Source organism: Acidovorax sp. WCS2018Noco2-16, assembly GCF_031843945.1.
Taxonomy (GTDB): domain Bacteria; phylum Pseudomonadota; class Gammaproteobacteria; order Burkholderiales; family Burkholderiaceae_C; genus Paracidovorax.
On the sequence record NZ_JAVTJJ010000008.1, the window covers coordinates 113,441 to 168,417 of the forward strand.

At 66.4% G+C, this 54,977-nt stretch carries 53 protein-coding genes and 1 tRNA gene (1 of these 54 cut by a window edge); 29 read left to right on the forward strand and 25 right to left on the reverse strand.

The window, feature by feature from the left end:
* The 4 genes from RQI28_RS15490 to RQI28_RS15505 form a co-directional block, all read left to right on the forward strand.
* Positions 1 to 743: the 3' portion of an OpgC domain-containing protein gene (locus RQI28_RS15490; RefSeq protein ID WP_311223557.1), read on the forward strand. The gene continues 487 nt to the left of window position 1, outside the view; the window shows 743 of its 1,230 coding nt (coding positions 488-1,230); its start codon lies beyond the left edge, outside the window; its stop codon occupies positions 741 to 743.
* An 81-nt stretch (positions 744 to 824) separates the two neighbouring features.
* The gene (modA, locus tag RQI28_RS15495; RefSeq protein ID WP_311223558.1) at positions 825 to 1,589 is read left to right on the forward strand and encodes a molybdate ABC transporter substrate-binding protein; all 765 of its coding nucleotides are present in this window, start codon (positions 825 to 827) and stop codon (positions 1,587 to 1,589) included.
* 33 nt (positions 1,590 to 1,622) lie between these two features.
* Positions 1,623 to 2,276 (forward strand): molybdate ABC transporter permease subunit, encoded by a 654-nt coding sequence (modB, locus tag RQI28_RS15500; RefSeq protein ID WP_311223559.1) that lies wholly within the window; start codon positions 1,623 to 1,625, stop codon positions 2,274 to 2,276.
* 1 nt (position 2,277) lies between these two features.
* Entirely contained in the window at positions 2,278 to 2,970 is a 693-nt protein-coding gene (locus RQI28_RS15505; protein WP_311223560.1) for an ATP-binding cassette domain-containing protein, read from the forward strand.
* On the opposite strand, the gene RQI28_RS15510 is transcribed toward RQI28_RS15505, so the two are convergent.
* Both RQI28_RS15510 and argH read right to left on the reverse strand, forming a co-directional pair.
* Positions 2,954 to 3,769 (reverse strand): SGNH/GDSL hydrolase family protein, encoded by an 816-nt coding sequence (locus RQI28_RS15510; protein ID WP_311223561.1) that lies wholly within the window; start codon positions 3,767 to 3,769, stop codon positions 2,954 to 2,956. The genes RQI28_RS15505 and RQI28_RS15510 overlap by 17 nt on opposite strands.
* A 145-nt stretch (positions 3,770 to 3,914) precedes the next feature.
* Complete coding sequence (argH, locus tag RQI28_RS15515) at positions 3,915 to 5,402, reverse strand: argininosuccinate lyase (protein WP_311223562.1); 1,488 nt, start codon at positions 5,400 to 5,402, stop codon at positions 3,915 to 3,917.
* A 50-nt stretch (positions 5,403 to 5,452) separates the two neighbouring features.
* Here argH and RQI28_RS15520 point away from each other — a divergent pair, with 50 nt between their 5' ends.
* Positions 5,453 to 6,526, forward strand: coding sequence for a histidine kinase (locus RQI28_RS15520; RefSeq protein WP_311223563.1), 1,074 nt, complete (start codon positions 5,453 to 5,455; stop codon positions 6,524 to 6,526).
* A 60-nt stretch (positions 6,527 to 6,586) separates the two neighbouring features.
* On the forward strand, positions 6,587 to 7,336 hold the full coding sequence (locus RQI28_RS15525) for a LytTR family DNA-binding domain-containing protein (protein WP_311223564.1): 750 nt from the start codon (positions 6,587 to 6,589) through the stop codon (positions 7,334 to 7,336).
* Positions 7,337 to 7,455: 119 nt separating this feature from the next.
* On the opposite strand, the gene RQI28_RS15530 is transcribed toward RQI28_RS15525, so the two are convergent.
* Positions 7,456 to 8,301 (reverse strand): ZIP family metal transporter, encoded by an 846-nt coding sequence (locus RQI28_RS15530; RefSeq protein WP_311223565.1) that lies wholly within the window; start codon positions 8,299 to 8,301, stop codon positions 7,456 to 7,458.
* A 114-nt stretch (positions 8,302 to 8,415) separates the two neighbouring features.
* Positions 8,416 to 9,324 carry a dienelactone hydrolase family protein gene (locus tag RQI28_RS15535; RefSeq protein WP_311223566.1) on the reverse strand — a complete coding sequence of 303 codons (909 nt, stop codon included), beginning with the start codon at positions 9,322 to 9,324 and terminating at the stop codon, positions 8,416 to 8,418.
* Between the two features lie 181 nt (positions 9,325 to 9,505).
* Between RQI28_RS15535 and RQI28_RS15540 the strand changes: the two genes are divergently transcribed.
* From RQI28_RS15540 to RQI28_RS15560, 5 genes are all read left to right on the forward strand, one after another.
* On the forward strand, positions 9,506 to 10,072 hold the full coding sequence (locus tag RQI28_RS15540; RefSeq protein ID WP_311223567.1) for a MarR family transcriptional regulator: 567 nt from the start codon (positions 9,506 to 9,508) through the stop codon (positions 10,070 to 10,072).
* Positions 10,073 to 10,181: 109 nt separating this feature from the next.
* Positions 10,182 to 10,628 (forward strand): DUF393 domain-containing protein, encoded by a 447-nt coding sequence (locus tag RQI28_RS15545; RefSeq protein WP_311223568.1) that lies wholly within the window; start codon positions 10,182 to 10,184, stop codon positions 10,626 to 10,628.
* 44 nt (positions 10,629 to 10,672) lie between these two features.
* A complete protein-coding gene (locus tag RQI28_RS15550) occupies positions 10,673 to 11,590 on the forward strand; it encodes an NAD-dependent epimerase/dehydratase family protein (RefSeq protein ID WP_311223616.1) in 918 nt (305 codons plus the stop codon).
* Positions 11,591 to 11,625: 35 nt separating this feature from the next.
* Positions 11,626 to 12,003, forward strand: coding sequence for a DoxX-like family protein (locus RQI28_RS15555; protein WP_311223569.1), 378 nt, complete (start codon positions 11,626 to 11,628; stop codon positions 12,001 to 12,003).
* On the forward strand, positions 12,000 to 12,476 hold the full coding sequence (locus RQI28_RS15560; RefSeq protein ID WP_311223570.1) for a DUF2269 domain-containing protein: 477 nt from the start codon (positions 12,000 to 12,002) through the stop codon (positions 12,474 to 12,476). The genes RQI28_RS15555 and RQI28_RS15560 overlap by 4 nt, the downstream gene beginning before the upstream one ends.
* Positions 12,477 to 12,496: 20 nt before the next feature.
* Here the strand turns inward: RQI28_RS15560 and RQI28_RS15565 are convergent, their stop codons facing one another.
* Together RQI28_RS15565 and RQI28_RS15570 are read right to left on the reverse strand one after the other, a co-directional pair.
* Positions 12,497 to 13,279 carry an amino acid racemase gene (locus tag RQI28_RS15565; protein WP_311223571.1) on the reverse strand — a complete coding sequence of 261 codons (783 nt, stop codon included), beginning with the start codon at positions 13,277 to 13,279 and terminating at the stop codon, positions 12,497 to 12,499.
* Positions 13,276 to 14,160, reverse strand: a complete 885-nt coding sequence (locus RQI28_RS15570) for an amino acid ABC transporter substrate-binding protein (protein ID WP_311223572.1) — start codon at positions 14,158 to 14,160, stop codon at positions 13,276 to 13,278. Before RQI28_RS15570 ends, RQI28_RS15565 begins: the two co-directional genes overlap by 4 nt.
* Positions 14,161 to 14,445: 285 nt before the next feature.
* Between RQI28_RS15570 and RQI28_RS15575 the strand changes: the two genes are divergently transcribed.
* Positions 14,446 to 15,666 (forward strand): D-amino acid dehydrogenase, encoded by a 1,221-nt coding sequence (locus RQI28_RS15575; RefSeq protein WP_311223617.1) that lies wholly within the window; start codon positions 14,446 to 14,448, stop codon positions 15,664 to 15,666.
* Positions 15,667 to 15,687: 21 nt separating this feature from the next.
* Here RQI28_RS15575 and RQI28_RS15580 read toward each other — a convergent pair whose 3' ends face one another.
* From RQI28_RS15580 to polA, 4 genes are all read right to left on the reverse strand, one after another.
* Positions 15,688 to 16,614, reverse strand: a complete 927-nt coding sequence (locus RQI28_RS15580; RefSeq protein WP_311223573.1) for a LysR substrate-binding domain-containing protein — start codon at positions 16,612 to 16,614, stop codon at positions 15,688 to 15,690.
* Between the two features lie 223 nt (positions 16,615 to 16,837).
* Entirely contained in the window at positions 16,838 to 17,470 is a 633-nt protein-coding gene (locus RQI28_RS15585) for a glutathione S-transferase (protein ID WP_311223618.1), read from the reverse strand.
* A gap of 20 nt (positions 17,471 to 17,490) precedes the next feature.
* A complete protein-coding gene (gene yghU, locus RQI28_RS15590; protein ID WP_311223574.1) occupies positions 17,491 to 18,390 on the reverse strand; it encodes a glutathione-dependent disulfide-bond oxidoreductase in 900 nt (299 codons plus the stop codon).
* Between the two features lie 281 nt (positions 18,391 to 18,671).
* Positions 18,672 to 21,464: a DNA polymerase I gene (polA, locus tag RQI28_RS15595; protein WP_311223575.1), complete on the reverse strand. Its 2,793-nt coding sequence runs from the start codon at positions 21,462 to 21,464 to the stop codon at positions 18,672 to 18,674.
* A 95-nt stretch (positions 21,465 to 21,559) separates the two neighbouring features.
* Between polA and RQI28_RS15600 the strand changes: the two genes are divergently transcribed.
* From RQI28_RS15600 to RQI28_RS15610, 3 genes are all read left to right on the forward strand, one after another.
* On the forward strand, positions 21,560 to 21,925 hold the full coding sequence (locus tag RQI28_RS15600; RefSeq protein ID WP_311223576.1) for a hypothetical protein: 366 nt from the start codon (positions 21,560 to 21,562) through the stop codon (positions 21,923 to 21,925).
* A gap of 109 nt (positions 21,926 to 22,034) precedes the next feature.
* Complete coding sequence (locus RQI28_RS15605; protein WP_311223577.1) at positions 22,035 to 22,985, forward strand: homoserine kinase; 951 nt, start codon at positions 22,035 to 22,037, stop codon at positions 22,983 to 22,985.
* Between the two features lie 132 nt (positions 22,986 to 23,117).
* Positions 23,118 to 23,942, forward strand: coding sequence for a BPSS1780 family membrane protein (locus tag RQI28_RS15610; RefSeq protein ID WP_311223578.1), 825 nt, complete (start codon positions 23,118 to 23,120; stop codon positions 23,940 to 23,942).
* Positions 23,943 to 24,024: 82 nt separating this feature from the next.
* Here RQI28_RS15610 and RQI28_RS15615 read toward each other — a convergent pair whose 3' ends face one another.
* Positions 24,025 to 26,217 carry a PhoX family phosphatase gene (locus tag RQI28_RS15615; protein ID WP_311223579.1) on the reverse strand — a complete coding sequence of 731 codons (2,193 nt, stop codon included), beginning with the start codon at positions 26,215 to 26,217 and terminating at the stop codon, positions 24,025 to 24,027.
* Positions 26,218 to 26,589: 372 nt separating this feature from the next.
* On the opposite strand from RQI28_RS15615, the gene RQI28_RS15620 reads away from it, so the two are divergent.
* Genes RQI28_RS15620 through RQI28_RS15635 form a run of 4 tightly spaced genes read left to right on the forward strand, consistent with a single transcriptional unit; the run spans position 26,590 to position 31,555 of the window.
* Positions 26,590 to 27,795: an imelysin family protein gene (locus tag RQI28_RS15620; protein ID WP_311223580.1), complete on the forward strand. Its 1,206-nt coding sequence runs from the start codon at positions 26,590 to 26,592 to the stop codon at positions 27,793 to 27,795.
* A 13-nt stretch (positions 27,796 to 27,808) separates the two neighbouring features.
* A complete protein-coding gene (locus tag RQI28_RS15625; RefSeq protein ID WP_404976914.1) occupies positions 27,809 to 29,275 on the forward strand; it encodes a di-heme oxidoredictase family protein in 1,467 nt (488 codons plus the stop codon).
* Positions 29,272 to 30,387: an imelysin family protein gene (locus RQI28_RS15630; protein ID WP_311223582.1), complete on the forward strand. Its 1,116-nt coding sequence runs from the start codon at positions 29,272 to 29,274 to the stop codon at positions 30,385 to 30,387. The genes RQI28_RS15625 and RQI28_RS15630 overlap by 4 nt, the downstream gene beginning before the upstream one ends.
* A 1-nt stretch (position 30,388) precedes the next feature.
* Positions 30,389 to 31,555, forward strand: a complete 1,167-nt coding sequence (locus RQI28_RS15635) for a DUF1513 domain-containing protein (protein ID WP_311223583.1) — start codon at positions 30,389 to 30,391, stop codon at positions 31,553 to 31,555.
* A gap of 27 nt (positions 31,556 to 31,582) precedes the next feature.
* On the opposite strand, the gene RQI28_RS15640 is transcribed toward RQI28_RS15635, so the two are convergent.
* The 9 genes from RQI28_RS15640 to RQI28_RS15680 form a co-directional block, all read right to left on the reverse strand.
* A complete protein-coding gene (locus RQI28_RS15640) occupies positions 31,583 to 31,828 on the reverse strand; it encodes a zinc ribbon domain-containing protein (RefSeq protein WP_311223584.1) in 246 nt (81 codons plus the stop codon).
* Position 31,829: 1 nt separating this feature from the next.
* Positions 31,830 to 32,540: an OmpA family protein gene (locus RQI28_RS15645; RefSeq protein ID WP_311223585.1), complete on the reverse strand. Its 711-nt coding sequence runs from the start codon at positions 32,538 to 32,540 to the stop codon at positions 31,830 to 31,832.
* A gap of 11 nt (positions 32,541 to 32,551) precedes the next feature.
* On the reverse strand, positions 32,552 to 33,208 hold the full coding sequence (locus tag RQI28_RS15650; RefSeq protein WP_311223586.1) for a hypothetical protein: 657 nt from the start codon (positions 33,206 to 33,208) through the stop codon (positions 32,552 to 32,554).
* Between the two features lie 39 nt (positions 33,209 to 33,247).
* Positions 33,248 to 33,709: a hypothetical protein gene (locus RQI28_RS15655; RefSeq protein WP_311230438.1), complete on the reverse strand. Its 462-nt coding sequence runs from the start codon at positions 33,707 to 33,709 to the stop codon at positions 33,248 to 33,250.
* Complete coding sequence (locus RQI28_RS15660) at positions 33,706 to 34,560, reverse strand: sel1 repeat family protein (protein ID WP_311223588.1); 855 nt, start codon at positions 34,558 to 34,560, stop codon at positions 33,706 to 33,708. Before RQI28_RS15660 ends, RQI28_RS15655 begins: the two co-directional genes overlap by 4 nt.
* Positions 34,557 to 35,750, reverse strand: coding sequence for a hypothetical protein (locus tag RQI28_RS15665; protein ID WP_311223589.1), 1,194 nt, complete (start codon positions 35,748 to 35,750; stop codon positions 34,557 to 34,559). Before RQI28_RS15665 ends, RQI28_RS15660 begins: the two co-directional genes overlap by 4 nt.
* Before the next feature lie 101 nt (positions 35,751 to 35,851).
* A complete protein-coding gene (locus tag RQI28_RS15670) occupies positions 35,852 to 36,307 on the reverse strand; it encodes a hypothetical protein (protein WP_311223590.1) in 456 nt (151 codons plus the stop codon).
* A 43-nt stretch (positions 36,308 to 36,350) separates the two neighbouring features.
* Positions 36,351 to 39,923, reverse strand: coding sequence for a hypothetical protein (locus RQI28_RS15675; RefSeq protein WP_311223591.1), 3,573 nt, complete (start codon positions 39,921 to 39,923; stop codon positions 36,351 to 36,353).
* 127 nt (positions 39,924 to 40,050) lie between these two features.
* On the reverse strand, positions 40,051 to 40,410 hold the full coding sequence (locus tag RQI28_RS15680) for a hypothetical protein (RefSeq protein ID WP_311223592.1): 360 nt from the start codon (positions 40,408 to 40,410) through the stop codon (positions 40,051 to 40,053).
* Between the two features lie 386 nt (positions 40,411 to 40,796).
* Here RQI28_RS15680 and RQI28_RS15685 point away from each other — a divergent pair, with 386 nt between their 5' ends.
* Positions 40,797 to 41,426 carry a hypothetical protein gene (locus RQI28_RS15685; RefSeq protein ID WP_311223593.1) on the forward strand — a complete coding sequence of 210 codons (630 nt, stop codon included), beginning with the start codon at positions 40,797 to 40,799 and terminating at the stop codon, positions 41,424 to 41,426.
* Between the two features lie 58 nt (positions 41,427 to 41,484).
* On the opposite strand, the gene RQI28_RS15690 is transcribed toward RQI28_RS15685, so the two are convergent.
* Together RQI28_RS15690 and RQI28_RS15695 are read right to left on the reverse strand one after the other, a co-directional pair.
* A complete protein-coding gene (locus tag RQI28_RS15690; RefSeq protein WP_311223594.1) occupies positions 41,485 to 43,950 on the reverse strand; it encodes a UvrD-helicase domain-containing protein in 2,466 nt (821 codons plus the stop codon).
* Between the two features lie 80 nt (positions 43,951 to 44,030).
* Positions 44,031 to 44,924 carry a MurR/RpiR family transcriptional regulator gene (locus tag RQI28_RS15695; protein WP_311223595.1) on the reverse strand — a complete coding sequence of 298 codons (894 nt, stop codon included), beginning with the start codon at positions 44,922 to 44,924 and terminating at the stop codon, positions 44,031 to 44,033.
* Positions 44,925 to 45,074: 150 nt separating this feature from the next.
* Between RQI28_RS15695 and RQI28_RS15700 the strand changes: the two genes are divergently transcribed.
* The 5 genes from RQI28_RS15700 to RQI28_RS15720 all read left to right on the forward strand — a co-directional run bounded on the left by RQI28_RS15700 (position 45,075) and on the right by RQI28_RS15720 (position 49,549).
* Positions 45,075 to 46,265: a M20 family metallopeptidase gene (locus RQI28_RS15700; protein WP_311223596.1), complete on the forward strand. Its 1,191-nt coding sequence runs from the start codon at positions 45,075 to 45,077 to the stop codon at positions 46,263 to 46,265.
* A gap of 55 nt (positions 46,266 to 46,320) precedes the next feature.
* Positions 46,321 to 47,358 carry a tripartite tricarboxylate transporter substrate binding protein BugE gene (locus RQI28_RS15705; protein ID WP_311223597.1) on the forward strand — a complete coding sequence of 346 codons (1,038 nt, stop codon included), beginning with the start codon at positions 46,321 to 46,323 and terminating at the stop codon, positions 47,356 to 47,358.
* Positions 47,359 to 47,459: 101 nt separating this feature from the next.
* Positions 47,460 to 48,164 carry a hypothetical protein gene (locus RQI28_RS15710; RefSeq protein ID WP_311223598.1) on the forward strand — a complete coding sequence of 235 codons (705 nt, stop codon included), beginning with the start codon at positions 47,460 to 47,462 and terminating at the stop codon, positions 48,162 to 48,164.
* A gap of 222 nt (positions 48,165 to 48,386) precedes the next feature.
* Positions 48,387 to 49,364 (forward strand): GMP reductase, encoded by a 978-nt coding sequence (locus tag RQI28_RS15715; RefSeq protein WP_311223599.1) that lies wholly within the window; start codon positions 48,387 to 48,389, stop codon positions 49,362 to 49,364.
* Positions 49,365 to 49,473: 109 nt separating this feature from the next.
* Positions 49,474 to 49,549: transfer RNA gene (locus tag RQI28_RS15720), tRNA-Lys, on the forward strand.
* Positions 49,550 to 49,771: 222 nt separating this feature from the next.
* On the opposite strand, the gene RQI28_RS15725 is transcribed toward RQI28_RS15720, so the two are convergent.
* Together RQI28_RS15725 and RQI28_RS15730 are read right to left on the reverse strand one after the other, a co-directional pair.
* Positions 49,772 to 50,188 (reverse strand): response regulator, encoded by a 417-nt coding sequence (locus tag RQI28_RS15725; RefSeq protein WP_311223600.1) that lies wholly within the window; start codon positions 50,186 to 50,188, stop codon positions 49,772 to 49,774.
* A gap of 119 nt (positions 50,189 to 50,307) precedes the next feature.
* The gene (locus tag RQI28_RS15730; RefSeq protein ID WP_311223601.1) at positions 50,308 to 51,615 is read right to left on the reverse strand and encodes a HAMP domain-containing sensor histidine kinase; all 1,308 of its coding nucleotides are present in this window, start codon (positions 51,613 to 51,615) and stop codon (positions 50,308 to 50,310) included.
* 288 nt (positions 51,616 to 51,903) lie between these two features.
* Between RQI28_RS15730 and RQI28_RS15735 the strand changes: the two genes are divergently transcribed.
* The 4 genes from RQI28_RS15735 to RQI28_RS15750 all read left to right on the forward strand — a co-directional run bounded on the left by RQI28_RS15735 (position 51,904) and on the right by RQI28_RS15750 (position 54,199).
* Positions 51,904 to 52,122, forward strand: coding sequence for a DUF3606 domain-containing protein (locus tag RQI28_RS15735; RefSeq protein WP_311223602.1), 219 nt, complete (start codon positions 51,904 to 51,906; stop codon positions 52,120 to 52,122).
* Between the two features lie 81 nt (positions 52,123 to 52,203).
* Complete coding sequence (locus tag RQI28_RS15740) at positions 52,204 to 52,572, forward strand: DUF2946 family protein (RefSeq protein WP_311223603.1); 369 nt, start codon at positions 52,204 to 52,206, stop codon at positions 52,570 to 52,572.
* A gap of 112 nt (positions 52,573 to 52,684) precedes the next feature.
* A complete protein-coding gene (locus RQI28_RS15745) occupies positions 52,685 to 53,173 on the forward strand; it encodes a copper chaperone PCu(A)C (protein ID WP_311223604.1) in 489 nt (162 codons plus the stop codon).
* Positions 53,174 to 53,230: 57 nt separating this feature from the next.
* Entirely contained in the window at positions 53,231 to 54,199 is a 969-nt protein-coding gene (locus RQI28_RS15750) for a helical backbone metal receptor (RefSeq protein WP_311223605.1), read from the forward strand.
* Positions 54,200 to 54,355: 156 nt separating this feature from the next.
* Here RQI28_RS15750 and RQI28_RS15755 read toward each other — a convergent pair.
* Positions 54,356 to 54,977, reverse strand: a 622-nt coding sequence (locus RQI28_RS15755; RefSeq protein ID WP_404976966.1) for a vWA domain-containing protein, incomplete at its 5' end; no start/stop codon positions are given.

Below are 54,977 nucleotides of genomic sequence, written 5' to 3' on the forward strand. Positions count from 1 at the left end.
GCAGCTGGGTGCCCGTCATGGCCGTCAGCGTGCTGCTGTGGTTCCTGTCGCAGTTCGGCTTTGCCGAATGGTCCTGGGTGCAGTTCAGCCGCATCCTGCCCGTGTCAGTGCCGTTTTCCGAAACCGGCTCGTTCATCATGGGCGCTTGGCAGTTCCTGTGGGTGATGGGACTGTGGATGGGCGCCAGCCGCAACGACCCGCAGGCGGCGCCGTTCGAGTTTCCGCGCTGGACGCTATGGCTGGCGGGCGCCATCGCGCTGACCGGGCTGGTGTGGCGCCACGCCATCGGCCAGGTGCCCTTCCCTCACACGCCCTGGCTGAACCCGCTGCAAGACAAGTGGTTGCTGGCGCCCATGCGGCTGATCGACCTGTTCGCGCTGACCGTGCTCGCCATCCGCTTCGGCCCCGCGTTGCTGGCCCGCCTGCCGCGTATGCGCTGGCTGGAAACGCTGGGTTCAGCGTCCTTGGCGGTGTTCTGCGCCCACTTGGTGGTGGTGCTGCTGGTGCTGAGCCTGTTCGGCGCCAACTACGAGCGCCCCTGGCCTCTGGACATCGCCCTGCTAGCCGCCTGCTTTGCCACCTTGTATGCGGTGGCGCGGGTCACGCTGTGGTTCGATAAAGGGCACGACGAAGACATCTTGCCGCCCCCGGTGCCTTACGCAGAAAAGCCGCCGCCCATCACCGAAGACGCCGACCTGCTGCCGCATCGGCCCGACCCGCTGGCGGCATCGCCCAGGGGTTGATTCTCATCAAAGACGCCCGCCCTCAAGCCTGGCCGAAGTGTCGCTATTCCATTTTAGAATAGCGCTTTGAAAGGACTTGAGATGAATCCAACTCCCCGCTGGTTTGCAAAAGTCGCATTGATGGCGACCCTGTCGGCAGGCGCCGTGGCTGCACAGGCCCAGGAGCTGATCGTCTCTGCCGCTGCCAGCCTGACGAACGCCTTCCAGGCCGTCGGCCAGGCGTTCGAGAAGACGCGTCCGGGCACCAAGATCACTTTCAATTTTGCGGCCTCAGGCCCGCTGCTGGCGCAGATCCAGCAAGGTGCGCCGGTCGATGTGTTTGCCTCTGCCGACCAGGAAACCATGGATCGCGCGGCCAAGGCTGGCCTGCTGGCCGAGGGCACCCGGGCCGATTTCGCTCGCAACACGCTCGTGTTGATCGTACCCGCCACCGCCACCGCGACCCCGCAAAAGCTGGCAGACCTGGGCGACGCCAGCTACAAGCGCATCTCCACCGGTACGCCCACCTCAGTGCCTGTCGGCCGCTACACCATGGCTTCGGTGCAGCACGCAGGCCTGGCCGCTGCGCTGGAGCCGAAGTGGATCTACGGCGAAAGCGTGCGCCAGGTGCTGAACTACGTGGCGCGCGGTGAAGTGGATGCCGGCTTCGTCTACCGCACCGACGCATTGATCGAGAAAGAGAAGACGCGCATCGCGTTGACCGTGCCGACGAGCACGCCGGTGAGCTACCCCGTTGCCCAGGTCGCCAGCAGCAAGCAGGCGGCTGCCGGCAAAGACTTCATTGCCTACGTGCGCAGCGACGCCGGCCAGAAGATCCTCGAAGGTTTCGGCTTCTCCAAGCCCTGATCTCCGAGCCCTGATTCGGCAGGCACGTTTCCCTTGCTGGCGCCTCTCTGGCTAACGCTCCAAATCGCCCTGCTTGCCACCTTGGCAGCAGGCGCGGTGGGCATCGCCCTGGGCTGGTGGATGTCGCAGCGCCGCTTTGTCGGCAAGAACTTGGTCGATGCCCTGCTGATGCTGCCCATGGTGCTTCCGCCCACGGTGCTGGGCTACTACCTCATCGTGGTGATCGGGCGCAACGGCGTGCTCGGCCAGTACCTGGACCGCTGGTTCGGCATCAACCTGATGTTCACCTGGCAGGGTGCGGTCGTCGCCGCATCGCTCGTCTCCCTGCCCCTCATCTACAAGGCAGCCCGCGCCGCTTTTGAAGAGGTGGACACGCGCTTCATGCATGCAGCGCGCACGCTGGGCGCGGGCGAGTGGGAGATCTTCTTGCGCGTCGCCTTGCCGCTGGCGGTGCGCGGCATCGCCGCCGGCCTGATGCTGGCCTTCGCGCGGGCCATGGGTGAATTCGGCGCCACCTTGATGATCGCCGGCAACCTGCCCGGCAAGACGCAGACGCTCTCCATCGCCATCTACGACGCCGTACAGGCCGGCAACGACGCGCAGGCGCTGTGGCTCACGCTGGTCATTTCGGTGGTTTGCGTGGTGATCCTGGTCGTGTCCAGCCGTATGTTGCAGGCAAAGCATTGATATGGAACCGGTACTCGACATTCACGTGCAGACAACGCTGGAGTCGCCCGGGCGCCGCTTCGAGCTGGACGCCCGTTTCCTCTCCAACACGTCGCGCACGGCGTTGATGGGCCCGTCAGGCTCAGGCAAGTCCACCGTACTGATGGCCATCGCCGGGCTCGGCCCCCGTGTGCAGGGCCACGTGCGCGTGCGGGGCAAGGCGCTGCTTGACTATGCAAAGACCATCGATCTGCCTGCGCGCGAGCGGGGCGTGGGCCTGGTGTTCCAGGACTACGCCCTGTTTCCCCACATGACGGTCGAGCAGAACCTGGCTTTCGGAATCTGCCGCCTGGGCCAGCGGCCCCATGGTGCAGAACGGGAGCGGATGGACATGCTGATCCGGCAGTTCGATCTGGAGACGCTCCGCAGCGCCTGGCCCCGGCACCTGTCAGGCGGCCAACGGCAGCGCGTGGCGCTGGCGCGTGCGCTGGCACCGCAACCGCGGGTGCTGCTGCTTGATGAGCCCTTGTCGGCGCTGGACACGCAACTGCGTATTCGCCTGCGCGCCGAACTGGCAGAAATGCTGGAGCGCGTTCAGGTGCCCACCTTGCTGGTGACACACGACCCGACGGACGTCGAAGTGCTGGCGCAGTCCGTCATCCACCTGGACGCGGGGCGCGTCACCGCTCCGGCGTCGTCTACCGCCCGGCGCTGACCTGCATCAGCCCGCCGGCTGGCACGGGGACCGGGGCGAGCGCTGATGCCTCCAGCACGCCGCCTGCACCCGGAGCGCCGAGGTGGCGGCCAATGACGGCCTGCCACAGGTCATAGCCGGCAGCATTCATGTGCAGGCGGTCGGGGCCGTACAGATCAGCGCGCGGCTCGCCAGCCGCGGTCATCATGGGCGTGAAAACGTCGATGTAGTCGCTCTGCGGCACGCTGCGCACATAGTTGGCCAGCAAGGCATTGGCTTCACGCACTTGCGGCAGCAGCGCGCTGCGCAGCGGGCTGGGCTTGATGGAGATGTAGCTGATGCGCGTGTCGGGCAGCGCGGTGCGCACGGCCGTCACGAAGGAGCGAAAGCTTTCCAGCACGTGCGCCGGGCTGCGGCCTTCGGCCAGGTCGTTGTCACCCGCATAGACGATCACATGGCGCGGGCGGTACTGCACCACCAGGCTTTTGACGAAATAATTGCAGTCCGCCATCGTGGAGCCGCCAAACCCCCGGTTGATCACCACCGGCAACTGGCGAAAGTCGTCGCGCAGGTCGGACCACAGGCGAATGGTGGAACTGCCCACGAACAGCACGCCGCCCGCCTCCGGGGCCCGGTCGCGATCCGCGGCAGCAAAAGCGTCCATGCTGGACTGCCAGCGCGCGTAGGCCGGCGGCAGCACGTCGGCCGCCACTGCCGCTGGGCCGACGCCACCCACAGGGGCAGCTGCAGCCGACAACGCGAGGGCGCAAAGGCCCCAGGCGGCAAACAAACGAACGACGGACGACCGAACGATGGGCATGGGCGGCTCCTGGGGGCGACAGCGGCGTGTGATGTGAGCCGCGTAGGAAAATTCCTTCAAGACGCACGTTTTTACAACTGACCGCGCGTCAATGCAACTCGCTACCCGCCCGCCAGCCGGAAACCAGCGACAAGAACCGGGCAGATCAGCCCAGCCGCGCCCGGTGCCGCGCCAACTGCGCGCGTACCTGCGCGGGCGCCGTGCCACCCAAGGTGTTGCGGGCATTGAGCGAGCCACGCAGGCTCAGCGCGTCGAACACGTCCTTTTCGATCTGCGGGTGGAAGCCCTGGAGCACGGCCAGGGGCAGCTCCGACAGGTCCACGCTGTGCGACACGGCCGCCTTCACGGCATGGGCCACGGTTTCGTGCGCATCACGGAACGGCAGGCCCTTCTTGACCAGGTAGTCGGCCAGGTCGGTGGCGGTGGCGTAGCCCTTGAGCGCGGCCTGCTCCATGGCCTGCGGGTTCACGGTGATACCGCCTTCCTTCTGGCCCGTGGCGGGGTTCAGCTGGCCGCCCACCATCTCGGCAAAGATGCGCAGCGTGTCTTTCAGCGTGTCCACCGTGTCGAACAGCGGCTCCTTGTCTTCCTGGTTGTCCTTGTTGTAGGCCAGGGGCTGGCCCTTCATCAGGGTGATCAAGCCCATTAGGTGGCCGACCACGCGGCCGGTCTTGCCGCGCGCCAGTTCGGGCACATCGGGGTTCTTCTTCTGCGGCATGATCGACGAGCCGGTCGTGAACCGGTCGGCAATCTTGATGAAGCCGAAGTTCTGGCTCATCCAGATGATGAGCTCTTCCGACAGGCGGCTCACGTGCACCATGCACAGGCTGGCGGCTGCCGTGAATTCGATGGCGAAGTCGCGGTCGCTCACTGCGTCCAGGCTGTTCTGGCACACCACGGGGGCGCCGTTCGCGTCCACCATGCCCAGCGTCTTGGCGACACGCTCGCGGTCCAGCGGGTAAGTGGTGCCGGCCAGGGCCGCGCTGCCCAGCGGCAGCACGTTGGTGCGGCGGCGCACGTCGGCCATGCGGTCGGCATCGCGCGCAAACATTTCCACATAGGCCAGCATGTGGTGGCCAAAGCTCACCGGCTGGGCCACCTGCAGGTGGGTGAAGCCAGGCAGGATCACTTCCACGTTCTGTTCTGCCACATCGACCAAAGAAACCTGCAGTTCTTTCAGCAGATCCGCGATCAGGTCGATCTCTCCGCGCAGCCACAGGCGCACGTCGGTAGCCACCTGGTCGTTGCGGCTGCGGCCGGTGTGCAGGCGCTTGCCGGCGTCGCCCACCAGCTGGGTCAGGCGCGCTTCGATGTTCAGGTGCACGTCTTCGAGGTCGAGCTTCCACTCGAAGCCGCCCGATTCGATCTCCGACGTGATCTGTGCCATGCCGCGCTGGATGGAGGCGTGGTCATCACCGCTGATGATGCCCTGCGCGGCCAGCATCTCGGCATGCGCCAGGCTGCCCGCGATGTCGGCCTGCCACAGGCGCTTGTCGAAGAACACGCTCGACGTGTAGCGCTTGACCAGGTCGCTCATGGGCTCGGAAAACAGCGCCGACCAGGCCTGCGCCTTGGTATCGAGCTGGTTGTGGGACGGGGCGGACGCTGGGCTGGTGGCTGGGCTGTTGGACATGGAGGGCAATAATCCGGTGGTTCAGACACCCGGAAAGCCCGGATGCCGCAATGCAAGAGACGCAAATTTTATCGACCCAACCCGCGCCCCTGACCGCAACCGCTTCAACGGGTGCGCCGTCAGGCCGCGCGCTGGTGTTCGACGCCTGTCATGCGGGCGTGATTTTGCGCGCCGTGCTGTTCGTGGAAGCGGTGCTGGGCGTGGGCGCCCTGTTCGTCGCCGCGACCCCGCTGGAGTGGCTGGCGCGCCTGTCGCTGCTGACCGGCGGCGCCCTGCCAGCCACGCTGGCCTGGCTGGTCGTGGCCTGCAGCCTCAAGCAGATCCTGCAGCGGCTGCCCGTGGCGCTGCAGTACGCGGCGGGCGTGCTGCTGGGAGCCGTGTCAGGCGTGTGGGCCTGCGGCACGCTGGCGCTGGTGGGCGCTGCGCCCGAGCCGCCCTGGCTGGCCAGCGCCGCCACCGGCGCACTGCTGTCGGCCGCGCTGGTGGCCGCGCTGGTGCTGCGCGCGCGGGGCCGCACGCCGGCTGCCACCACCGCGCGGCTGACGGAGCTGCAGTCGCGCATCCGGCCGCACTTTCTGTTCAACACGCTCAACAGCGCCATCGCCCTGGTGCGGGCCGAACCGGCCAAGGCCGAGGCCATTCTGGAAGACCTGAGCGACCTGTTTCGCCACGCGCTGGTAGAACAGGGCGAATCGGCCACGCTGGCTGAAGAGATCACGCTGGCGCGCCGCTACATGGACATCGAGCAGGTGCGCTTCGGCGACCGGCTGAAGGTGCAATGGACGCTGGACCCTCGGGCCGACGGCGCACGGCTGCCGCCCCTCTTGCTGCAGCCGCTGGTGGAAAACGCCGTCAAGCACGGCGTGGAACCCAGCCCGGCAGGCGGCAAGGTGCGCATTGCCACTGAATTGCGCGGCAGCCGCGTGATCGTGCTCATCACCAACACACTGCCACCCGCGACAGCAGCGGGCAACGCATCGCGCGGCCACGGCATCGCCCTGGCCAACGTGCGCGACCGCCTGCGCCTGCTGCACGACGTGCAGTGCGACTTCAGCGCCGGGCCGCAAAATGGGCGCGACTACCAGCACTACCAGGTGCGCATCAGCCTGCCGGCGCGCCCTTGAGCCCATTCGCCTCCTGCCCCTTTGCCAACCCGCACGACTGACCGACTGCCCATGCCCGCCATGCACATTCTCATCGTCGACGACGAAGCCCTGGCGCGCAGCCGGCTGCGCACCCTGCTGGGCGACTGCGCAGCCGGCTACACCATCACCGAGGCCGCCCATGGGGCCGACGCGCTGGCGGCCGTGCATGCCCATGCCGGCCGGCAGCCGGTGGATGCGGTGCTGCTCGACATCCACATGCCCGGCCAGAGCGGCCTGGCGCTGGCGCACCAGCTGCGCTCGCTGCCCGCACCGCCGGCCATCGTGTTCGTGACCGCGCATGCCGACCACGCCGTCAGCGCCTTCGAGCTGGACGCCGTGGACTACCTGACCAAGCCCGTGCGGCTGGAACGCCTGCAGCAGGCGCTGGCCAAGGTACAGCGCAACGCAGCCCGCCAGGCGGGCGGCACCGCAGCGCCGCCGCTGCCGGCCGGCGAAGCGCTGGTGATCCAGGACCGGGGCCGCACCGAGCGCGTGCCGCTGGCCGACGTGCTGTATCTGAAGGCCGAGCAGAAGTACGTGACGGTGCGCACGGGCAGCCGCAGCTACATCCTGGACGCATCGCTGGCCGAGCTGGAAGTGCGCCATGCCGGGCAGTTCCTGCGCGTGCACCGCAACGCGCTGGTGGCCCGCCGCGCCATGCGCGCGCTAGAAAAGCACTACGACGCCGAAGAAGGCGAAGGCTGGGCGCTGCGCCTGCACGGGTTGACGGAGCTGGTCGCCGTGTCTCGCCGGCAGGTGGCTGCCGTGCGCGAGGTGCTGGCGGGCTGAACGCCGGGCGCCTTGCGTCTTGGCTGAAAGCCTTTTTTTGAAGCCTTTTCGGCCTCTAGCGCTTATCCATCAAGCGCCATCAGCTATCAATTAAATAGCAAACTGATTTTGAGCGGGCGTCAGTGCGCGTGCGCCAGGCCGCTCACCAGGGTCACCACCACCATGCCCGACACCAGCCAGGCGATCTGTGCGATGGTTTCGCCCGCGCTCAGGCGCTTCTGCAACTGCGGAATCAAATCGGCCAGCGCCACGTAGACAAAGCTGCTGGAGGCGATCGCCAAGAAGTACGGCAGCAGCGTCTCCAACTGGCCGACCAGGTAATAGCCCACCACGCCGCCCAGCGCGGTCACCGCACCGGCCAGCGACACCTTCACCAGCGCCGCGCGCCGGTTGGGGCTGTTCTGGCGCATCACCACCAGATCGCCGATGTGGTGCGGCACCTCGTGCGCCAGCACCGCCAGCGCGGCGACGATGCCCAGCTTCATGTCGGCCATGAAGGCCGATGCGATCAGGATGCCGTCGCCAAAGCAGTGCACGCTGTCGCCCGTCAGCAGCGCCCAGCCGCCGCCGCGGCCCTCATGGCTATGGCTGTGGACATGGGCATGACCGTGGTGATGCTCATGCGAATGGCCGTGCGCAGCGTGCCCGTGCGCCTCCGCTGCGGGCGCCGGCTGGCCATGCTCATGTCCGTGGTGCCACAGCTCGGCCTTGTCCAGCAAGAAGAAGAACACCAGCCCCACCAGCAGCGTGGCGAACAGGTCGTGCGCACCGGCCTGGCTCTCGAACGCCTCGGGCAGCAGATGCATGAAGGCCGTCGCCAGCAACGCGCCCGCCGCCAGGCTCAGCAGATGCTGCGGCCCGACGCGGCTGCTGGTGCCCAGCCCCACCCGCATGAGCCACGCGGCCACCCACACGCTGCCGATGCCCGCGGCCAGGGTGGCCAGGATGATTGCTATCAATGTCATAGCTGCTTGCGCTTTCCCAATAAGCCCTAAGGGCCGATTTCACTCATAAAACCTGCGCACTGCCCGAGCGCAAAAAAAGCCCCGAAGGGCTTTTTGACTGGGGGCCGGGCCGGGTCAGGCGACGCCGTTGGCCTTGAACCAGGCTAGCGTCCGCTTCCAGCCGTCTTCGGCCGCTTCCTTGCGAAAGCTCGGGCGGTAGTCGGCGTGGAAGGCATGCGGTGCCTCGCGGTAGACCACGAATTCCGATGCCTTGGCCGCCGCAGAGCCTTCCCGCAGTGCAGTTTGCATCTTAGCAACCGTGTCAAGCGGGATGCCGCTGTCCTGCCCGCCATACAAGCCCAGCACCGGCGCCTTCAGGATGGGGGCGATGTCCACCGGGTGCTTGGGCGTGTTGGCGCCGGACTGGCCCACCAGCCGGCCGTACCAGGCCACGCCGGCCTTGACCGGGCCGTGCGCTGCATACAGCCACGTGATGCGGCCGCCCCAGCAAAACCCGGTGATCGCCACCTTCTTCATGTTGCCGCCATTGCGGCCGGCCCACGCCACGGTGGCGTCCAGGTCGCCCATCACCTGCGCGTCGGGCACCTTGGACACCAGCTCGCTCTGCAGCTTGGCGATTTCGGTGTATTTGGACGGGTCGCCCTGGCGCGCGAACATTTCGGGTGCGATCGCCAGGTAGCCGGCCTTGGCCAGGCGGCGGCAGGTGTCGGCGATGTATTCGTGCACGCCGAAGATTTCCTGAATCACCAGCACCACGGGCAGGCCCGTCTTGCCAGCCGGCGCGGCGCGGTAGGCCGGCACCTTGAAGCCGTTGACCTCGATTTCCACCTTGCCGGCGGTCAGCCCGTCGGCCGGCGTCTGGATAGCCGTCTGGGCCATGATGGGCATGGCCGCAGCGGCATAGCCCACGCCAAAGCCCGCGCCCAGCGCCACGCGCAGCGCCGTGCGCCGGTTGGCACCGGCCTCGGTGGATTGACCGGGCAAAAGCGCGTCGAAGTCTTGTTTGAGATCGTCCTGCTGCATGAAAGGGCTCCTGGAATGGGGTTCGGCGACAAACGGAAGGGTGACGCCGCACGCAGTCTAGAGCCTGCCGCGTTTGCGCGCAGCCCCCGCCGTCGACCGGCGTCACCTGTCCTCCGGAACGAGCACCAGCAGCTGCAATTTCTTTCTTGACAGAAATTACAGAATTCATAGACTTGCGCGCATGCAACTGACCGACATCGCCCGCCGTTTCGTCGTCCACTGGGGCGAGATGGGCACCGCCTGGGGTGTCAATCGCACCGTGGCGCAAATTCACGCCCTGCTGTTCTTCCACGGCCGCCCCCTGCACGCCGAAGAAATTTGCGAAACGCTCGTGGTCGCCCGCTCCAACGTAAGCAACAGCTTGAAGGAACTGGTCAACTGGAATCTGGTGCGCGTGACCCATGTACTGGGTGACCGGCGCGACTATTTCGAGACCTCGACCGACGTCTGGGAGCTCTTTCGTACCGTGGTACGTGAGCGCAAGCAGCGCGAATTCGAGCCCACCGTGCGCATGCTGCGGGAGCTGTCCGAGCGGCCAGACCTGGCCGAAGAAACGCCGGACGCGCAAGACCGCGTGCGGGAAACGCTGCGGTTGATGGAATCACTCGGCGTGTGGGCTGACGAAATGCTCCGGCTCAGCCCGTCTACCCTCGACAAGGTGTTGCGGCTGGGCGCCAGCGTGCAGAAGTTCGTGCGCGGCGACGACTCGTCCCAACCAACGGCACCCCACGACCGCAGGGGCGGTTGAGCCGCAGCGCCCTTTCAGCCGCTGTGCACCGTTCAAATTTCCGTCTTTGCAGAAACCAAGAAACGCCCTTTAGACCCGTCTATTCCGCACTTTTGCCCAAGGTTTTTCCATGGCCTCCACATCCGACACGCTCTATCCCTTGACGCTCTACTACGACTCGCGCTGCGTGCTGTGCTCTGCGGAAATGCACAACCTGATGCGGCGCGACCACGCGGGGCGCCTGCGCCTTGCCGATATCTGGGCACCCGACTTTGCCGGCCCGCCCGGCAACGCCACGTTCGATGAATTGCTCACCCTGATCCACGCACGAGGCGCAGACGGGCAGGTGCTGCGGGGTGTGGAAGTCTTTCGCCGCGCCTATGAAGCCGTGGGCCTGGGCTGGGTGACGGCGTTTACCCGCTGGCCCGTGCTGGGCCCGCTGGCAGACCGGGCCTACCCGGTGCTGGCGCGCAACCGCTACCGCCTGCCGCGCTGGCTGGTCGCGCCATTGTTCGAGCGAGCCGCCCGGCGCGCGGCCCGCCAGCGGTGCGATGCCGGCGGCCGCTGCGACCTCTGATCACCCCGCGCCACCTTTTCTTCCCTCCACCAGGACTTACCATGCTGCAGATTCTTCTGACGGGCGCCACCGGCTTCATCGGCCGCCATGTCGCCGCGCGCCTGCGCGCCGACGGCCACCGCGTGATCGAGGGCGTGTCGCCACGGCGCCGGCCCTCCGGCCCGGACCAGTGCGCCATGGACTTCAGCCAGGACTTGTCGGCCAGCGTGTGGCTGCCCCGGCTGGACGGCATCGACGCCGTGGTGAACGCCGTGGGCGTGCTGCGCGACAGCCCGCGCCAGCCCATCGACGCATTGCACCGCGATGCGCCCATCGCCCTGTTCGACGCGTGCGCACAGGCCGGCTTGCGGCGCGTGGTGCAGATCTCGGCGCTGGGCGTGGCGAGCGGCGACACGCGCTATGCCAGCACCAAGCGCGCGGCCGACCAGCATCTGCTGGCCCTGGCAGCGCGCACGCCACCGGCCGGCGACACGGCGCTGTCGGCCTGCGTGGTGCGCCCCAGCGTCGTGTTTGGCCAGGGCGGCGCCAGCAGCGCGCTTTTCATGAATCTGGCCAAGCTGCCGGTGGTAGTGCTGCCCCGCCCGGTGCTCAAGGCCCAGGTGCAGCCGGTGGCCGTGCAAGACCTGGCCGATGCGGTGGCCGCGCTGCTGGGCCACGCCGCGGACCGCCAGGGCGTGGTCGAGTGCGCAGGCCCTGAGTCCGTGGCCATGGGCGGCTTGATTGCCAGCCTGCGCGCGCAGAACGGGCACGGCCCGGCACGCGTGGTGCCGCTGCCGGCGCCCCTCACCCAGCTCAGCGCGCGGCTGGGCGATCTGGTGCCCGCATCGCCCTGGTGCAGTGAGAGCCTGGCAATGCTGGGCAGCGACAACGTGGCCGACGCCGCCACGCTGCAAGCCCTGCTGGGCCGCACCGCCGTGCACTACCGCGATCTGGTGGCGCAAGCCTGGGGTAGTGCCGGATGAGACCCGCGCCCGCACCCCCGCCCCGCAACGCACCGATGGACGCCGCCACACGGCGTTGGCTGTTGGCCAGCCTGGTGGCGGTCTGGATCGGCACGGCAGCCGTCAGCGCCCTGGGCTTGCATACCGAGGGCCGCGACCTGCTGGTGGCCGCCGGGCTGCGGAACGAGTTCTGGATCGCGGCGCTGATCCTGTCCGGCGCAGCCGCTGACCTGGCCGTCGGACTGTGGCTGTGGTGGCGCCCGGGCCGGCCGGCATACGCAGCCGCGCTGGCGTTGATGGGCACGATGACGGTAACAGCGACCGTGCTGCTGCCCGATCTGTGGCTGGACCCGCTGGGCCGCCTGCTGAAGAACCTACCCATCGCTGCCATTTTGTGTGCGCTGTGGCGCACCGACCGGCCCAGTGCTGCATGAACACGTACCTCGTACTCAAATGGGTGCACATCCTCTCCAGCGTGTTGCTGGTGGGCACGGGCTTCGGCTCGGCGTTCTACCTGTTCTTTGCCAATCGCAGCGGCAGCGTGGCCGCGCAGGCAGTGGTCGCACGGTTGGTAGTGCGCGCTGACACCTGGTTCACCACACCGGCAGGCATCGTGCAGCCGGTGACCGGTATCGCGCTCGCGGGCATGGCGGGCTGGCCGCTGTCTACGCCGTGGCTGGCCGCATCGCTGGGCTTGTACGTACTGGCCGGCCTGTGCTGGCTACCAGTGCTGTGGCTGCAATGGCGCATGGCGGCCATGGCCCAGGAGGCCGCTACGCGCGGCACCGCGGTGCCTGCGGACTACGGCGTATATGCGCGCAGGTGGGAAATGCTGGGCTACCCGGCTTTCGCTGCCATGCTGGCCATTTACTACCTGATGGTGGCCAAGCCGGCGCTCTGGGCCTAGTGCCGGAACCGTTGCGCCAGCTAGTGCAACGCGGCGCCCAACCCATAGGCCTCGCGGGCCAGCGCACCGGCCAGCACGCGGGCCGGGTTGACCAGGGTCATGTCCACATCGGTCTCTTGCAGGGCCAGCGGTATCTCGGTGCAGCCCATGACCAGCACTTGTGCGTGGGCCCCGTCGCGCAGCGCATGCGCCACGTCGGCAAAGCAGCGCCTGGCCAGCGCCATGTCGCCCGACTTGACGCCGGCGTAGATGCCCTGCATCAGCAACTCGCGGTGTGCGTCGCAGGGCAGCAGGCAGTCGATGCCCGCACGCTGCAGCTCCGCCGAATACAGGCCCGTGCGATAGGTGCCTTGCGTGGCGAGCAGGCCCACGCGCTGCACGCCCTGGGCGCGCAGCAAGGCGGCCACCTCGCGCACCGCATGCAGCACCTGCAGTTGCGGAAACCGCTCTTGCAGCAGGCCGTGCCAGGCATGCGCGGTGTTGCAGGCGATGGCGACCGAGCGCGCACCTAAAGCGGCCAGCCGGCCGGTGGCCTGCAGCAGTGCGTCGCCGGGCTGGTGCGCGCCGGGCGATTCATCCTGCAGCGCTGCCGTGCGGTCGGGTACCGGCACCTGGGCCAGCCAGTGCTCCGGGTAGGCCTGGTCGCGCACGGGAATGTGCAGCGCCTGCATGCGGTCGGTGCAGGCCTGCACGAAGAGCCGCACGAAGTCGGCACCCGCCGCAGGGCCCATGCCGCCCAGAATGCCCACGGTCAGCGGCAGCGCTGCCGGCAATGGACCCAGCACTTGGCGCACGGCGGTCATACCGCCGGCTTGTCGCTCTGGGCCGTGAGGTTGTCGCGCAGTTCCTTGGACATCGGCAAGCCCAGCGCCTGGCCCTTGGGCGCGATGGGCGACAAGAACCACTTGGTATAGAGCTTCTCGAACTCGCCCGACTTCATCAGCCCGCCGATCACGCCGTTGACCAGCGCCTGAAACTGCGGATCGTCCTTGCGCAGCATGCAGGCGTAGGGCTCGACCTGCAGCGAATCGCCCACCACGTCCCACGCGGCGGGCTGGGTGGCATTGGCCTTCAGGCCGAACAGCAGGATGTCGTCCATGGCAAAGGCTGCGGCGCGGCCCGATTCGACCAGCAGCATGGAGTCGTTGTGGTCCTTGCCCAGCACCAGATCCATATCGAGATTGTTGTCGCGGTTGTATTTGCGGATGACCTGCGCATTGGTGGTGCCGGTGGTGCTGGCCACCGTCTTCTTGGCCAGGTCGGCATAGTTTTTGATGCCGTCCGCCTTCTTCACCAGCAGGCGCGTGCCGGTATAGAAATAGTTGATGGCGAACTGCACGTCCTTGCCGCGCGCCGTATTGTTGGTAGTGGAGCCGCACTCCAGGTCCACCGTGCCGTTGGTCACCAGCGGAATGCGGTTTTGCGACGTGACGGCCTGCAGTTCCACCTTGATGTCATCGCGGTTCAACTGCTGCTTGACCGCCCTGACCACCGCGTTGGAGATGTCCACCGAAAAACCGGCCGGCTCGCCGGCTCCGACCAGATAGCTGAACGGTACCGACGACTCGCGGTAGGCGAGCGTGATCTTGCCGCTGTCGGCGATCTTCTTCAGGGTATCGGCGCTGGCGGCAGTACAGGCCAGCAGGCCGCAGGCCAGGGCCGCGGCGGACACATGGAACTTCATGACGACTCCTTCAGTTGGGGAGGGATGGGAAACAGGCTGCAACGAACGGGCAGACCGCACTGTAGGAACCGCACGCACGCTTGAACAATTCATTCCACGGGGTGATCCATGACGAAAAGTTATGCCAGCATTTACCCGGAAAGACCGCGCAAGCAAGCACCACGCCTGCACCATTTGCGGGCCGCGCCATAACTTGGCGGCATGCCCGCTACGGCAATCGGCATTGTTCGCCCGTTGCAAGCCAACCTACAGTTCCAGACCACTGATCAGGAGGACGAAAAAGCCATGCATGTGTGTGTTCTGGGAGCGGGCATCGTGGGCCTGGCCACCGCCTATGAATTGCAGCAACGCGGCCTGCAGGTCACCGTGATCGACCAGGCGCAGCCCGGCAGCGGCGCCAGCGGCGGCAATGGCGGCCAACTGAGCTACAGCTACGTGCAGCCATTGGCCGATGCGGGCATCTGGGCGCAGTTGCCCTCGTTGCTGCTGTCACCCCGCTCGCCGCTGAAGCTGCGCCCGCAGTGGGACCCGCAGCAGTGGCGCTGGGCTGTCGACTTTCTGCGCGCCTGCAACGGCGCCACGTCGCGCCGCAGCAGTGCCGCGTTGCTGGACCTGGCAGCGCAAAGCCGCGCCGGCTTCGAGCGCATGCTGGCAGTTGAATCGCTGCCGTGCGACTTTTCTCGCACCGGCAAGCTGGTGGTCTACGGCACGCCGCAATCGTTCGCCGCCGCGCAGCGGCAAATGGACTTGCAGCGCGGCTGGGGCAGCGTGCAAGAGGCCGTATCGGCGCAGCGCTGCGTGGAGCTGGAACCCGCGCTGGCCCACTACGCACCGCAGATTGCCGGCGCCATCTACACCAGCAGCGAATGCGCGGCCGATTGCCAGAAGGTGTGCGACGGGCTGCAGGCGCTGCTGGCAGCGCGCGGCGTGCATTTTGTGCTGGGCACGCCGCTGCAGGGGCTGACGCGATCCGGCGGGCGCATTACCGCAGCGCGCACCGCAGGCGGCGACGTCGAGGCGGACGCCTTCGTGCTGGCGCTGGGCAGCGGCAGCGCGGCCGTGGCGCGTGGTTTGGGCGTGCACCTGCCGGTCTATCCGCTCAAGGGCTACAGCATCACGCTGGACGCTCCGGCATCCGGCCATTGGGCACCACAGGTGAGCGTGACGCATGCCGCCCACAAGGTGGTCTTCGCGCGGCTGGGCGACCGGCTGCGCGTGGCCGGCATGGCCGAGCTGGTGGGCCACGACGCACGCATTCCGGCCAAGCGCATCGACAGCCTGCGCGCCAGCGTGCAAGAGGTGTTCGGCCACGCCGCGAAGGCTGAAGACGTGCGGCCTTGGACCGGCATGCGCCCGGCCACTCCCACCGGGCTGCCGATCTTCGGCCAGCAAACTGGCGGCCCAGGCAATCTGTGGATCAACACCGGGCATGGTGCGCTGGGCTTCACGCTCGCGTTCGGCACCGCGGCCCAAGTCGCATCTCAGATCGCAGCGGCGGCGCACTGAGCGTTAAACACTGAGCTCGCTTCAGGCGGGTTCGCACAACCCGCAGTCCACCAGCGTCTGCCGCACCGCGTCCTGCATGCAGCGGGCCATCGCATCGGCCAGCAGCGACGCCGGCCGGTTGGCCATGCGCAGCACGTTCACCGGCACCGGCATGCGCGGCGCCAGGTCCAGCACGTCGACCTTGGCCCGGTCTGCGGACGCGGCCGTGCACACATCCACCAGCGCCACTCCCAACCCGTGGTGCGCCAGCGCCAAGGCTGCGTGGTAGGTCTGCACGGTAAAGGCGGCCTGCAGCCCGACGTCGGCCTCGCGGCAGGCCAGGCCCACCATCGCCCCCAGCGGATCGTTCGCACCCAGCCGAACGACCGGTGTGTGCGCCAGGTCGGACAGGTGAACGGCGCCCGCCTCCACCAGCGCTGGGCTCAGCAGCCCCTTGGGCGCAACGCAGACCATCCGGCCTTCGCTCAGCGTCTGCTGCGCCAGCGCGGGATGGGCGGGCGCGTTGAAGGCAAAGCCCAGGTCGGCCTCCTGCAGCACCAGCGCCGAAACGATCTGCGGCGAATGCAGGCCGTCGATGGTGACCTCTACGCCCGGGTGCAGCGCGCGGAAGGCTTTCAGCGCACGGGGCATGACCTCGTAGCTCAGCGCCAGCACGCTCAGGATGTGCAGCTCGCCTTCGCGCTGCTGCCCGCGCAGCCCGGCGGCCAGTCGCTGCACTTCGTCCAGCTGGTTGAAGAGCCGCTCGATGTGCGGGTACAGCGTCTGCGCTTCGCGCGTGGGCACCAGGCGGCCCTTGTGGCGGTGAAAGAGCGCGAAGCCCAGCTGCAGTTCGGCATGGGCCAGGATGCGGCTGACGGCGGGCTGCGTCACGTTGATGAGGCGGGCGGCCGCGCTGACGCTGCCGGTGAGCATGACGGCGTTGAAGACTTCGATGTGGCGCAGGCGCATGCGGTGATGGGGGCGAGGAACGCGCTCGGTGCGCGGGGTTCGATCATCTCCCACCGCTGCGAGGCGGGGTGACGGGAGACACGATATTTTGGTGTTTTTGGCCTGCAGCGCTTATTCAGCAAGCGCTAGCAGCTATTCATTCGATAGCAATCAGGCATACGGGCCCCGTCCAGTCTGCCGTCCCGCACATCCGGCCATGCGCCGGACGCAGCCAGCGCCGCAGCTACAGCGACATCGAAGGCCGCTGCGCCATGGCAGCGCGCCAGCGCAGCAGGTGCGGGTGTTGCTCGCCCGGCTTTTGCTTGACCACCCGCGCAAAGTCCACGGCCACCACCGCCGTGATGTCGGCGATGCTGAAGCGGTCGGTGGCAATGAAGTCGCGGCCCGCCAGGCGCTCGTTCAGCAAGGCAAAAAACTGCGCCACCCGCACCAGCCCGCGCTCGGCCAACGCAGGGATCTGCGGGTAATCCACCGCGCCTGGAAGCGCCCGGTTGGCCATGGCGGGCGCACTGTTGCGCAGCGCCTCGGCAATCGCCAGCAGGCCCTCGAATTCCATGCGCCAGTTCCAGCTGGCGACCTCAGCCTTCTCGGCGGGCGTATCGCCCCACAGCGGCGGTTGCGCATACCGCGCCTCCACATACGCAGCAATCGCCGCGTTGTCGGCCAACAGCAAACCCTCGTCCGTGCGCAGCGCGGGCACGGTGCACTGCGGGTTGATGTGCCGATAGGCGTCGCCCAGCTGCTCCCCGCTGCGCAGGTCCACCTGCACGGTGCCGTGGGCAATCCCTTTTTCAGCCAGCAAGATGCGCGCGCGGCGCGGGCTGGGCGCGGTGGCGCAGTCGTAAAGGGTGAGCATGGCGGCGTGCTGCACAGCACTCACGGGGCGGGGGCGGAAGCCGACGCAGCGTCCAGCTTGTCCTGCGTCTTCGTATCGAAGTCGCTGGCATCGTGCCGCTCGTGCAACTGGCTGGCCGGGTCGCCGTTGACGCGGTTCACTTTGCGCCCCCGCTGCACCGCTGGGCGCTTGGCAACCTGCTCGGCCCAGCGCACCACATGCGTGTATTCATGCACCTGCAAAAATTCGCCCGATTCATAAGCCTGGCCCTTCACCAGCAAGCCATACCAGGGCCAGATGGCCATGTCCGCCACCGTGTAATCGCTGCCGATCAGAAACTCGTTGACGGCCAGACGCTGGTTGAGCACATCGAGCTGGCGCTTGACCTCCATCGCATAGCGATCAATCGCATATTCGATCTTGGTCGGCGCATAGGCATAGAAATGCCCAAACCCGCCGCCCAGAAACGGCGCACTGCCCATCTGCCAGAACAGCCACGACAGGCACTCGGCCCGCGCTGCACCGTCCTTGGGCAAGAAGGCGCTACCGAACTTCTCCGCCAGATACATCAGGATGGCGCCGGACTCGAACACCCGTACCGGGTTGGCGGCATCGCTGCGGTCCAGCAGCGCGGGAATCTTGGAGTTGGGGTTCACAGCGACGAACCCGCTGCCGAACTGCGCACCCTCGTTGATACGAATCAGCCACGCGTCGTACTCCGCACCGCTGTGGCCCAGCGCCAGCAGCTCTTCCAGCATGACAGTCACCTTGACGCCGTTGGGCGTGCCCAACGAATACAGCTGCAGCGGATGGCGGCCTACGGGCAGTTCCTTGTCGTGCGTGGCACCCGCGATGGGCCGGTTGATGCTGGCGAACCGGCCGCCGCTTTCCTTGTTCCATTGCCAGATTGGGGGCGGGGTGTAGGTCGGGGAGTTGGACATGCAGTGGCTCCAGCAAAAGCGAGGGTGGACCGTGGCGTCAGCCACTTGCGAACAAGTTTAGCGATGCTCTTTCCGGTCTGCCTGACAGCTAAAAATGCCCGGCTCCGAGGAAGAGCCGGGCAGGCGAATTGGCGCAGGCTCGTCGGTGCAACCGTGGCCTCGTCCGCGTGACTGCGGCGGATGCCCATTGCTTCTATTTTGATAGCTGCTAGCGCTTACCAGATAAGCGCCAGGCGCCAAAATCATTCAAACTTCTGCTACCACAGCGGCGCTACCCCGCCTCAGTGCGCCTTGTCCCAATTCGGTCCTACGCCCACTTCAGCCAGCAACGGCACCTTCAGCGCTGCCACCTCCGCCATGATGCGCGGCACTTCCGAGCGCACCCATGCCTCTTCCTCAGCTGGCAATTCGAACACCAGTTCGTCATGCACCTGCATGATCATCAGCACTTCGGGCTTCTCGGCGTCCAGCACGCGCTGCACCTCCACCATGGCCTTCTTGATCAGATCCGCCGCCGTGCCCTGCATGGGCGCGTTGATGGCCGCGCGCTCTGCGCCGCTGCGGCGCGGGCCGTTGGGCGAGTTGATCTCGGGCAGGTACAGGCGCCGGCCGAAGACGGTTTCCACGTAGCCCTGGGCCTTGGCCTGGGCCTTGGTTTCGTCCATGTACTGCTTCACGCCGGGGTAGCGCTGGAAGTAGCGGTCGATGTACGCGGCGGCGGCCTTGGTTTCGATGCCTAGGTTCTTCGCCAGGCCGAAGCTGCTCATGCCGTAGATGAGCCCGAAGTTGATGACCTTGGCATATCGGCGCTGCTGGCTGCTGACCTGTTCGACATCGACGCCGAACACTTCCGCCGCCGTGGCGCGGTGCACGTCCAGGCCTTCGGTGAAGGCGTGCAGCAGCGACGCGTCGCCCGACAGGTGGGCCATGATGCGCAGCTCGATCTGGCTGTAGTCGGCGCTGGCGATGACGCGGCCCGGTGGCGCGACGAAGGCCTCGCGCACGCGGCGGCCTTCTGCCGTACGGATCGGAATGTTCTGCAGGTTGGGGTCGTTGCTGGACAGGCGGCCGGTCACTGCCACGGCCTGCGCGTAGTGCGTGTGCACGCGGCCGGTGGACGGGTTGGCCAGTTGGCTGAGCTTGTCGGTGTAGGTACCCTTGAGCTTGGACAGGCTGCGGTGTTCCAGCAGCTTGGCGGGCAGCGGGTAGTCCTCGGCCAATTTCTCCAGCACTTCTTCGTCGGTGCTGCGCGCGCCGGTCGCGGTCTTCTTGACCACGGGCATGCCGAGCTTGTCGAAGAAGATCTCGCCCAACTGCTTGGGCGACCCCAAGTTGAACGGCTGGCCGGCGATCTCGTAGGCCTCCTGCTCCAGCGTGAGGATGCGCTGGCCCAGCTCGTGGCTCTGATTGGCCAGCGTGGCGGCGTCGATCAGCACGCCGTTGCGCTCGATGCGAAACAGCGTCTCGCTGCTGGCCATCTCCAATTCGTAGATGCCGCGCAGCTTCTCGTCGCCCTGCAGCAGCGGCCACAGCACGCGGTGTACGTCCAGCGTCTGGTCGGAGTCTTCACACGAATAGGCTGCCGCCTTGTCCACCGCCACCTGCGCGAACGGAATCTGGTGGGCGCCCTTGCCGCACAGGTCTTCGTAGCTGATGCCGGTGCGGCCCAGGTGCCGCTCGGCCAAGCTGGCCAGGCCGTGGGGCTTGTGCACTTCCAGCACATAGCTTTGCAGCATGGTGTCGTGCGCGTAGCCCTGCACGTCGATGCCGTGGTTGGCGAAGACGTGGCGGTCGTACTTCACGTGCTGGCCCAGCTTGGGCCGCGTGGCGTCTTCCAGCCAGGGCTTCAGACGCGCCAGCACTTCGTCGATGGGCAGTTGCTCGGGCGCGTCGGGGCCTGCGTGGCGCAGCGGAATGTAGGCGGCGGCGCCCGGCTCCACGCTGAAGCTCAGGCCGACAATCTCGGCGCGCAGCTCGTCCAGCGACGTGGTTTCGGTGTCCACCGCCACCAAGTCGGCCGCCTGCAACCGGGCAAACCAGCGATCAAACTCTTCCCAGGTCAGCACGGTGTCGTAAGCCACCTCGCGCCCTTGCGCGGCCTCGGCGACGAAGGTGGTTTCGGGCGAGGCGAACAGGTCGCCAGTGGCGCCCGTCGCACCCGGCAGGGCGGTCGTGCCGCTGGCCGGCGTATCGACCTCCAGCGCACGCGCCAAGCCCTTGAAACCGAACTTTTGATAAAAATCGCGCAAAGCGCCCGTATCTTCTGCGCCGAAAGCTATCAAATCCATAGCAGGCAGCCCATCGACATGCCCGGCCAGGTCGCAGTCGGTCTTGATGGTGACCAGCTCGCGCCCCTTGGGCAGCCACTCCAGCGCGCCGCGCAGGTTCTCGCCGGCCACGCCCTTGATCTCGCCTGCGCGGGCGATGAGCGCGTCGAGCGAGCCGTATTCGCCCAGCCACTTGGCGGCGGTCTTGGGGCCCACCTTGGGCACGCCGGGCACGTTGTCCACCGTGTCGCCCACCAGCGTCTGGTAGTCCACCATCAGCGAAGGCGGCACGCCGAACTCGGCCGTCACGCCTGCCACGTCGCGGCGCTTGCCGTTCATGGTGTCGATGATGGTGATGTGTTCGTCGACCAGCTGCGACAGATCCTTGTCGCCGCTGGAGACGATGACGTCAATGCCCTGGCGCGCGGCGCAGGCAGCCAGCGTGCCGATCACGTCGTCGGCTTCCACGCCGGGCACGCACACCACAGGCCAGCCCAGCAGGCGCACCACTTCGTGGATCGGCTCGATCTGCGCGCGCAGGTCGTCCGGCATGGGTGCGCGGTGGGCCTTGTACTCGGGGTAGAGCGTGTCGCGAAAGGTCGGCCCGCTGGCGTCGAACACACACGCGGCGTAGGCACTGGGCACGTCGCGCTTGAGTACCTGCAGCATGTTGATCATGCCGCGAATGGCGCCGGTGGCCGGGCTGGTCGGGTCGCCGGGCACCGCGCGCAGGTCGGGCATGGCATGGAAGGCGCGGTAGAGATAGCTGGAGCCGTCCACCAGCACCAGGGTCTTGGGTTTGCTCATGGCGAGATTGTGCCCGCCAAGGGAGCGCCGCCACCCATGCCGCAAAACGGGCATGCGTCCACACGTCAGTGGGCGCACACCCTACAATCCGCCCCATGCGCGCCGCCCACACCCTCCTCTTGCTGGCCCTGGCTTCGGCCCCGGCCCTGGTTCTGGCCCAGAACCCCGAACAACCTGCCGCGCCGGCGGGCAGCGTCCAGCGTGACGTGACAACCGATCGCGACCAGGCCGGCAATCGCCACAACCAGCGCGTGGAACGCATCGTGGTCGAAGACGAAGGCAGCCGTGTCGACGAGTTGCGCGTGGGCGGGCAGACCCAGAGCATCACCGTGCAGCCCAAGGGCGGATCCATGCCGTCCTATGAAGTGCAGCCGACCGACGGCGTGCGCGCGCGTCCGGGCAGCCGCAACGGCGCAGAAACCGTGACCGCGCCGCGCGTCTGGAATCTCGGCCGGTTCTGAGCGCCGCCAGCGCGCGGCCTCGCTGCTTTTCCCTCTATCCCCTTTCTATGCGGCCGGTGGCCTAGCCAACCGCGCCGTGTCTCCCGTAGTTTTTTCGTTGTCCTGACCGATGGCCGTCTTCACTGAAGTCTCCCCACCCGAGGCGAGCGACTTGCTGCAACGCCTGCAACTGGGCACCCTCACCGAGCTGCGCGGCATCGAGGGCGGCATCGAGAACACCAACTACTTCGTCACCACCGACCAGGGCGAGTACGTGCTGACGCTGTTCGAGCGGCTGTCTGCCGAGCAGTTGCCGTTCTACCTGCACCTGATGAAGCATCTGGCGCACGCCGGCATTCCCGTGCCCGACCCGCAGGCCGATGCGGACGGCGACATCCTGCACCGCGTGGCCGGCAAGCCCGCCGCTGTGGTCAACAAGCTGCGCGGCAAGAGCCAGCTGCAGCCCCAGGCGGCGCACTGCGCCTCGCTGGGCACCATGCTGGCGCGCATGCACCTGGCGGGCCAGGGCTACGAGCGCAACCAGCCCAACCTGCGCGGCCTGCCCTGGTGGAACGACACCATGCCCGTGGTGCTGCCGTTTCTCGACGGCCCGCAGGCAAACCTGCTGCGGTCTGAGCTGGCCTACCAGAATCATGTGGCGGCCTCATCGGCCTATGCTGCGCTGCCGCGCGGCCCGGTGCATGCCGACCTGTTCCGCGACAACGCCATGTTCGAGGGCGAGTCGCTCACCGGCTTCTTCGACTTCTATTTCGCCGGCGTGGACACCTTCCTGTTCGACCTGGCGGTGTGCCTGAACGACTGGTGCATCGACTTGGCCGAAGGCACGCATCACTCCGACCGCGCCACCGCCTTGCTGGATGCCTACCAGGCCGTGCGCCCACTGACGGGCGACGAGCGCGCGCTGCTGCCCGCCATGCTGCGCGCGGGCGCCCTGCGGTTCTGGATCTCGCGCCTGTGGGACTTTCACCTACCCCGCGAAGCCGCCCTGCTGACCCCGCACGACCCCACGCATTTCGAGCGCGTGCTGCGCCAGCGCGTGGCGCATCCCCTACACGCCTGACCGCCCCAAGAACGTAAATACGTTCTAAAGGCCTTGGCAATCCCGCGCGCCGGGCGCGTGGGGTAAATTCCCCGCACACGCGCGCTTCGGACATCCGCTCCGGCACCGCGCGCCGCACTCCACACACACCTCATGAAACTGCACATCGTTCCCGCACGCACGGGCCTGGAATGGGTTCGCCTCGGCATTCGCGTGTTCTGGCGCCAACCCATGGCGCTGGCGGCGCTGTTCTTTCTGACCATGGCCGTCATGTCGCTGGCCTCGCTGCTGCCACTGGTGGGGCCGGCCGTCGCGCTGGCGCTGCTGCCCTCGGCCACGCTGGCCATGATGGTGGCGGCGGCCGAAGCCACGCAGGGCCGCTTTCCCACGCCCGCGCTGCTGCTGGTGGCTTTTCGCACCGGCCAACACCGCCTGCGCGCCATGCTGACGCTGGGCGCTCTGTACGCGGTCGGCTTTCTCGCCGTGATGGGGCTGTCGGCCCTGGTGGACGATGGCCAGTTCGCCCGCGTGTACCTGGGCGGCGCACCGCTGACCCGCGAAGTGGCGCAGTCAGGCGACTTCCAGGCCGCCATGTGGCTGTCGCTGGCGCTGTACGTGCCGCTGTCGCTGCTGTTCTGGCATGCGCCTGGGCTGGTGCACTGGCACGGCGTGCCGCCGGTCAAGGCACTGTTCTTCAGCATCGTCGCCTGCCTGCGCAACTTCGGCGCCTTCACGGTGTACGGCCTGGCTTGGACCGGCGTGTTCCTGGGCGCGGGCATCGCCGTCAGCTTGCTGGTCACCCTGCTGGCGGTAGTGGGCCTGGGCACCGGCATTGCCGGGGGCATCATGGTGGGCACCGCGCTGATGCTGGCCGCCATGTTCTTCACTTCGGTGGTGTTCACCTTCCGCGACAGCTTTCAGCCGCCCGAAACTGCGCAACCGGCAGAACCGGCGGCGTCAGAGCCGCTGCCGGACTGACACCCGATCTGGCGCAACGTCAGCAACCATAAAAAAAGGGCGGCTATCAAGCCGCCCTTTTTCGTTCTGCATGCGCTGCAGGTCAGACGCCGACCAGTCCGCCGTCGTTGCGCGTGATGACCACGGTCGCCGAGCGCGGGCGCGACGTGCCGCCATCGGGCCAGTGGCTCTGGTACTTCGACGGGTCGCCGATGTCCGCGTCCTTCGTGTCTTCGCCCGGGTGCTGGATGTTGACGAACACCGCGCGACCGTCGCCCGACTCGGCGATGCCGGTGATCTCGCAGCCCTTCGGGCCGACCAGGAAGCGCTGCAGTTGCGTGTCCTTCTCGCCGGGCTTGGCGCCAGCGATGGTGTCCTGCGTGCGGGTGGTGGTGCCGCTCACGTTGGTGATGGTCTTCTTGGCACCATCGCCCACCTTGCCGGGTACGGCGGCCAGCAGCATGCAGTTGGTGACGTCGGTGTAAGCACCGTCATCGGTTTCCAGCCACGCCAGGCCGGGCGTCGCGTGGCTGAACCACAGGCCGTCGGGGCTGGAGAAGTCGTTGTCTGCGGTCAGGCCCGAGATGTTGATGTCGGCCGACGCCGTGGAGCGCGCGCCGAACAGGTACACGTCCCAGGCCAGCGTGGTGCCGGCATTGCCGCCACTGTCGGCAAACCGCACGATGTGGCCGTTGGGATTGCCGGTCTGCGCCGTCGTGCCCTTGGGGTCGTTGTAGAAGCGCGGGTTGGCGGCGTCGGTCTTGTCGATGGGTCGCGATGCGGCGTTGGTATTGGTCAACGTCACGTACACCTCGCCGGTCTTGGGGTTGACGGCGGTCCATTCGGGGCGGTCCATCTTGGTGGCGCCCACCACGTCGGCGGCCAGGCGAGCGTGGATCAGGACGTCGGCCTGGTCGGCAAACGCGTAGCCAGCGGCCGATGCGGTGATGCCGTTCTTGCCGAAGGCCAGCTCCACCCATTCACCCGTGCCGTCGGCCTTGAACTTGGCCACGTACAGCTTGCCGTCGTCCATGTACTTGTCGCCGGCAGCCAGGCCGCCGGTGGCGTCGGCCGCGTCCCAGTTCTTGTTGGACACGAACTTGTAGATGTACTCATTGCGGGCGTCGTCGCCCATGTACCAGACCAGCGGCTTGCCTGCCTCGACGGCGCCCAGACAGGCGCCTTCATGGCCGCAGCGCCCCAGCGCGGTGCGCTTCTTGGGCGTGCTGGTGGGGTTGAACGGGTCGATTTCCACCACCCAGCCGTAGGTGTTGTGGGCATTGCGGTAGTCGTTCACGGCCGCAGCGCCGGTCACATCGAGGTTCCAGCGGTCGTAGCTGTCCTGCTCGGTCGGGCTGGCCGCGCCTTTGGTGGTGGCCCAGAGGCCATAGAACGCCTGCGGGCCGACGCCGTAGCGCTTGATGGCGGCCAGCTCCTTGGCCGAACGCTTGGCGTCGTCCGTGGCGGCCGTGCGCGAGAAATAGCCGTACCAATTCTCTTCGCAGGTCAGGTAAGTGCCCCAAGGCGTGGTGCCGTTGGCGCAGTTGTTGACCGTGCCGCGGGTGGCGGTGCCGGCTGGCGAGAACCGGGTCTTGACGAAATCGGTGCCGCGCACAGGGCCGGACAGCTCCATGGGCGTCAGCGTGTGCACGCGGCGGTTGAAGCTGGAATCCTGCTTGTAGCTCCACTTGCCGTCGCTGCCCTTGACGGTCTCGATCACGCTCACGCCGTGCAGGTAGAACTCGCGCTGCACTTCGCTGGAGACCGTGCGCACGCCGCCCACGACCGTGCGGCCGGTAGGGTGCAGGAAGACGGGGGTGAGAGACTCATGGTTCATCACCAGCAGGCCACGGCTGCCGGCCTTGGCATCCCACCGGCCGGTGGCGTTGGCACCGAACCAGGTCATGCCGTCATGGTGGTCGCCCGCGCGGCGGTCGTAGGAGGCCGGGTCATCCGTGCCGTCGTTCTTGTAGGCCGCCACGTTGGCGGCGATGGGATCGCCCAGGCGATACAGCACGCTGGCGGTGTAGCCGGCAGGAACGATGACGGCATCAGCCAGGCTCTTGGCGATGGGGTTGAAGCTCAGCTTGACGGGCGTGGGAGCGGGCGCAGGTGCCGGGGCAGGATCATCACTGCCGCCGCCACAACCCGCCAGGGCGATGCTGCCCAGCATGGCACCGCCAGCCGTGGCAACGCTTCCGCGCAGCAGGTTACGGCGGTTCAGGCGGCCTTCAATCAGCGTGGAGAGCGACGGGTTGCTCGTGGTGTTGTAGCCGATGTCATCGGGATCGATCATGAAATCCTCGTGGGGTAGTTAGAGCAAACCGCCAGAGCGTAGAAGCGTGCGATGACGACACCATGAAGCTTTCATGACATTGCGGCGACAGTTCCAGGTGGTGTGCGACGCGGGTTATCCCTTGAATTTCTACCGAGAATGCGAGATGCAAATAAATCGCATTCATATAATCCACGCGTCACAGCCCAGGCATGGCGCCATTGCAATGGCACACCCGGACAACGGCCCCTCACCCTGGGGCTCGCACATCTCCACCCTTCTTGCATCGGCTTAGCGGTCTGCTCAGGCAACGACCGCCGAGAAGCCCGCTGCACCGCTCGGGGTGCAGTGTTGCGGGCTCGTCCCTTCGCCCTTGCATCAGGAGATCTGCGCATGCACACACCGTTCATCCACACCACCGCACTGGCCGCAGTGCTGACCATCGGAGCGCTGAGCGCAACGGCACATGCGCAGACTCTGCAAGCTGCCACTGCCGCCCCCGCAGCAGCAGCTATGACGGCGGGATCGGCAGCCGCCCACTACGCAGTGCTGGTGCATGCCAACTACGAAGACGCGCTGAATTCCGCCAAGCGCCTGCAGGCTGCCATCAAGGCCTTCACCGCCAAACCTTCTGCCGAAACGCTGGCCGAAGCCCGCAAGACCTGGCTGGCCGCACGTGAGTTCTACGGCCAGACCGAGGCCTTCCGTTTCTACGGCGGCCCCATCGACGACGAAAAGGGCCCTGAAGGCCAGCTCAACGCCTGGCCCATGGACGAGTCGTATGTGGACAGCGTCGAAGGCAAGCCCGATTCGGGCCTGATCAACAACCGCAAGTTCGTCATCAACAAGAAGAACCTGGCGGCGCAGAACGAACGCGGCGGCGAAGAGAACATCGCCACCGGCTGGCATGCCATCGAGTTCTTCCTGTGGGGCCAGGATCTGTCCGAAACCGGCCCGGGCAACCGCAGCTTCGAAGACTTCGTGGACGGCAAGAAGCCCAACGCCGATCGCCGCCGCCAGTACCTGAACGTGGTGACCGACCTGCTGATCGACGACCTGACCTTCCTGGTCAAGGCCTGGGATCCGAAAGCCAAGAACAACTACGGCGCGAAGTTCGCCAAGGGCGGGCAGGAATCGGTGCGCAAGATGCTGGTGGGCCTGGGCTCGCTGTCGCGGGGCGAACTCGCTGGCGAGCGGCTGGAAGTGGCGCTCAACAGTCAGGACCAGGAAGACGAGCATTCCTGCTTTTCTGACAACACACACCGCGATGCGGTCACGAATGCGCAGGGCATCCAGAACGTCTGGCTGGGCACTTACAAACGCGCCGACGGCAGCGTGGTGCAAGGCCCGTCGCTGCGTGCACTGGTCGCCGCGAAGAACCCCCAACTCGCCGATAAGACCACCGCGCAGATCGCCGCATCGGTCGCTGCGACCGAACGCATTCAGGCACCGTTTGATCGCGAGATCATCGGCGGCAACGACGCACCCGGCCGCCAGCGCATCCAGAAGGCCGTGAACAGCCTGACGCAACAGAGCAAGGACTTGGTCGAGGCGGCAAACGCCATCGGCATCACGCAGCTGACCCTGGTGCAGCCTTGATCTGATGTCATCGATGCGACGGAATTTTGCTTCTTCCCGGGCAGCCTTGCGGGGCCTTGTCGCAGCGGCGGCCGGGCTTGCCGCAGCGACGGGGCTGGTGGCCAGCGGGAACCCCGATCCGCTGGGCGAGAAGACCGGCGGCGATACGACCATCTTCGCCACCGGCCGCAACGCATTTTCATTTCCGGCCGCCAATCTGGAGGATGCAGAACGCACGCGCTTCGTCATCGGCAATTCGTTCTTCCGGCGCAACTGGGTGGAAACCGGCGGCTCGACCACGGCGCGCGATGGCCTGGGGCCGCACTTCATCGCGCGCTCCTGCGGTGGCTGCCACATCCAGGACGGCCGTGGCGAGCCGCCAGCCATCTTCAACCGCCTGGGCGAAACACGCGATCCGCTGGTGTCGCTGTTGATTCGCCTGTCCATTCCGGGTACCGACCCGCATGGCGGGCCCAACCCCGAACCGGTCTACGGCGACCAGCTCAATACTGCCGCCGTGCACGGCGTGAAACCGGAAGGCACGGCCACGCTGCGCTACGACACGATTCGCGGCAAGTTTGCCGACGGCACGCCTTACTCGCTGCTCAAGCCCCACTACGGCGTGCGTGACCTGGGCTATGGCCCGTTGCATGCCGAGACAATGTTAAGCCCGCGCATCGCGCCGCAGATCATCGGCGTCGGGCTGCTCGAAGCCATCGCCGAAGCCGACATCCTGGCCAACGCTGCAAGCCAGGCCGCCTCGCCCGGTCCGATCAAGGGCATGCCCAACCGCGTGTGGGATGCGCCTTCGGGCCGCACCCTGCTGGGACGCTTCGGCTGGAAAGCCAACGTCGCCACCATCGCGCACCAGACGGGCGGCGCCTTCGTCGGCGACATGGGCATCACCTCGCGCCACTTCCCCAGCGAAGCCTGCACCACCACGCAGGCCGACTGCGGCGCCTCGCCCAGCGGCGTGAGTGCGAGCGCACGCGGGCAAAAGGGTGTGGAGATCGACGACAAGACCTTCGACGACGTGGTTTTCTACCAGGCCACGCTGGCGCCACCCGGGCGCCGCAACGTGAACGACACCCAGGTGCTCCGCGGCCAGGCGCTCTTTGCCCAGGCCCAATGCGCGACATGCCACCGGCCAAGCTATGTCACCAAGGATGGCCCCTTCCCGCGCCTGACGAGCAAGGCACTGTCGGGGCAGCGCATCTGGCCCTACACCGACATGCTGCTGCACGACATGGGCGGAGGCCTGGCCGACGGCCGCCCCGACTTTCTGGCCAGCGGCCAGCAATGGCGCACGCCACCGCTCTGGGGCATCGGCCTCATCAAGGACGTCAACGGCCACACCCGGTTGCTGCACGATGGCCGGGCACGCGGCGTGCTGGAGGCTGTTCTGTGGCACGGCGGCGAAGCCGAAGACGCCAAGAAGAACGTGTTGAAGATGAACAAGGCGGACCGCGATGCGCTGGTTCGATTCGTGGAATCGCTATGAAAACCCTGTCTCTCACCACTCCACGCCGGCACGCCCTGCTGGGCGTCTGCCTGACGCTGGCGAGCACCCTCGCCAGCGTGGAAGTTACCCATGCCCAGACCGGCTGGCGTGTGCAGGCCGTGCCTTTCTACGACACCACCCACGCCTTGCAGAGCCTGTACGGGCACTGGGGTGCGCCGCGCGCAGCCGCCTTCGCCACCGCGTCGCAGGCGCTGCCCGTGGCCTTGCGCGCGCTGTGCGCAGCGCCGGCCGCGCAACGCGACGCCGCGCTCACGGGCGCTCGCGCCGCCTGGACCGACACCATGCTGGCGTGGGAGCACCTCTCGGGCGCCTCGGTCGGCCCGGTGATCGCGCGGCGCTCGCAAAGGCAGATCGACTTCGCGCCCACGCGGCCCAACCTGATCGAGCGGGCCATCAAGACGCAGCCGCAGGGCGCCAGCGCCTTCGAGCGCGTTGGCACGCCCGCCAAGGGCCTGCCCGCGCTGGAATGGCTGCTGTGGACCCAACCCGCAGCGCCGGCCACCCCCGCATGCAGCTACGCGGTGGAGGTCGCGCTGGATGTGGAGCGCGAAGCCGTGGCATTGCGCGCGGCCTTCGAAACTGCTGCCCGTACCGATTGGGCGGCAGAGGACGAGCAGGAGCGTTCAACCCAGGCCATGGCCGAGTTCATCAACCAATGGGTGGGTGGTATAGAGCGCCTGCGCTGGGCGCACATGGAAAAGCCGCTGCGCGCCGCGCAGGGCACACGCGCGCCGGAGTATCCCCGCGCCGCCAGCGGCCAGACATCGGCCGCCTGGAAGGCCGAATGGCAGGCCCTGCGCACACTGGCCGTGCTGCCCGCCGATGCCCCCCCGCCTGCGCCGGGCCAGGCGCTGGTGCCGCTGGAAACCTATCTGCGCGGCCGGGGCCTGAACCCTCTGGCAGACCGCCTGCTGAAGGCGACCCAGACGGTGGACACGGCCTTCGCCGCGCTCGACCAGGCCCGTGGCAACAACGGCCCGCAGGTGCAACAGACCGCGCGTGAACTGGCGGCCCTCAAGCGCCTGGCCGAGGCGGAGATCGCGCCGGCGCTGGAAGTGAGCATCGGTTTTTCGGACGCGGATGGTGACTGACATGCGCCTGCCCCACGCACGGCCCGCAGCCTTGTCGCGTAGGTCGGCGCTGCAATGGCTGGGCCTGCTTGGCTTGTCGTGCCATGCGGTGGCGTTGGCAAAACCAGCTGCTTCAGGGCCCAGACTGGTGGCGGCATGGCAGCAGGCCGATGGCGGCTACCGCATCGGCCTGCTTTCTGTGGGCGGCACCGCAGGCGCGCCGTTGCAGGTGCTGCACGCGCTGGAAGTGCCCACCCGGGCCCATGGCGTGCACGCGCTTCGCGACGGCAGCATCGTCGCCACGGCGCGCCGCCCGGGCGACTGGCTGGTGCAGTGGAACCCCGCCGCCGCCGCGCCGCCGCAGTGGCACTGGGTGGACCCCACCCGCTCCTTCAACGGCCATGTGATCGCATCGACCGATGGCCGCTCGCTCTACACCACCGAAACCGACATCGACACCGGGGCGAGCCTGGTCGCGCGGCGCGACGCGCGCAGCCTGGAAACCCTGGCCGAATGGCCGACCCACGGCATCGACGCGCACGAACTGCTGTGGGCGCCCGTCGCGGCACAAGGTCAAAGCAAAACCGCTGCGCCCCAGTTGATCGTCGCGAATGGCGGCGTTCCCACCGCACCGGAGACCGGCCGCGTCAAGCGCGATCTGCACACCATGGACTCCTCCATCGTGCAACTGGATGGCACCACCGGCGCGCTGCGCGGGCAATGGCGCCTGGCCGACCAGCGCCTGAGCCTGCGGCACCTGGCCTGGGATGCCCAGGGCTCGACGCTCGGCATCGCACTGCAGGCCGAACACGACGAAGCCACCGCACGCGCCGCCGCGCCCGTACTCGCGCTCTTCGATGGCAAGCAACTGCGCCTGGCGCAGGCGCCGCAAGCCTCGCAGGCTGCCTTGCGCGGCTACGGCGGCAGCATCGCTGCGGCGCCTGATGGCTGGGCGGTCAGCTGTCCAAGGGCGGGCGGCATCGCGACCTTCACGCCCGAAGGCGCGTGGCGCGGGCTGGTCGATCTGCCTGAAGTCTGCGCGCTGGCCCACGCCGAACGGCAACTGTGGGCAGCCGGGCTCGACCATTCACTGCGAGATGCATTGGGTCGGTCGCCTGAACAGCACCCGCACACCCTGGCACTGGCAGGCGCGCGCATGGACAATCATTGGGCCGTTGCTGCGTCTTGACGTACGCGGGCAGCAGCGGACGACGGTTCACTTTTTCGTGAACATGAAGTAACCCAGCACCAGCGCGCCTAGCCCGAAGACGAGCCGCGCGATCCACGGCGCGATCATCCAGGCGCCGAACATCGCCGCAATGCGGCCCCACACGCTCGGCGATTCCCAGGCCGGTTGCTTCTCATTAGAAACACCCGCCTTCAACGGGTAGCCGCAACCGGGGCATGCAGGCGCATGCGACGACACTTCGCGCGAGCATTCGGGGCAACGGATCAATGCCATGTCAATTCCTTGGTGATGAGTGCCCGGTGCCAGCGGGCAGCGCGCCAATCAGTATCTGCACCCGGCGGTTGAGCTGACGGCCCTGCGGGTCATCGCGCCCATCCGGCGTGGCGTTGGGCGCAATGGGCTCGCGCTCACCGCTGCCGCGCGCTTGCGGCAGGCGCGTGGTGCGTTGCTGCAATGCCTGCGCCACGGTGTCGGCGCGGCGTTGCGACAACTCGTCGTTGTACGCGTCGGTGCCTTTGCTGTCGGTATGGCCGACGACGGTGAGCGGCGCTTGCGGATAGCTCTTGACGAGTTCGGCAGCCTTGTCCAGCGGCGCTGCCGCGTCGGGCCGCAAGCTGGCCTTGTCGAAATCGAACAGCACGTCTGCGGGCAGGTCGACCGATATAGCCTGCTGCGGCGTCGGCTGCGCTTTCAGCTCCAGCAGCAACGCGCGGGTCTGCTCCAGCCGCGCTGGTGGCACCTCCGCCTCGCGCAGCATCGTTACCGGCCCTGCCTGGGGCTGCAGTTGCGTGGCCGGGCCTTGTGGCGCCAGTGACCCAGTGACGTTCTGTGCATGCAATTGCGTGCTGGGGGCGTCGTTCACGGCGCGAAGCTGCGTCGATACCTGCGCCAGCGGCCGGCCACTGCGGTCCACGATGAAGCCTTGGGCCGCAACGGCAGCGCAAGCGCCACCCGCCAGCAACGCGCCCGCCATGCGTAGCCACATTGCGCCCTGCATCAACCGCCCTGCAACGGAAGGTCGATGGAGAAACCTGGCGACACGATGTTGTCGCCCTTGGCGCCGTCATTGAAGACCAGTTTCAGCTGCCGGGCGGTGGGCGCCACGCTGCCCAGGAACACCAGCTGGCCGTTAAGCGTTTCACCTTCTCGAATGGTGATGTCGCGATTGGTGTCAGGGCGTTTGATGTGCAACTTGGCCCCCGATTCGTCCTGCAGATAGGTGTCAGCCAAGGCGAGCATGGTCGAGTCGGTGATGCGGTTGGCAAAGGAAATGCTCACGTCCAGCACGGTGGCATCACCGCCGATTTCCACGCTCTTCACACGCACCGTCACGCCCGCTGGCGCGACCCCCTGCACTCCGAGCGGCAGTTTGCGGGGCGCGCTGGCTTGCGCAGGCGCCACGGCCGTGGCGGGCGCTGCCGCGAGGGCTGGCGCAGCAGGAGCGGCAGCAACCGCCGGAGCCGCTGGCGTTTGCGGTGCTGCGGGCGTTGCTGGTGTTGCAGGCACGGCTGCCACAGGCGCAGCCGGTGCTGCTGCAGTGCTTGCCTGATCCTTGCAGGCCGCCAAGCCAAGCGCCAGCGTAGCAAGTGCCAGCACTGCTGCGCGCTGGGGGACAGCAAAACTGCGAGAGCGCTGCATGGTGGAAGTTGTCATTCCCTGTGCCTTTCAATTGTTATGAGGTGGCGCGCGACGTCAGCGCACGCGAATACTGTTGACTTGCGTGTCGTGCGGGCGCGCTGGTGCGGCCTTGTTCGTTTTGCCTTCGTTCGTAGGACAGGGCTGCACGTTGACATCGCTGCTGTTGCGGCCTTGCACGATCACCGTGCGGCCCTCAAGGCGCTGCGCGTTCACGTCGATGGAATTCACCGCTGTGTTGGCCGGCCCACAACCCACCTGGGTCGCCGTATTGCCGGTGACTTCCAGCCTGTTGCCGTTGACCTCGCGTGGAGTTTGCCGACCTGGAACTGGTGCTGACGCAGCGGGTTGTGATGGCTTGGCCGCACGCTCGCTCTGGCCTGTCGTTCCGGTAGAACCTACCGGTCCGATCGGTCCCGAAGGCCCGATCTGGGCCTGTGCAGTCGAATGCAATGCGCACACCGCGATCAGACGCAGGAGCACGCGCGGGGCAACGCGAATCGGAACAACGTTCATCATGGCAAAGGAGTTCCCGGCAGACGGCTGCCGGGCAGTGGCGCGGCGCCTGCAGGGGCCGAGGGCGTGGTGGCCGATGGAGCCAAGGTCGAGGGCATCGCGTTCGGCGTGCCTGGCAGCGTGCCTGCTGCAGAAGGCACGGTCAGCGAAGGTGCCGGCAGACCGGCACCAGTTGCATTGCCCGACTGCCTTTGCCGAACCTGCGCCTCTAGTTCTTGCGAAAAACGCTCTGCCAATGCAACCTCTTCCGCCGCCATCTGCCCACCCAGTTCGGTGATCACGCGGGTGGCCTCCGATGCGGCCGCCATGCCCGGGCTGCCCAGGCGCTCAGCCAGCCGGGCGTAACCCAGCGCCTTCACTCGATCCTGCGGCAAGCCGCCGCGGCCCTGGCGGTTCATTTCGGACAGCTGCTGCATGGCGCGCGGGTCGCCCCGCACCGCAGCCAGCAGGTACCAGCGATAGGCCTGGCTGATGTCCGCGATGCCCGAGCGCTGGTTCTGATACGCGTCCCCCACGAACGACAGCAGCTGCGGGTTCTGCGTCGTTAAGGCTTCCTGCTTGAGCCGTTCGAGTTCGTTGCGGTAGATCGGCCCCTGGCAACCCAACCCGGCCACGCCCTTTTCGATGGACTGGTTGCACGACTCCACGAAGCGGGCACCTTCCCCTGCTGCGGGCGTCCCACGTACCGTCGATGTGGCCGCGGCAGCGGTTGCCGGGGCGGCGGGCGCTGGAGAGGGCGCGGCAGCGGACGACCCGACCGCACCACTCGACTGTGCCCAGGCGATACCTGCAACCGACAGGCCTGCGGCGCACAAGCCCGTGCGCATCCAGCGGCTCGCACTACACGTTCTCATGTGCCTGCCTTTGCCACGCCTTTCGCCACGGTGGCGGGTGGCGTCTGGGCTGCCGGCGCGGCGCTGCCCACCGGCACCACAGCCGCAGCGGGCTGCGTGGCCCGCGCTTCCCACGACATGGGCACGTTGAAGAACAGCGGCTCGAAGCCTTCCCACTTCAGCACGTCCACCTCGCCCTTGTCGGCAAAGCGTTCGGAATAGACCTTCTGCAAAGCGGTTCTGGTTGGGTCATCCAGTTTCTGAGTCACCTGTACCGGCTCGCCATACTTGCGCAGCATCACCTGGATCAGACCGAGCTTCAACTCGGGCGTCAAACCTGTGAAGGCCGCGCGCATGTTTTCGATCACCACCGGGTCGGGCGTGCCGCCGGGAATGCAACGCCAGTAAGGGGTGTTCGTGGCCTTGCCCACCAGCTCAAGCACGCTCAAGTCCACCAGAGTGCGGATCGCGGAATGGCGGCCCTGCAGATACTTGCCTTCCATCTTGAAGCCGAATGCATCGCCGTAAAAGCCCAGGCTGGCGTTGTCTTCCGAGCTGAAGTTCAGCACCTTGACCACATTGGACGACTGGATGCGCGGCACCATCTGCTGCGTGGAAAAGCTCACCAGATTCAGATCGAGTGCCAAGGCCGAGAAGATGGCCGTGCGCTTGACGTCAGCACCCAGCGTGACCTTGCCATTGCCGCCACCGAACTCCACGCCTGCCGAGTTCACGCGCCCTGCACCGGCAATGGCGCGGTCGAATTCGGTCAATGCGCCCGTGATCAGAAAGTCAGGCATGGTCACGCCGAACTTCGCGCCCAGCTGCGCCTGGGCAACCAGATAGTCAGGGTGATAGGGCACGTACACCACGCGTGCACCAATGCGGTTGACCGCTGTACGGACCATCTCGGTGATGTCGCCCGGAATCTCTGCGCCCGCCAAGGGGCTCGACAGGTTGGTGGCATCCAGAATGCTGCGCGTCTGCATGTAGATGATGGGATCGCCATCCTTGTACACGTCAAGCATGTTGCCGAACCGCCCCAGGGCCAGTGAGTAGGAACTCAGGTTGGTGACGGGAAGCAGTTTTTCTGCGTCGCGCTCGGCCATCAGCTTGGATGCGTCGCTGAGCGCGTTTTCCGTGGTGGCACACCCGCTCAGCAGAGCCAGCGCCACCAGCGCGCCTCCCCACCGCATGGTTTTCTTGATCATGATTGTTCGCTATGTCGTTGATGGGATTGCGCCGGCGGGTCTGAGACTCGCGACAGCGCTGGCGCAGCCTCTTCTTCTGCACGCCTGGGAAAGCAAGCCGTTCACCGGCCGGAGTTGATCACGGTGATGTTCTCAACGCCGCGGCCCTCGACGAACAGCGTCACGTTGCCGTTGACCGGGCCCTGGATGACCGGGCTGGCGATGCGCAACGTGCCATCGGCACCCCGCTGAACGTCCGAATACGTCGATCGGATCACGATGTTCTTCTGATCGTCCGGAAGCTTGAGCGTCCCGTCCGGCTGTACCAGCGCGCTTTGCTCCACCAGGGAGTTCTGTGCGATGGCGCGGTTGACGCGCGCCTTGGAACTGACCGATGGATAGACGTTGTCCTGCAGTTTCACGCCGCTCTGGTTCACGTCCTTGTAGTTACTCAATTGCTCGTTGTAGTTCACCAGTTGGGCCTGCGCGCCCACCGCGCAGCAAGCCACTGCCAGCGTGCACCCATAGCGCGCCCACCATCCGCTCGCACGGAGGCCTCTCGATACCGTCTTTTTCATAGGACTGACTCCTCGTTCGACAAACAATGACCCGCTTTTGCCACTACATGCTCAGCAGGTTGACTGCAGGCAAAACAGTGACCGACTGGTTTATCACGCCCGATGAAGGCACCGTGTAGGTGTACCCGGGATTCGCCGCGTAGGCCGCATTCCCGGCCACACCGGCAGCTCCCGTGATGGCGCCACCGATGTTGCGTACGCTGCCAGAGGTCATTCCGGCTGCAGCGGCCGACGTGTTGCCCACGATGGCCACCGTGCCGGTGACGATGCCCTGGTTGATGAGCGAGTTGGAGACACCGCCCGCGAAAGCCCGCCCCCGGTTGCCAGCAATCAGCACGTTGCCTGTCAGCACACCCTGGTTGACGACCGAGTTGACGGTGCCGCCCATCGTCGTGCTGCCGTCGTTGCCTGCAATCACCACCCGACCTGTCAGTTTGCCGCGGTTGTCCACGCTGTTGACCGTGCCGCCGCCCTGGGCACTGCCCCGGTTGCCCATGATGGCGATGTTCGCACCGGTGATGCTGCCGCGGTTGCGCACGCTGTTGACCACGCCGGATCCGTTGACTTGTGCGGTGTTGCCCGCGATGACGATCTGGCTTGCGCCCAGCGAGCCGCTGTTGTCCACGCTGTTGGCCGTGCCGCCACCGCGCACCGAGGCCTGGTTGCCCAGAATGGTGATGTTCGAGCCGGTGATCGAGCCACCGTTGGAGACGCTATTGGCCGTGCCGCGGGTGGCAGAACCGGAATTGCCCATCACCGTGATCTGGCTGCCCGACAGCCGTCCATCGCCCGTCACGCTGTTGATGACGCCACCGCCGTCGGCGCGCCCCTGATTGCCCAGCACCGTGATGCTGCCGCCCTGCACGCTCCCCGCCACGTCCACGCTGTTGGCCACGCCTCCGTTCGACGCGCCCTGGTTGCCCGCCACGGTGACCGACGCACCCTGGACACGCCCTCGCTTTTGCACCCGCACGCTGTTGGACAGCGCCTCTTCGCCGCCGGACTTCGCCCCGCCCTGGTTGCCCGCCACCGTCACGGCAGCCGACTGCAGGGCGCCCTCGGTCAATACGCTGTTGGCCAGAGCCGCCTGGCCGTTCTCTGCCCGCACGGCACCGGCGGTGTTGCCCGTGATGGCCACCTGCACTGCACGCACATCGCCCGCGCCCTGCGCGAAGCTGTTGGCGGCAGCCAGTCCGTCGACGGCCGTCACGCTACCCGCCGTGTTGCCCGCCAACTGGATGCTGCCCGCCTGCAGGCGGGACAGCACCTGCACCGCGTTGGCATTGGCCTGTCCGACACCCTTGCCGAAGGCGGCGAACCCGGCCACCGTGCCCTCGCGCCCTTCGCTGCGCACGCTCGCCGCCGTATTGGCGGCAATCACCACCGACGAGTCGTTCACCTGCCCACTTGCGTTGACCGACAAGGCGTTGGCATTGACGCGGCCACCCTGCGCCTGCAACTGCCTTGCTGTGTTGCCCGCCAACACGGCACTGCTGCGCGACAGCCCCACGGCGCCCGAGCCGTCCAGATAGACCGAGTTCGCCGCCAGCACCCCATTGCTGCTGGAGCCCAGGCCCAGCACCTGGGAAGAGCCACCCTCCGCCCTCACGCCATCGGCCGTATTGCCTGCCAGCACTACGCTGCCCCCGCGAACGGATGCCTGACGGTAGGCGGCCAGCGTGTTGACCAGCGCAGTGCCTCCTGCTGCGTGCACGTTGAGCGCCGTGTTGCCCGCAATGCTCCAGCTCGCCGCACGGTCGATCAGGGCTCCGTCATGCAGCAGCAGCGCATTGGCCGCCGCACGCGCGCGCGCTTCGCTCGATACTGCTCCCGCAGCGCCCGACACGGCACCGCCTTCGGTGGTGATGCCGGCCGCGGTGTTGCCCGCGACCAGGCCCGCAGCAGACAGCTGCGACGCCCGGCCGCCGCCGTTTTCCAGAGCCACGCTGTTGGCCACCAAGCTGCCGCCACGCGCGGACAGGCGGGTGGCCTCGTTGCCCGCCACCGTCACGCCCGATGCGTCCAGTTGCGAGCCGGTCACCGCGATGGCGTTAGCCAGTGCCGCCGACTGCTGAGAAGCCGAGAACAGCAGACCAGCGCCCGCAGAGGCGGCAAAGCCGGTCGAGCGCACATCGCGCGCCGTATTGCCCGCCACCGTGATCGCCGTGCGCTGAGCCCGGCCTTCGCTCAACAGCACGGCGTTGGCGGCCGCCAGCCCGCCGCTGCCGGACACGTTGCGCGCCTCGTTACCCGCCAAGGTCAGCGGTGCCTGCTCCAGGGTGGACTGCCGGTCGGCCACCACGCCGTTGGCCACGGCCCGGCCATTGCGCTCGAAGCTGCCGACCACGCCACCGCCGACCTGGCCCGCCATCCCCGCCGTCTGCACTTGCGCTGCCGTGTTGCCGCTGATGGCAATCGTGGAGCCGCGCACGGTGGCGGCGTCCAGCCACAGGCTGTTGGCCGATGCGCCGCCGCCGGTGGCGGCCACGCCTCTGGCCACGTTCGATGCAATCAGGTGCGAAGGGTCTGCCTCCAGGCGGCCCCGGGTGATCGAGATGGAGTTGGCCAGCGCCGAGGCCGACACACGCACGTCTGCCAATGCGCCTTGCAGGATGGAGGCTTCTCCGCCCCAGGCCTGCACATCGCTCGCAGTATTTCCCGCCAACGTGGCCGTGTACCGACCGGCTCCGGAGCGGTGGTCGGTAAAACTCACCGAGTTCGCCAGCGCGCTGCCCCCGGTGGTGACCACGCCTGAGGCCTCGTTGTTCGTCTGGGTGATGCGCGTGCGCGCCAGCTCGCTGGACGCCATCGACACGGCATTGGCTGCGGCCACGCCCGTCAGGTTGAGTTCCGCGATGGTGCCGCGCCCCACACCGGCCGAGCCGCCGCCGGCCCGCACATCGCGCGCCCGGTTGCCGACCTGGGCAATGTCGGCATCGGTCAGCTGGCTGCGGGCTGCGGTAACCGTGTTGGCCAGCGCGGAACCACCGATCGATGTCACGTTCGCCGCCTCGTTGCCCGCCACCGTGAGCCGTGTCCCTCTGGCCTCTGTCGCATCCAGCAGCACGCTGTTGCCCGACGAGCGGCCGGGCAGTTGCAGCGAGCCCGTACCCAGCAGCAGCTTGCCATCCGCTCCGAAGGCAGCAATGTTCGACGCCCGATTGCCCGACACCGTGATCCGCGATGCCGTCAGCGGCTTGGAGCCTTCGCCGCTGGCGATCAGCGCCACGTTCGCCGTGGCGGCTCCGCCCAGCGCGTTGACGAAGCCCGTGACCTGGTTGCTCAGCACCTGCACGGCGGTTTGCCGCAACTGCATGCCTGCCAGGCCGGCCACATGGGCTTGCGCCGTGCCCACCAGATCCACCTGCATGCCTGCGTTGGCCAAGCCTGAACCCTTGATGCCGGTCGCCGCCACGCGGGCGTTGGAGCGGTTGCCCTGCACTCGCACCTCACTGTTGCCTTCGACCTGCGTGCCCGGGCTGTTCTCATGCCAGCCCAAGCCGCCCAGCATGGATTCCTGCGCACCGGCGGCCAGCGGTGCGACTGCCGTCACCCCCAGCAGGCAGGCCGCGGGCCAGGGAAAGTTCTTGCGGAAGGGGAGTTGGGACCGGTGCACAGGGCTCCTTCACGTAGTTTTTTTCTGGGGGTTCCGACCGCTCTGCCGTGGGCCTTGCCTGGCTGGGGTGCGAGGCACAGGCCCACGGCAGAACGCTGGCGCCTTGGCACGCCAGCGAACGGAGACGTCAGTTGATGTTGATGCTGTTGACGTTGGCAGTGCCGCCAATCGCCTTGATGTCCGTGGCTTCGTTACCGCTGATCGTGAGTTCGCTGTTGCGGATCTTCGAGCCGGTGATGTTGATGGTGTTGACGTTGGCCACGCCTTCCATTTCGAGCTCAGCGACCTTGACACCCACTTTGCCGCCGCCCGAAAGGACGTTCGTGGCCTTGTTGCCGCTCACGGTCAGCCGGCTGTTGGTGATTTCAGAACCGGCCGATCCACTGCCGGAAACCAACCCTGGAACGCTGATGCTGCCGTGCTGGGCGAAGGCCATGCCGCAGGTCATGGACAGGGTGGCGACGGCGGTGATTGCGATTTTGCGCATGAAGAAATCCTTTCAGATCGATGTGAATCAAAGCTGCGACCCGATGGGCCGGCCAGCGAATTCTTCTCGGACACACATACTTCAGCTGTAAATAAAAGTTTCTCCTCGGGCTGTAATAAAGCGCGTCGTCCTACAAAAATAAAGCCGGTATCTCAAGTTCGTGCCCTGAGAGAATCCACGAAAAATGAACCGTTCAGTGCTGATACAAAAATATGTGAACAAAGTTACACTCCACCCCCCTCGGAGGGGCAAAAGATTCTTTGTTAAGGCCCGAAAATATCATTCAGTTACTTTCAATATCATTAAGACACTTTAATCAACATTCAGAATCCAGAAGCCAAGCCGCGGAAAGTTATGGTTTCTGCCGATTAATTCACATCTCTGTCATGAAAAATCTGAACCCTGTTATGCCGCTCAATCGTCTGGTAATCGCCTGCGCATTAACCGCACTGCTGAGCGCCTGTTCACCAGGTAACCAAGGCTTTGATGGCGGCGGCGTCACCTACCCCTCCGACGCACAGATCACCAGCTCACTGCAGCAGCAATTCGCTGGCGACGCCAACAGCGCGTCGGCCCGCGAACTGGTCAAAACCTTGGGTGGAGAAAAGGGCGAGCTGCGCTACCGGATCCAGCGCGTGGTGTACCGGCAAGGGGCATTCGAAGCGCACTACGACGCGGTGCTGCACCTGGGCCAACCGGGCGCGCAAAGCCTCACCGCGCTGTACGCCAGCATGATTCCCGAATCGGACCGGTTGCAGTTGAAGGCGCAGACGCTGGACGCGTACGAGGCATGGCTGAAGCAGCAGGCCGCGAGTGTTGAGAAAAGCGCGCCCGACCAAGCCCGCGCGCTGACCCGCACGGTCGACGTGCTGGGCAAGTGCTACCGCGACGCGCCGGCAGGCACAGACGTGGTGGTCATGCAGGGGCTGGCCGCGCTGCTGTCCCCCGAGCGCAAAGGGCTGTACGCAGAAAAGCTGGCCTCCGACCGCGCCGCCATCCTGTGCCTGCCCACTTGATTGGCTGGCCAGGAATGGGCCGACCTGCGCAGGTCGGCCACCAAGGCTATCCCCAAGGTCAATCGACGATGGTCAACTTGGCCACGCTCAACGCCAGCCACTTGGTGCCGTGGCGCGGGAAGTTGACCTGCGCCCGCGCGTCGTCGCCGGTGCCTTCCAGCGCCAGCACCTTGCCCTCGCCGAACTTGGTGTGAAACACCGCCAGCCCCACGCGCAGGCCATGCGAGGGCGCCGCCTTCTGCGCAGGCACGGGCGGGCTGGCAAAGGTTTCAGATTTGAAGCCAAATCCGGCTCCAGCGCTTGACCCATAAGCGCTACCAGCTATAGATTTAGGAGCGTACGTGCCAAAGCCCTGCTGGCGCGGCGTGATCCACTTCAGCGCCGATTCGGGCAGTTCGTCGAAGAACCGGCTCTTGATGTTGTAGCGCGTCTGGCCGTGCAGCATGCGCGTCTGCGAGTGGCTGAGGTACAGGCGCTTGCGCGCCCGGGTGATGGCCACGTACATCAGGCGCCGCTCTTCTTCCAGCCCTTCGCGGTCATTCATCGAGTTCTCGTGCGGAAAGAGCCCCTCTTCCATGCCGCCGATGAACACGCCGTCGAACTCCAGCCCCTTGCTGGCATGCACCGTCATCAGCTGCACGGCGTCCTGCCCGGCCTGGGCCTGGTTGTCGCCTGCCTCCAGCGCGGCGTGGGTCAGGAAGGCGGCAAGCGGCGACAAGGTCTCGCCCGTGTCGGCGTCCACGATGCCGGCCACCGGAGGCAGCGGCTCGTCGGTCTGCGGCAGCGCCGGGTCCAACCCCTGGCTGGCGGGGCTTTGCGTCAGGCTCGGGCCGTGTTCGTCCACGGGCAGCGCGATGGCGTCGCGGCCAAAACCTTCCTGCGTGACGAAGCTCTCGGCCGCGTTGACCAACTCGTCCAGGTTCTCCAGCCGGTCGGCGCCTTCCTTTTCGTTGCGGTAATGCTCCCGCAGGCCGCTGCCTTCCAGAATCTGGCCGATGATGCCGCGCAGGTTCTGGCCTTGCGTCTGCTCGCGCATCACGTCGACCAGCGCGACGAAGGCACCCAGGTTGGCGCCGGCCTTGCCCGGCACGGCCGACACGGCGTCGTTCAGCGAGCAGCCCGCGCTGCGCGCCGCGTCCTGCAGCACCTCGATGCTGCGCGCGCCAATGCCGCGCGGCGGAAAGTTCACCACGCGCATGAAGCTGGTGTCGTCGTGCGGGTTCTCCAGCAGGCGCAAGTAAGCCAGTGCATGCTTGATTTCAGCCCGCTCGAAGAAACGCAGCCCGCCATACACGCGGTAGGGCACGCTGGCATTGAACAGCGCTGATTCGATCACCCGGCTTTGCGCATTGCTGCGGTAGAGCACGGCGATTTCCTTGCGCTCGAAGCCATCGGTGCGCACCAGTTGCTTGATCTCATCGACCATCCACTGCGCTTCGGCCAAGTCGGTGTTCGACTCGTATACGCGCACCGGCTCGCCCGGGCCTTGCGTGGTGCGCAGGTTTTTCCCCAGGCGCTTGGAGTTGTTGCTGATCAGCGCGTTGGCCGAATCGAGAATGTTGCTGTAGCTGCGGTAGTTCTGCTCCAGCTTGATCTGGCGCTGCACGTCGAACTCGCGCACGAAGTCGGCCATGTTGCCCACGCGCGCGCCACGAAAGGCATAAATGCTCTGGTCGTCGTCGCCCACGGCAATGACGCTGCCGCGCGGCTGAAAGCGCCCTTCCACCGTGTCGCCCGCCAGCTGCTTCAGCCAGGCGTACTGCAGCTTGTTGGTGTCCTGGAACTCGTCCACCAGGATGTGCGCAAAACGGCGCTGGTAGTGCTCGCGCACCGGGTCGTTGTCTCGCAGCAGCTCGAAGCTGCGCAGCATCAACTCGCCGAAATCGACCACGCCTTCGCGCTGGCACTGCTCTTCGTACAGCTGATACAGCTCGACCTTCTTGCGGGCATCGGCGTCGCGCGCCTCCACATCGCCCGGACGCAGGCCCTCTTCCTTGCAGCCGCTGATGAAGTACTGCACCTGCTTGGGGGGAAAGCGCTCCTCGTCAATGTTGAACTGCTTGCACAGCCGCTTGACGGCCGACAGCTGGTCTTGCGTGTCCAGAATCTGAAAGCCCTGAGGCAAGCCCGACAGCTTGTAGTGCGCGCGCAGCAGGCGGTTGCACAGGCCGTGGAAGGTGCCGATCCACATGCCGCGCACGCTCACCGGCAGCATGGCGGCCAGCCGCGCCGTCATCTCCTTGGCGGCCTTGTTGGTGAAAGTGACAGCCAGAATGCCGCCGGGCGTGGCGTAGCCGTTTTGCAGCAGCCAGGCGATGCGGGTGGTCAGCACACGGGTCTTGCCCGAGCCGGCCCCGGCCAGGATGAGCGCATGGCCGGCCGGCAGGGTGACGGCGGCCAGTTGCTCGTCGTTCAGGTTCTGCAGCAGGGGCGAAGTGGACGGGTCAACGCGATGCGCGGGGCCGGTATCGCCAGCGCCGAAAGGCGCTTCTGGCGCGCCGGAAAACAGGTCGTGTGGGAGCATGGCGCCATTGTAGGAAGCCGCCCGGCCCCAGGAGCGAGCAAGGGCGTTGACGCTGGGGTGGTGCCCGCAAGCTCGTCAGCTCACCTCAGCCGGCGCGGCGTGGGCGTGCGGCGCAGTCCATCCACCGCATCGGCCTCGAACCCCTTCCACAGCGTATCGCGCCGCTGCAAGGCGCGGGCCACCTCATCCGGGCGCAATTGCGCCACGGCGGACACCAGGGCGTTGGCCAAAAAGAACGCGGCGGTGTACGAATCGAAGGGCGAGGCGTTGGCGGTGCCCACCAGCAGCGTGTGGTCTGCGCAGGCCACGATGGGCGCAGCCACGCTGTCGGTTATAGCCAGCACCAGGCAGCCTTGGTCTCGAAAATGCCGCGCCGCCATCAGCGCGCCGTTGGAATAGCGGCGGATGGTGAAGACCAGCAGCACGTCTTGTGGCTCCACCCACAGCAATCTGTCGACCGCGAACGGGGCACCGATGCCGAGCTCCTGCACGCCGGGGCGGCACATGTTCAGGTGGGTGGTCAGGTACGACGCCACGGGCGTGCTGTTCTTTTCCGCCATCACTAGCACGCGGCCGGTGCAATCGCTGATCGCCCGGGCAAAGGCTTCGAACACAGCCATGTCCAACCTCTGGCGCGTGGCAGCGATGTTGTGCTGATCGTGCAAGACCGCGTCGTCCACGCATTCCGCCAGGCTGCGCGCGCTGCCGATGGTGGCGGTGGTGCGTTGCGCGGGCGTCTGCAAGAGCGCGGTGACTTCGGTGCGGGCCTCGCGCCGCACTTCGGCCAGGCTGGCATAGCCTAACTTGGCAAAAAGACGAACCACGGTCGATGCACTGGTGCCGGCGCGCGACGCCATGGCGCTGGCTGAGTCGAGCAGCCCGTCGGGATAGTTGCGCAGCAGATGGTCCACCAGCGCACGCTCGCTGGCCGTGAGGGCCGCGGCTTGAAGAACCAGTCGGTCGGTGAGCAGCATTGGAGGGATGTAGTGGCAGCCGACCGGGCGGGCGGCGACAAGAAGCGAATTCAGCCCGCAAAGCATAGCCGCGTGAAGCGTGGAGCAGCACCATTGCAATGAATGTTGCAAACAAATTATGATGACTGAAACATTCATTTCAATCACGCCATGACCACGCTGACCTCCACGCCCCTTGCCTCACTGCCTCCAGCCGCCGCGACGCCCCTGCTCGACTGGCTCGCGTCCCAGGAAGCCGCCATGTTCGAGCTGCTGGCTCAGGTGGTGAACGTAGACAGCGGCAGTGGCCAGGAAGCCGGCGTCAAGCAGGTCGCCGCACTGCTGCGCGCGCATCTGGAAGCCGCCGGCATCACGGTGCAGACTTTGCCGGAGCCTGGCTGGGGCGAATGTCTGCTGGCGCGCATTCCCGGCACCGGTGCAGCGTCGGCTCCGGGCCATCTGCAGTTGATGGGACACATGGATACCGTGTTTCCGGCCGGCACCGTCGCCCAGCGGCCCTGGAGGGTGGAGGGCCACAAGGCCTTCGGCCCCGGCGTGGCCGACATGAAGTCGGGCCTGGTGATGAATGTGTTCGTGGCCGAGGCGTTGGCGCGCTTCGGCGGTAACGCGTCGCCGGTGCAGCTGTTCTTCTCTTGCGACGAAGAAGTGGGCTCACCCGCCTGCCGCACGGTGATCCGCGAGGTGTCGCAGGGCGCGCGCGCCGTGCTGAACGCCGAGCCCGGCCGCATCAGCGGCAACGTGGTGATCGAGCGCAAGGGCTCGTACCGCATCGACTTCGAAGTGCAGGGCGTGGCCGCGCATGCCGGCATCAACCCCGCGCAAGGCGCCAGTGCCATCGATGCGCTGGCCCGCAAGATTCTGGCGTTGCATGCACTGAACGGCTGCGAGCCAGGCATCACCGTGAACGTGGGCTTCGTGCAGGGCGGCATGGCGTCCAACGTGGTGGCACCGCAGGCCATGGCCCATGTCGATTTGCGCTACACGGCCGAAAACGATCTGAAAAGCATCCTGGAGAGCATCCACGCGGTGATCGAGGAAGAATCGCTGCCACGCACCAGCGGACGCATCGTGCAGCAGACCGGCTCGTTGCCCATGGCGCGCACGCCCGCTGACCTGCTGCAGATCTACCAGCAATCGGCCGCTCAGGTCGGCTTTGCCGTGGAAGGCGAGTCCACGGGGGGCGCGGCCGACAGCGGCATCACCTCGTCGATGGGCATTCCGTCGCTGTGCGCGCTGGGCCCGGTCGGCGGCTATGCCCACAGCGAGCGCGAATTCTGCGACCTGTCCACCTTCGTGCCGCGTGCGCAAGCGCTGGCGCTGACCCTGCTAGCACTGCGCTGAACGCCTGCACCGCACCCTCTTCAATTCAACTCTCACTTCGACGCACTTCATCACCATGCAATATCTCACCGCCTCCTTGCGTGCTGCCAGCAAAGCTCCATCGCGCCGCGCCATCCTCGGCGCCGGCATGGGCCTGGCCCTGTCCGGCTTCGCTGGCCTGCCGGCGCTGCCCGTCCATGCAGCCGACGACAAGTACCCCACGCGTCCGATCACGCTGGTGGTGCCCTTTCCGCCCGGCGGCTCGGTCGATGTGATGGCACGCCAGTACAGCGAATCGCTGGGGCGCATCCTCGGCGTGCCGATCGTCATCGAGAACAAGCCCGGTGCGGGCGGCTCCATCGGCACGCAATTCGTCGCACGCTCCAAGGCTGACGGCTACACCCTGGTGGCCTCATCGCAAAGCAGCCACCTGGCCAACCCGCTGGTGCAGCCCAACCTGGGCTACGACCCGATCAAGGACTTCGAGAACATCGCCATGCTCGGCCGCCAGCCCAACGTGCTGGTGGTGCACCCCAGCGTGCCGGCCAAGAACTTCGCGGAGTTCGTGGCGTACCTGAAGGCCCAGGACGGCCAGGTCAACTTTGCCAGCGCGGGTGCGGGCAGCATGGGCCAGCTCAACGCAGAAGCCTTTCTGCTGGCCGTGGGCGCGAAGGGCGTTCACATTCCTTACCGTGGTGGCTCGCCGCACATCACGGCCGTGCTGGCCAACGAAGTGCAATTCATCTTCGACAACCTGGTCACGTTTTTGCCCCACATTCAAGCGGGCAAGCTGCGGGCACTGGCCGTGGCGTCGCCCACGCGCATCGCACAGCTGCCCGACGTGCCGACCTTTGGCGAGCTGGGCCAGCCCGGGTTGAACCAGACGTCCTGGACCGGCATCGCTGCCCCGGCCGGCACGCCACCCGCGATCGTGCAGGCGCTGCACAAGGCGATTCGCACGGCGGCCACCGAGCCTGCCATGGTCGAGAACCTCAAGGCGCGCGGCGTGATCCCGCCCGAAGAAATGACGCCCGCCGCGTTTGAAAAGATGATGTCCGACCGCCTTGTCAGCTACGGCGACGTGGTGCGTCGCGCCAACATCAAGCCGGAATGATCTTGGCCTGAGCAACGCTGGGGAACTCAAGGGAGGAACGTCCCGATGCGCCGGTTGAGCGCTTGTGGGAACATGGCGCACCACCCCTTCCCGTCCCCGCCATGCGCTCTTTTCTCACCGTTGCCCTGATCGCCAGCACACCGCTGCTGGCACACGCCCAGTCCACCTGCACCAGCGACGGACAGCCTCAGCCGGTCGCGCTGGTCGAACGCTTTATCAGCGCCGACTGCGAGAGCTGCTGGGCCGAATCGACCAGGCATACGCCCGGCCCCTCTGCAGTGGTGGTCGACTGGATCGTGCCCAGCGCCAGCACAGGCGACGAAGCGCCCCTGGCCGCAGCGGCCACGCGCGATGCACTGGAGCGGCTGCAGCAACTGCAACGCCCTGCTCCAAACAGATCGGACACCCACGTCAGCGATATCGCCAGCCCCGCACCTGGGCGCCTGCGCGTGATGGTCGGCCCGGCAGTCAACGACTACCGGGGCGTCGCCATCAGCGTGCACCGCAAGGGCGCCCGCCCGGCGCCTGCAGCCGGGTACCGCTACACACTGCTGCTGATCGAGACCATTCCCGCTGGTACCGAGGGCACGACGACTCCGCGCCATCTGGCACGAAATGCCCTGCAAGACTCATGGAATAAGCGCAACCAGCTACCAAAAGGTGAGCAGTGGCTCTGGACGGAAAGCCGCTCCATGCGCATTCCGGAGGGCGCAGACCCAGACCGCATGAGCGTGGTGGGCTGGCTGGAAGATGCATCCGGCCACATCGTGGCAGCGGCACAGTCGCGCTGCGCGGCCCCACGTTGATGGGCATGCGCCACGGCAGCGCGGGCACGACGCGGTTATTGCCACAGGGGTAGAATCAGTCACCGGGCCCAAGTTTTTTGGTGTCCGGTTTTTTCATGGTGCCTGCGCACAGCAGGGCTCGGCAACGCCGCACGGCGCGCCCACCGAACCGGTCTCCAAGCCAAGCGCCCCATCGCGTCGGAAATCTCTCCTTCGCGACCTTTCACAGGAGCTTGGAATCTCATGGAAATCTTCGACTACGACAACGTTCTTCTGCTGCCGCGCAAATGCAGCGTGGAAAGCCGCTCCGAGTGCGACACCAGCGTCACACTGGGCGAGCGCAGCTTCCGCCTGCCGGCGGTGCCGGCCAACATGAAGACCGTGGTGGACGAAAAAATCTGCCGCTGGCTGGCAGCCAACGGTTACTTCTACGTCATGCACCGGTTCGATCTGGACAACGTGCAGTTCGTGCGCGACATGCATGCGGCTGGCACCTTCGCGTCGATCTCGCTCGGCGTGAAGCAGCCCGACTACGACACGGTGGACCAATTAGCCGCCGCTGGACTGACGCCCGAATACATCACCATCGACATCGCCCACGGCCATGCCGACACGGTCAGGAAAATGATCGGCTACCTGAAGGACAAGCTGCCCCGCTCGTTCGTCATTGCGGGCAACGTGGGCACGCCCGAGGCGATCATCGACCTGGAAAACTGGGGCGCCGACGCAACCAAGGTGGGCATCGGCCCGGGCAAGGTGTGCATCACCAAGCTCAAGACCGGCTTTGGCACGGGTGGCTGGCAGCTCTCCGCGTTGAAGTGGTGCGCGCGCGTGGCCACCAAACCCATCATTGCCGACGGCGGCATCCGCGACCATGGCGACATCGCCAAGAGTATTCGCTTCGGCGCCACCATGGTCATGATCGGCTCGCTGTTCGCAGGCCATGAAGAATCGCCCGGCAAGACGGTAGAAGTCGATGGCGCGCTCTTCAAGGAGTACTACGGCTCGGCCAGCGACTTCAACAAGGGCGAATACAAGCACGTCGAAGGCAAGCGCATTCTCGAGCCCGTCAAGGGCCCGTTGGCGCACACGCTCATCGAGATGGAGCAGGACGTACAAAGCTCCATCAGCTATTCGGGCGGCAAGAAACTGATGGACGTGCGCAAGGTTAATTACGTGATCCTGGGTGGCGACAACGCGGGAGAGCATCTGCTGATGTGATGGGCACCGCATCCGTTTTCAGCGTACGTTTCTGCGCGCCGCTTGCGGCCACTATGAAAAATAGTGCATAATTCGAGTCTCTGCTTCAGAGCAGAAACGAATTAAAAGTGGGTTCTTAGCTCAGTTGGTAGAGCAGCGGACTCTTAATCCGTAGGTCGAGTGTTCGAGTCACTCAGGACCCACCACTTACAAGCCGCAAGGCAACTAAAGCCGATGCTATTAATTTGATAGCATCGGTTTTTTTATTGGCCAGCCAGATGATCGATCGCGGAATGAGACTGGCCCGTCTGCATGGAGCACGTCGTCCCGGCAGTGGCCATCTGTCCCACCGCTGAATCTCCCAGATCGGCACGGCGATACGGACCTACGCCGCCTATTTGTATGTATCGCACCTAGGCCGCAGAAGCTCAACCGGGTGCGCCATGTCGATACATACAGTAATCGAAGAACTGTTCGAGCTCGGTGGACTTGTCGAACACTGCCTTGGCGCCCAAGGTCATGCAGCGTTCTCGCACGTCGGGGGTGGCAAAGTTGGTGAGCACCACGACTTCACGCTCCGGATCCCAGGGGCCGAGTGCTTTCAATACGTCAAGGCCCGAACCGTTGCGCAAAAACAAGTCGAGCACCATCAAGCTCCACTGATGCGGAACATCACGCGCCGCTTTGATGGCATCCATAGCGGTTTCCGCGAAAGCGACGACCTGAATGCCGGCTAGCTCCGACATGGCGGGCATCAAAGTGTCGCGGATCGTTTGGTTGTCTTCGACAAGAATGGCGTAGAGGGGCATGAGGGGATAGGTCGATTCGCCGGCCAACTGCAGCAATCCCGACTTTGCTGGGCTGATCACCCACACACCGTAGGACGACGACCTTGGCCGTCGTATGAAAGGCTGAAACCCTCGCCCATCGAGAGTAAGGGCTAACCGCAATGCGACAGAAGCTTTTAATTGGAGCGCCGCCTGTCGATCATCTTGGGGATGCGTATCAAAAAGGTCGTGCCCTGGTTGAGCCCCGCACTGACCGCCTTCACCTCGCCATGGTGAAGCTCCACAACGCGCTGAACCAGCGCCAGACCGATGCCCATGCCATCGGCAGCCAGCGCTGACTTGCGGTCGACTTGGGCGTACAGCTCAAAAATGCGTTCAAGCTGGTCATCCGACAAGCCGATTCCCGTGTCGCTCACCCGAAGCTCCACATGTTGCTCGTATTGCGTTGCGGCCAGTTGGATCGTGCCACCCTCGGGCGTGTATTTGATGGCATTCGTCAGCAGATTCACTAGCACCTGCACCATCTTGGCCGAATCTACCTTGATGCGCAGACCCGGAACGCCGGGCTCCAGTACGAAGCGATGGCCTGCAGCCTCAGCCTGGGCTTGGACGGCCTGGGCCGATGCCAGCAGCAAGTCCGACACCCGGCATTCGTCCAGGTTCAGCTCGACAATGCCCAACCGAATCTTGCCCAGCTCGACCAGCTCTTCGACCATCACCGACATGCGGCGCAGTTGCGCGCGTATGACGTCGAGCGGCCTCAGCTGCTCATTGGAACCGGTCCGCGCACGCAATACCGACTCGGCCAGCGCGATCGAGCTGAGCGGGTTGCGCAATTCGTGCGCCAGCGAAAGGATGAAGTTCTCTACCCGCTTTTCCTGTAGTTCCTGTTCTGCGGCGACTTGGCGGGCCTCCCGTGCATCCATCAACGATTTGACAGCAGCGCCCACGAACACCGCAAGGTTCTCGCAGATGCGCGCATCTTGCCGGGTAAAGCCTCGCCGGTTGTCGTGCACCCCCACCCACAAAGTGCCGACCGGAATCCCATGGAGCGTGAGCACAGGCACCATGAGTCGCTCGGTCATCGCAGGAAAACCGTCCTGCCCGGGTGCATCCAGCACGGTCGGACCGATGAGAACGGCTGTGCCTGCGTCCAGACAAACGGCGCACGGACTGGCTTCACGTGGCAGCACTCTTGACTCCAAGGCGTGCAGCACGCCTCTGACCGCAGCCCATCGGAACACGGGGTTGGACTGATCGTCCTTGTCTTGCAAACTGATGCCGGCAGTCTGGCCGCCCGTGAGATCCAGCGCGACCTGCGCGACCCGACCCAGCAGTTCCTCGGGGGAACTGGAAAGCATCGACGCCAGGCGCATGAGTGTTGCGATCTGGGCAGCGTCTTGATCTTCACGCGAAGGTCGCTGATCCAACAATTCGGTCAGTACCTTGACCTCCCGGTACCTGGCGCTCAACGAGCCATGCATGAGACTCCTCAGCTCTGATGTTCGGACCATGGTTATAACTGTGTTTATCCGCAGTTCGATGTGTCTTTTGACATGTTGCCATCGCGGACTCGCCCGTGCTTTGCCGTCGTATCGTTGGATGGGAGGTCGCAAGTCGTTTGGGTGTGTCCGCTCAACCCAGCACGTCGCCCACGGCATGGCTGCGCATGGACAGCAACGGGCTTGGCCTACAGCCCACCCCATCGCCCGCCGCTAATGTCAAGGCTCTCACCCCTTAACTTCCAACCGCCGCAAGGCATGGAGACCGCCATGAGCGCAGACAATAACGCCGCCGCCGCCCGTATTTCTCTGGACGACACTGCGTCCGTAGCCCAGTGGGCAGACAAGCTCGACGTCACCGAGCAACAGATTCAGGACGCAGTCGCCACCGTGGGCGACAAAGCGTCGGATGTGGAGTTGCACCTGAAGGGCACGCGCAGCACCACCAACGACGACCGGATCGAGCAGGCAGGCGCAGGCAACGCCTGACGGTTTCAGTTGGAGCCGCGCGCGCGGCGCGCACAACACCCCAGGTGATTTGAATGCGCCCGCATCCATAATCGCCGCACCATGCTGCATGCCCTGCGTTCCACCCGCCAATTCGCCCGCTTTGTGCTGGTGTGGTTCGGTATGGCGCTGGGCGCAGCTGCAGCCTCGCCATTGCTGCAGGTGGCTACGCCTGGCGGTGCGCTGACGGCCATCTGCTCGGGCGACGGCGCATTGCGCCAGGCCGTGGGCCCAGACGGTGCTGAGCCGACTGCAGCGCACATGCATACGCTGGACTGCCCTTTGTGCACAGGGCCCGCCATTTTCGGAAGCTCGGCCGTGACGCGGGCCGAGATGGCGTTCTGCGACGACGTGCTACCGGTGCGCGCCTTCATATCGCCAACGACTCGGCAAGCCGGCGCCTCGCTGCCGCCGCGCGGGCCGCCCGCGTGAACAGCACCTCTCGCCCCTGCTGCGCCCTGCCACCGACGTCGATGGCCCATCGGCTTGCCTTTTCGCACCGGTGGCCCAGCGCTCAAACCATCCATTTGCTAAAGAATCGTTCATGAAAACAACCTTTTCCACCCTCACACTCACCGCCGCGCTGCTCGCGGCAACCGCCACCGCCCAAGCCCAGGTCACCGTGCAAGGCGCCTGGGTGCGCGCCACCGTGCCGCAGCAAAAAGCCACCGGCGCCTTCATGCGCCTGCAATCCACCAAGGACACGCGCCTGGTGTCGGTCAGCACCCCTGCCGCGCCGATTGCCGAAGTCCATGAAATGAAACTGGTGGACAACGTGATGAAGATGCGCGCGGTCAACAGCGTGGACGTGCCCGCCGGCAAGCCGGTGGATCTGCAGCCGGGCGGCTTTCACGTGATGCTGATGGACCTGCCCGCTGCCGTGAAGCAGGGCGACACCGTGCCGCTGACGCTGGTGTTCGAAGGCAAGGACGGCCAGCGCGAAACCGTTCAGGTGCAGGCGCAGGCACGCGCCGTGGGCGCTGCGGCACCGGCCGCCGGCCATGGCGATCACGGCGGTGCGCACAAGCACTGACGAGCGCGCCACCCAGCCGTTCGGCAAGCGGGAATGGGCCGGCACAATGCAGCCTGCATGCCCGCCGCCCACCGCTCCTCTCTTTCTCGCTCCCGCTTTTCCGTGCCTTTGCCGCCACCCGCGCCGCGCCTCAACCGAGGACGGGTGTGGGCGCCGGCGCTGCTGACCTGCCTGCTGATGGCGGCGGGCATGGCGCGGGGCGGCCCGATCCGCATTGCCGACGACCGCCAGCAGACGCTGGAGCTGCCGCGCCCGGCGCTGCGCATCGTGTCGCTGCAGCCCTCGCTGACGGAGACCGTGTGCGCCCTGGGCGCGTGCGATCGGCTGGTGGGCGTGGACCGCCATTCCAACTGGCCCGCCGCCGTGCGACAGCTGCCACAGGTGGGCAGCCTTGCCGAGGCGAACATCGAGCGCATCGTCGCTTTGAAACCTGACTTGGTCTTGCTGCGCCCGCGCAACCGCGTGGCCGAGCGGCTGGAAGCGCTGGGCATCAAGGTGCTGGCGCTGGATGCACGCACGCACGCCGACATGCGTCGCCACATGGAGCTGGTGGCCCAGGCCATCGGCCAGCCCGGTGCGGGCGAGGCGCTCTGGCGGCGCACCGATGCGGCGCTGGACGCAGCCAAGGCGCGCGTGCCTGCCGCGTGGAAAGGCCGGCGCGTGTACTTCGAACTGCACGGCGGCGCGGCCGCTGCCAGCGAGGCTTCTTTCATCGGCGAGACGCTGACGCGCCTGGGGCTGCGCAACGTCGTGCCGGCGCAGCTGGGCCTCTACCCCAAGCTGGGCCCGGAATACGTGGTGCGCGCCGACCCCGACCTGCTGATCACCCACGCCGGCCGGGGCGCCCCACCGCCTGCCGCGCGGCCTGGCTGGGGTGCGATTCCCGCGCTGCGCGCCGGGCGCCTGTGCCGCATCGGCGAGACGCATTTCGACGTGCTGGTGCGCGCGGGGCCACGCATAGACGAGGCCGCGATGGAGATTCTGGCGTGCCTGGAATCGGTGGACAGGCGAGCGCACCTTGAATGAGCCGCTGGCAATTGCTATGAAATAAATAGCTGCTAGCGCTTGCTGCTCAAGCGATTGATAATCTTATCTATCTCAAACCCTTTTGAATCAAGCGCAAGCAGCTATTGTTTCTGCAGCAAACGATGCTGTTTGCTTGACCAGCCGTCCACCCAGCAATCAGCCTGGCACCGCCTGCCACGCATCGGCTGACAGGTAGCGCGCCTGCCACTGCGCGGCCAGCGCTGCCGCCCGGTGCAAAGCGACGCGCCCGGACTCGAAATCGACGATGCACGCCGTGTGCGCCGCAGCCGGGCGCGGCGGCTGCTCCCGCGTGCGGCCATCGGTCAGCAGCCACAGCCAGCCTTGGCCGTGCCTGCCTGGCCCGATGGCGCGCGACAAAACCTGCGCCGCCCGATCCACCCCGCGCGCCAGCGGCGTGCCGCCGCCGCCGCCGATGGGCGTGACCCAGTCGTCGTTCCACGCGCCGGCCTTTTGCGGCGGCAGACGCAGCTCCACCCGCGCGCCGGCAAAGCAGACCAGCGCCACGTCGTCTCGTTGTCGATAGGCCTCCGCCATCAGCGCCAGCAGCACGCCCTTGGCCCGCGCCAGCGCGCCGCTGGTGGCCATGGAGGCCGAGCAGTCCAGCACGAAGCAATGCAGTCGGCCGTCTTGCACGGGCGACGGACGGCGGTGCAAGTGCTCTGGCCGCAACGGCCCAGCACCGCGTGCGGTGAAGGTGCGCGGCCAGTCCCAGCTGCCGTGGTCGTCGCCGCCAGTGCGCGTTGCCAATGCCGGCGCC

What these genes read in the sequence shown, in the direction of transcription:
- modA (WP_311223558.1), top strand. Translation starts at nt 825, where the DNA reads ATGAATCCAACTCCCCGCTGGTTTGCAAAAGTCGCATTGATGGCGACC.
- RQI28_RS15505 (WP_311223560.1), top strand. Translation starts at nt 2,278, where the DNA reads ATGGAACCGGTACTCGACATTCACGTGCAGACAACGCTGGAGTCGCCC.
- RQI28_RS15510 (WP_311223561.1), bottom strand. Translation starts at nt 3,769, where the DNA reads ATGCCCATCGTTCGGTCGTCCGTCGTTCGTTTGTTTGCCGCCTGGGGC.
- argH (WP_311223562.1), bottom strand. Translation starts at nt 5,402, where the DNA reads ATGTCCAACAGCCCAGCCACCAGCCCAGCGTCCGCCCCGTCCCACAAC.
- RQI28_RS15520 (WP_311223563.1), top strand. Translation starts at nt 5,453, where the DNA reads ATGCAAGAGACGCAAATTTTATCGACCCAACCCGCGCCCCTGACCGCA.
- RQI28_RS15525 (WP_311223564.1), top strand. Translation starts at nt 6,587, where the DNA reads ATGCACATTCTCATCGTCGACGACGAAGCCCTGGCGCGCAGCCGGCTG.
- RQI28_RS15530 (WP_311223565.1), bottom strand. Translation starts at nt 8,301, where the DNA reads ATGACATTGATAGCAATCATCCTGGCCACCCTGGCCGCGGGCATCGGC.
- RQI28_RS15535 (WP_311223566.1), bottom strand. Translation starts at nt 9,324, where the DNA reads ATGCAGCAGGACGATCTCAAACAAGACTTCGACGCGCTTTTGCCCGGT.
- RQI28_RS15540 (WP_311223567.1), top strand. Translation starts at nt 9,506, where the DNA reads ATGCAACTGACCGACATCGCCCGCCGTTTCGTCGTCCACTGGGGCGAG.
- RQI28_RS15545 (WP_311223568.1), top strand. Translation starts at nt 10,182, where the DNA reads ATGGCCTCCACATCCGACACGCTCTATCCCTTGACGCTCTACTACGAC.
- RQI28_RS15555 (WP_311223569.1), top strand. Translation starts at nt 11,626, where the DNA reads ATGGACGCCGCCACACGGCGTTGGCTGTTGGCCAGCCTGGTGGCGGTC.
- RQI28_RS15560 (WP_311223570.1), top strand. Translation starts at nt 12,000, where the DNA reads ATGAACACGTACCTCGTACTCAAATGGGTGCACATCCTCTCCAGCGTG.
- RQI28_RS15565 (WP_311223571.1), bottom strand. Translation starts at nt 13,279, where the DNA reads ATGACCGCCGTGCGCCAAGTGCTGGGTCCATTGCCGGCAGCGCTGCCG.
- RQI28_RS15570 (WP_311223572.1), bottom strand. Translation starts at nt 14,160, where the DNA reads ATGAAGTTCCATGTGTCCGCCGCGGCCCTGGCCTGCGGCCTGCTGGCC.
- RQI28_RS15575 (WP_311223617.1), top strand. Translation starts at nt 14,446, where the DNA reads ATGCATGTGTGTGTTCTGGGAGCGGGCATCGTGGGCCTGGCCACCGCC.
- RQI28_RS15580 (WP_311223573.1), bottom strand. Translation starts at nt 16,614, where the DNA reads ATGCGCCTGCGCCACATCGAAGTCTTCAACGCCGTCATGCTCACCGGC.
- RQI28_RS15585 (WP_311223618.1), bottom strand. Translation starts at nt 17,470, where the DNA reads ATGCTCACCCTTTACGACTGCGCCACCGCGCCCAGCCCGCGCCGCGCG.
- yghU (WP_311223574.1), bottom strand. Translation starts at nt 18,390, where the DNA reads ATGTCCAACTCCCCGACCTACACCCCGCCCCCAATCTGGCAATGGAAC.
- polA (WP_311223575.1), bottom strand. Translation starts at nt 21,464, where the DNA reads ATGAGCAAACCCAAGACCCTGGTGCTGGTGGACGGCTCCAGCTATCTC.
- RQI28_RS15600 (WP_311223576.1), top strand. Translation starts at nt 21,560, where the DNA reads ATGCGCGCCGCCCACACCCTCCTCTTGCTGGCCCTGGCTTCGGCCCCG.
- RQI28_RS15605 (WP_311223577.1), top strand. Translation starts at nt 22,035, where the DNA reads ATGGCCGTCTTCACTGAAGTCTCCCCACCCGAGGCGAGCGACTTGCTG.
- RQI28_RS15610 (WP_311223578.1), top strand. Translation starts at nt 23,118, where the DNA reads ATGAAACTGCACATCGTTCCCGCACGCACGGGCCTGGAATGGGTTCGC.
- RQI28_RS15615 (WP_311223579.1), bottom strand. Translation starts at nt 26,217, where the DNA reads ATGATCGATCCCGATGACATCGGCTACAACACCACGAGCAACCCGTCG.
- RQI28_RS15620 (WP_311223580.1), top strand. Translation starts at nt 26,590, where the DNA reads ATGCACACACCGTTCATCCACACCACCGCACTGGCCGCAGTGCTGACC.
- RQI28_RS15625 (WP_404976914.1), top strand. Translation starts at nt 27,809, where the DNA reads ATGCGACGGAATTTTGCTTCTTCCCGGGCAGCCTTGCGGGGCCTTGTC.
- RQI28_RS15630 (WP_311223582.1), top strand. Translation starts at nt 29,272, where the DNA reads ATGAAAACCCTGTCTCTCACCACTCCACGCCGGCACGCCCTGCTGGGC.
- RQI28_RS15635 (WP_311223583.1), top strand. Translation starts at nt 30,389, where the DNA reads ATGCGCCTGCCCCACGCACGGCCCGCAGCCTTGTCGCGTAGGTCGGCG.
- RQI28_RS15640 (WP_311223584.1), bottom strand. Translation starts at nt 31,828, where the DNA reads ATGGCATTGATCCGTTGCCCCGAATGCTCGCGCGAAGTGTCGTCGCAT.
- RQI28_RS15645 (WP_311223585.1), bottom strand. Translation starts at nt 32,540, where the DNA reads ATGTGGCTACGCATGGCGGGCGCGTTGCTGGCGGGTGGCGCTTGCGCT.
- RQI28_RS15650 (WP_311223586.1), bottom strand. Translation starts at nt 33,208, where the DNA reads ATGACAACTTCCACCATGCAGCGCTCTCGCAGTTTTGCTGTCCCCCAG.
- RQI28_RS15655 (WP_311230438.1), bottom strand. Translation starts at nt 33,709, where the DNA reads ATGATGAACGTTGTTCCGATTCGCGTTGCCCCGCGCGTGCTCCTGCGT.
- RQI28_RS15660 (WP_311223588.1), bottom strand. Translation starts at nt 34,560, where the DNA reads ATGAGAACGTGTAGTGCGAGCCGCTGGATGCGCACGGGCTTGTGCGCC.
- RQI28_RS15665 (WP_311223589.1), bottom strand. Translation starts at nt 35,750, where the DNA reads ATGATCAAGAAAACCATGCGGTGGGGAGGCGCGCTGGTGGCGCTGGCT.
- RQI28_RS15670 (WP_311223590.1), bottom strand. Translation starts at nt 36,307, where the DNA reads ATGAAAAAGACGGTATCGAGAGGCCTCCGTGCGAGCGGATGGTGGGCG.
- RQI28_RS15680 (WP_311223592.1), bottom strand. Translation starts at nt 40,410, where the DNA reads ATGCGCAAAATCGCAATCACCGCCGTCGCCACCCTGTCCATGACCTGC.
- RQI28_RS15685 (WP_311223593.1), top strand. Translation starts at nt 40,797, where the DNA reads ATGAAAAATCTGAACCCTGTTATGCCGCTCAATCGTCTGGTAATCGCC.
- RQI28_RS15690 (WP_311223594.1), bottom strand. Translation starts at nt 43,950, where the DNA reads ATGCTCCCACACGACCTGTTTTCCGGCGCGCCAGAAGCGCCTTTCGGC.
- RQI28_RS15695 (WP_311223595.1), bottom strand. Translation starts at nt 44,924, where the DNA reads ATGCTGCTCACCGACCGACTGGTTCTTCAAGCCGCGGCCCTCACGGCC.
- RQI28_RS15700 (WP_311223596.1), top strand. Translation starts at nt 45,075, where the DNA reads ATGACCACGCTGACCTCCACGCCCCTTGCCTCACTGCCTCCAGCCGCC.
- RQI28_RS15705 (WP_311223597.1), top strand. Translation starts at nt 46,321, where the DNA reads ATGCAATATCTCACCGCCTCCTTGCGTGCTGCCAGCAAAGCTCCATCG.
- RQI28_RS15710 (WP_311223598.1), top strand. Translation starts at nt 47,460, where the DNA reads ATGCGCTCTTTTCTCACCGTTGCCCTGATCGCCAGCACACCGCTGCTG.
- RQI28_RS15715 (WP_311223599.1), top strand. Translation starts at nt 48,387, where the DNA reads ATGGAAATCTTCGACTACGACAACGTTCTTCTGCTGCCGCGCAAATGC.
- RQI28_RS15730 (WP_311223601.1), bottom strand. Translation starts at nt 51,615, where the DNA reads ATGCATGGCTCGTTGAGCGCCAGGTACCGGGAGGTCAAGGTACTGACC.
- RQI28_RS15735 (WP_311223602.1), top strand. Translation starts at nt 51,904, where the DNA reads ATGAGCGCAGACAATAACGCCGCCGCCGCCCGTATTTCTCTGGACGAC.
- RQI28_RS15740 (WP_311223603.1), top strand. Translation starts at nt 52,204, where the DNA reads ATGCTGCATGCCCTGCGTTCCACCCGCCAATTCGCCCGCTTTGTGCTG.
- RQI28_RS15745 (WP_311223604.1), top strand. Translation starts at nt 52,685, where the DNA reads ATGAAAACAACCTTTTCCACCCTCACACTCACCGCCGCGCTGCTCGCG.
- RQI28_RS15750 (WP_311223605.1), top strand. Translation starts at nt 53,231, where the DNA reads ATGCCCGCCGCCCACCGCTCCTCTCTTTCTCGCTCCCGCTTTTCCGTG.